This window comes from Pseudomonas sp. MWU16-30317 (assembly GCF_020515695.1).
GTDB lineage: Bacteria > Pseudomonadota > Gammaproteobacteria > Pseudomonadales > Pseudomonadaceae > Aquipseudomonas.
Window position 1 is genome coordinate 1 of sequence record NZ_JAIWJA010000018.1, and the last position, 44,880, is coordinate 44,880.

Annotated in this window: 51 protein-coding genes and 4 tRNA genes; 1 reads left to right on the forward strand and 54 read right to left on the reverse strand. The window is 55.9% G+C overall.

All coding sequences use genetic code 11. The features are described from left to right. Positions 1 to 111: 111 nt before the first annotated feature. The 5 genes from LIX93_RS28960 to LIX93_RS28980 all read right to left on the reverse strand — a co-directional run bounded on the left by LIX93_RS28960 (position 112) and on the right by LIX93_RS28980 (position 5,969). Positions 112 to 1,965 carry a UvrD-helicase domain-containing protein gene (locus tag LIX93_RS28960; protein ID WP_226507455.1) on the reverse strand — a complete coding sequence of 618 codons (1,854 nt, stop codon included), beginning with the start codon at positions 1,963 to 1,965 and terminating at the stop codon, positions 112 to 114. A 2-nt stretch (positions 1,966 to 1,967) separates the two neighbouring features. Beyond that, positions 1,968 to 2,561: a hypothetical protein gene (locus LIX93_RS28965; protein WP_226507456.1), complete on the reverse strand. Its 594-nt coding sequence runs from the start codon at positions 2,559 to 2,561 to the stop codon at positions 1,968 to 1,970. Continuing rightward, positions 2,548 to 3,345: a sigma factor-like helix-turn-helix DNA-binding protein gene (locus tag LIX93_RS28970; RefSeq protein WP_226507457.1), complete on the reverse strand. Its 798-nt coding sequence runs from the start codon at positions 3,343 to 3,345 to the stop codon at positions 2,548 to 2,550. Before LIX93_RS28970 ends, LIX93_RS28965 begins: the two co-directional genes overlap by 14 nt. Before the next feature lie 695 nt (positions 3,346 to 4,040). After that, positions 4,041 to 4,565, reverse strand: coding sequence for a single-stranded DNA-binding protein (locus LIX93_RS28975; protein WP_226507458.1), 525 nt, complete (start codon positions 4,563 to 4,565; stop codon positions 4,041 to 4,043). Positions 4,566 to 4,574: 9 nt separating this feature from the next. Continuing rightward, complete coding sequence (locus LIX93_RS28980; RefSeq protein WP_226507459.1) at positions 4,575 to 5,969, reverse strand: MFS transporter; 1,395 nt, start codon at positions 5,967 to 5,969, stop codon at positions 4,575 to 4,577. 180 nt (positions 5,970 to 6,149) lie between these two features. On the opposite strand from LIX93_RS28980, the gene uvrA reads away from it, so the two are divergent. Then, complete coding sequence (uvrA, locus tag LIX93_RS28985) at positions 6,150 to 8,984, forward strand: excinuclease ABC subunit UvrA (protein ID WP_226507460.1); 2,835 nt, start codon at positions 6,150 to 6,152, stop codon at positions 8,982 to 8,984. Positions 8,985 to 9,160: 176 nt separating this feature from the next. Here uvrA and bfr read toward each other — a convergent pair whose 3' ends face one another. The 49 genes from bfr to birA form a co-directional block, all read right to left on the reverse strand. Continuing rightward, on the reverse strand, positions 9,161 to 9,625 hold the full coding sequence (gene bfr / locus LIX93_RS28990; RefSeq protein ID WP_226507461.1) for a bacterioferritin: 465 nt from the start codon (positions 9,623 to 9,625) through the stop codon (positions 9,161 to 9,163). A 166-nt stretch (positions 9,626 to 9,791) separates the two neighbouring features. After that, positions 9,792 to 11,237 carry a catalase gene (locus tag LIX93_RS28995; protein ID WP_226507462.1) on the reverse strand — a complete coding sequence of 482 codons (1,446 nt, stop codon included), beginning with the start codon at positions 11,235 to 11,237 and terminating at the stop codon, positions 9,792 to 9,794. A gap of 195 nt (positions 11,238 to 11,432) precedes the next feature. After that, entirely contained in the window at positions 11,433 to 11,819 is a 387-nt protein-coding gene (gene rplQ / locus LIX93_RS29000) for a 50S ribosomal protein L17 (protein ID WP_226507463.1), read from the reverse strand. Between the two features lie 42 nt (positions 11,820 to 11,861). Then, on the reverse strand, positions 11,862 to 12,863 hold the full coding sequence (gene rpoA / locus LIX93_RS29005; protein ID WP_226507464.1) for a DNA-directed RNA polymerase subunit alpha: 1,002 nt from the start codon (positions 12,861 to 12,863) through the stop codon (positions 11,862 to 11,864). 22 nt (positions 12,864 to 12,885) lie between these two features. Beyond that, positions 12,886 to 13,506, reverse strand: a complete 621-nt coding sequence (gene rpsD, locus LIX93_RS29010; RefSeq protein ID WP_226507465.1) for a 30S ribosomal protein S4 — start codon at positions 13,504 to 13,506, stop codon at positions 12,886 to 12,888. 17 nt (positions 13,507 to 13,523) lie between these two features. Then, on the reverse strand, positions 13,524 to 13,913 hold the full coding sequence (rpsK, locus tag LIX93_RS29015) for a 30S ribosomal protein S11 (protein ID WP_002555466.1): 390 nt from the start codon (positions 13,911 to 13,913) through the stop codon (positions 13,524 to 13,526). 30 nt (positions 13,914 to 13,943) lie between these two features. Next, a complete protein-coding gene (gene rpsM, locus LIX93_RS29020) occupies positions 13,944 to 14,300 on the reverse strand; it encodes a 30S ribosomal protein S13 (protein WP_008374135.1) in 357 nt (118 codons plus the stop codon). A 129-nt stretch (positions 14,301 to 14,429) separates the two neighbouring features. Next, positions 14,430 to 14,546, reverse strand: a complete 117-nt coding sequence (rpmJ, locus tag LIX93_RS29025) for a 50S ribosomal protein L36 (RefSeq protein WP_002555468.1) — start codon at positions 14,544 to 14,546, stop codon at positions 14,430 to 14,432. 28 nt (positions 14,547 to 14,574) lie between these two features. Next, positions 14,575 to 15,906: a preprotein translocase subunit SecY gene (secY, locus tag LIX93_RS29030; RefSeq protein ID WP_226507466.1), complete on the reverse strand. Its 1,332-nt coding sequence runs from the start codon at positions 15,904 to 15,906 to the stop codon at positions 14,575 to 14,577. Further along, the gene (rplO, locus tag LIX93_RS29035) at positions 15,907 to 16,341 is read right to left on the reverse strand and encodes a 50S ribosomal protein L15 (protein WP_226507467.1); all 435 of its coding nucleotides are present in this window, start codon (positions 16,339 to 16,341) and stop codon (positions 15,907 to 15,909) included. Between the two features lie 3 nt (positions 16,342 to 16,344). Continuing rightward, positions 16,345 to 16,521: a 50S ribosomal protein L30 gene (gene rpmD / locus LIX93_RS29040; RefSeq protein ID WP_003176408.1), complete on the reverse strand. Its 177-nt coding sequence runs from the start codon at positions 16,519 to 16,521 to the stop codon at positions 16,345 to 16,347. A 2-nt stretch (positions 16,522 to 16,523) separates the two neighbouring features. Continuing rightward, positions 16,524 to 17,024 carry a 30S ribosomal protein S5 gene (rpsE, locus tag LIX93_RS29045; protein WP_226507468.1) on the reverse strand — a complete coding sequence of 167 codons (501 nt, stop codon included), beginning with the start codon at positions 17,022 to 17,024 and terminating at the stop codon, positions 16,524 to 16,526. A gap of 3 nt (positions 17,025 to 17,027) precedes the next feature. Beyond that, positions 17,028 to 17,378, reverse strand: a complete 351-nt coding sequence (gene rplR / locus LIX93_RS29050) for a 50S ribosomal protein L18 (RefSeq protein WP_003186037.1) — start codon at positions 17,376 to 17,378, stop codon at positions 17,028 to 17,030. 10 nt (positions 17,379 to 17,388) lie between these two features. Further along, complete coding sequence (rplF, locus tag LIX93_RS29055; RefSeq protein ID WP_226507469.1) at positions 17,389 to 17,922, reverse strand: 50S ribosomal protein L6; 534 nt, start codon at positions 17,920 to 17,922, stop codon at positions 17,389 to 17,391. 12 nt (positions 17,923 to 17,934) lie between these two features. Then, positions 17,935 to 18,327 (reverse strand): 30S ribosomal protein S8, encoded by a 393-nt coding sequence (gene rpsH, locus LIX93_RS29060; RefSeq protein ID WP_226507470.1) that lies wholly within the window; start codon positions 18,325 to 18,327, stop codon positions 17,935 to 17,937. 214 nt (positions 18,328 to 18,541) lie between these two features. Further along, positions 18,542 to 18,847: a 30S ribosomal protein S14 gene (gene rpsN / locus LIX93_RS29065; RefSeq protein WP_226507471.1), complete on the reverse strand. Its 306-nt coding sequence runs from the start codon at positions 18,845 to 18,847 to the stop codon at positions 18,542 to 18,544. A gap of 14 nt (positions 18,848 to 18,861) precedes the next feature. Next, entirely contained in the window at positions 18,862 to 19,401 is a 540-nt protein-coding gene (gene rplE, locus LIX93_RS29070) for a 50S ribosomal protein L5 (protein ID WP_226507472.1), read from the reverse strand. 20 nt (positions 19,402 to 19,421) lie between these two features. After that, positions 19,422 to 19,736, reverse strand: a complete 315-nt coding sequence (gene rplX, locus LIX93_RS29075) for a 50S ribosomal protein L24 (protein ID WP_049860773.1) — start codon at positions 19,734 to 19,736, stop codon at positions 19,422 to 19,424. 11 nt (positions 19,737 to 19,747) lie between these two features. Beyond that, on the reverse strand, positions 19,748 to 20,116 hold the full coding sequence (gene rplN, locus LIX93_RS29080) for a 50S ribosomal protein L14 (RefSeq protein ID WP_002555479.1): 369 nt from the start codon (positions 20,114 to 20,116) through the stop codon (positions 19,748 to 19,750). A gap of 23 nt (positions 20,117 to 20,139) precedes the next feature. Further along, positions 20,140 to 20,406, reverse strand: a complete 267-nt coding sequence (rpsQ, locus tag LIX93_RS29085) for a 30S ribosomal protein S17 (RefSeq protein ID WP_226507473.1) — start codon at positions 20,404 to 20,406, stop codon at positions 20,140 to 20,142. A gap of 2 nt (positions 20,407 to 20,408) precedes the next feature. Continuing rightward, entirely contained in the window at positions 20,409 to 20,600 is a 192-nt protein-coding gene (rpmC, locus tag LIX93_RS29090; RefSeq protein WP_002555481.1) for a 50S ribosomal protein L29, read from the reverse strand. Further along, positions 20,600 to 21,013 carry a 50S ribosomal protein L16 gene (rplP, locus tag LIX93_RS29095; protein ID WP_226507474.1) on the reverse strand — a complete coding sequence of 138 codons (414 nt, stop codon included), beginning with the start codon at positions 21,011 to 21,013 and terminating at the stop codon, positions 20,600 to 20,602. The genes rpmC and rplP overlap by 1 nt, the downstream gene beginning before the upstream one ends. A gap of 12 nt (positions 21,014 to 21,025) precedes the next feature. Beyond that, positions 21,026 to 21,712 (reverse strand): 30S ribosomal protein S3, encoded by a 687-nt coding sequence (gene rpsC, locus LIX93_RS29100; protein WP_008065719.1) that lies wholly within the window; start codon positions 21,710 to 21,712, stop codon positions 21,026 to 21,028. Positions 21,713 to 21,725: 13 nt separating this feature from the next. Then, entirely contained in the window at positions 21,726 to 22,058 is a 333-nt protein-coding gene (rplV, locus tag LIX93_RS29105) for a 50S ribosomal protein L22 (RefSeq protein WP_003210077.1), read from the reverse strand. A gap of 11 nt (positions 22,059 to 22,069) precedes the next feature. Then, positions 22,070 to 22,345: a 30S ribosomal protein S19 gene (gene rpsS, locus LIX93_RS29110; RefSeq protein WP_002555486.1), complete on the reverse strand. Its 276-nt coding sequence runs from the start codon at positions 22,343 to 22,345 to the stop codon at positions 22,070 to 22,072. Positions 22,346 to 22,361: 16 nt separating this feature from the next. Continuing rightward, positions 22,362 to 23,186: a 50S ribosomal protein L2 gene (gene rplB / locus LIX93_RS29115; protein WP_226507475.1), complete on the reverse strand. Its 825-nt coding sequence runs from the start codon at positions 23,184 to 23,186 to the stop codon at positions 22,362 to 22,364. A gap of 14 nt (positions 23,187 to 23,200) precedes the next feature. Continuing rightward, positions 23,201 to 23,500 carry a 50S ribosomal protein L23 gene (gene rplW, locus LIX93_RS29120; protein WP_226507476.1) on the reverse strand — a complete coding sequence of 100 codons (300 nt, stop codon included), beginning with the start codon at positions 23,498 to 23,500 and terminating at the stop codon, positions 23,201 to 23,203. Next, complete coding sequence (gene rplD, locus LIX93_RS29125) at positions 23,497 to 24,099, reverse strand: 50S ribosomal protein L4 (protein ID WP_226507477.1); 603 nt, start codon at positions 24,097 to 24,099, stop codon at positions 23,497 to 23,499. The genes rplW and rplD overlap by 4 nt, the downstream gene beginning before the upstream one ends. A 12-nt stretch (positions 24,100 to 24,111) precedes the next feature. Beyond that, complete coding sequence (gene rplC / locus LIX93_RS29130; RefSeq protein WP_226507478.1) at positions 24,112 to 24,747, reverse strand: 50S ribosomal protein L3; 636 nt, start codon at positions 24,745 to 24,747, stop codon at positions 24,112 to 24,114. Between the two features lie 80 nt (positions 24,748 to 24,827). Further along, positions 24,828 to 25,139, reverse strand: a complete 312-nt coding sequence (rpsJ, locus tag LIX93_RS29135) for a 30S ribosomal protein S10 (RefSeq protein ID WP_003186070.1) — start codon at positions 25,137 to 25,139, stop codon at positions 24,828 to 24,830. Between the two features lie 141 nt (positions 25,140 to 25,280). Continuing rightward, positions 25,281 to 26,474, reverse strand: coding sequence for an elongation factor Tu (gene tuf, locus LIX93_RS29140; RefSeq protein ID WP_226507479.1), 1,194 nt, complete (start codon positions 26,472 to 26,474; stop codon positions 25,281 to 25,283). 30 nt (positions 26,475 to 26,504) lie between these two features. Further along, a complete protein-coding gene (fusA, locus tag LIX93_RS29145; RefSeq protein WP_226507480.1) occupies positions 26,505 to 28,610 on the reverse strand; it encodes an elongation factor G in 2,106 nt (701 codons plus the stop codon). 30 nt (positions 28,611 to 28,640) lie between these two features. Continuing rightward, positions 28,641 to 29,111 (reverse strand): 30S ribosomal protein S7, encoded by a 471-nt coding sequence (gene rpsG, locus LIX93_RS29150; protein WP_002555493.1) that lies wholly within the window; start codon positions 29,109 to 29,111, stop codon positions 28,641 to 28,643. A gap of 119 nt (positions 29,112 to 29,230) precedes the next feature. Further along, positions 29,231 to 29,602 carry a 30S ribosomal protein S12 gene (rpsL, locus tag LIX93_RS29155; protein WP_002555494.1) on the reverse strand — a complete coding sequence of 124 codons (372 nt, stop codon included), beginning with the start codon at positions 29,600 to 29,602 and terminating at the stop codon, positions 29,231 to 29,233. Between the two features lie 216 nt (positions 29,603 to 29,818). Further along, the gene (rpoC, locus tag LIX93_RS29160; RefSeq protein WP_226507481.1) at positions 29,819 to 34,018 is read right to left on the reverse strand and encodes a DNA-directed RNA polymerase subunit beta'; all 4,200 of its coding nucleotides are present in this window, start codon (positions 34,016 to 34,018) and stop codon (positions 29,819 to 29,821) included. A 68-nt stretch (positions 34,019 to 34,086) separates the two neighbouring features. After that, the gene (gene rpoB, locus LIX93_RS29165) at positions 34,087 to 38,160 is read right to left on the reverse strand and encodes a DNA-directed RNA polymerase subunit beta (protein WP_226507482.1); all 4,074 of its coding nucleotides are present in this window, start codon (positions 38,158 to 38,160) and stop codon (positions 34,087 to 34,089) included. A gap of 216 nt (positions 38,161 to 38,376) precedes the next feature. After that, positions 38,377 to 38,739, reverse strand: a complete 363-nt coding sequence (gene rplL / locus LIX93_RS29170) for a 50S ribosomal protein L7/L12 (protein WP_226507483.1) — start codon at positions 38,737 to 38,739, stop codon at positions 38,377 to 38,379. A 78-nt stretch (positions 38,740 to 38,817) separates the two neighbouring features. Continuing rightward, on the reverse strand, positions 38,818 to 39,318 hold the full coding sequence (gene rplJ / locus LIX93_RS29175) for a 50S ribosomal protein L10 (RefSeq protein ID WP_226507484.1): 501 nt from the start codon (positions 39,316 to 39,318) through the stop codon (positions 38,818 to 38,820). A 202-nt stretch (positions 39,319 to 39,520) separates the two neighbouring features. Beyond that, complete coding sequence (gene rplA / locus LIX93_RS29180; RefSeq protein ID WP_226507485.1) at positions 39,521 to 40,216, reverse strand: 50S ribosomal protein L1; 696 nt, start codon at positions 40,214 to 40,216, stop codon at positions 39,521 to 39,523. Next, a complete protein-coding gene (gene rplK, locus LIX93_RS29185) occupies positions 40,216 to 40,647 on the reverse strand; it encodes a 50S ribosomal protein L11 (RefSeq protein WP_226507486.1) in 432 nt (143 codons plus the stop codon). Before rplK ends, rplA begins: the two co-directional genes overlap by 1 nt. A 115-nt stretch (positions 40,648 to 40,762) precedes the next feature. Continuing rightward, a complete protein-coding gene (nusG, locus tag LIX93_RS29190; protein ID WP_003186097.1) occupies positions 40,763 to 41,296 on the reverse strand; it encodes a transcription termination/antitermination protein NusG in 534 nt (177 codons plus the stop codon). 9 nt (positions 41,297 to 41,305) lie between these two features. Beyond that, the gene (gene secE, locus LIX93_RS29195; protein WP_226507487.1) at positions 41,306 to 41,674 is read right to left on the reverse strand and encodes a preprotein translocase subunit SecE; all 369 of its coding nucleotides are present in this window, start codon (positions 41,672 to 41,674) and stop codon (positions 41,306 to 41,308) included. A 45-nt stretch (positions 41,675 to 41,719) separates the two neighbouring features. Then, a tRNA-Trp gene (locus LIX93_RS29200) sits at positions 41,720 to 41,795 on the reverse strand. A gap of 191 nt (positions 41,796 to 41,986) precedes the next feature. Further along, positions 41,987 to 42,062, reverse strand: a tRNA-Thr gene (locus LIX93_RS29205). A 26-nt stretch (positions 42,063 to 42,088) separates the two neighbouring features. Next, positions 42,089 to 42,162 (reverse strand) — tRNA-Gly (locus LIX93_RS29210). A gap of 24 nt (positions 42,163 to 42,186) precedes the next feature. After that, a tRNA-Tyr gene (locus tag LIX93_RS29215) sits at positions 42,187 to 42,271 on the reverse strand. Positions 42,272 to 42,415: 144 nt separating this feature from the next. After that, the gene (locus tag LIX93_RS29220) at positions 42,416 to 42,865 is read right to left on the reverse strand and encodes a hypothetical protein (RefSeq protein ID WP_226507488.1); all 450 of its coding nucleotides are present in this window, start codon (positions 42,863 to 42,865) and stop codon (positions 42,416 to 42,418) included. A 7-nt stretch (positions 42,866 to 42,872) separates the two neighbouring features. Continuing rightward, positions 42,873 to 43,622: a pantothenate kinase gene (locus LIX93_RS29225; RefSeq protein ID WP_226507489.1), complete on the reverse strand. Its 750-nt coding sequence runs from the start codon at positions 43,620 to 43,622 to the stop codon at positions 42,873 to 42,875. After that, positions 43,612 to 44,571 carry a bifunctional biotin--[acetyl-CoA-carboxylase] ligase/biotin operon repressor BirA gene (gene birA / locus LIX93_RS29230; RefSeq protein ID WP_226507490.1) on the reverse strand — a complete coding sequence of 320 codons (960 nt, stop codon included), beginning with the start codon at positions 44,569 to 44,571 and terminating at the stop codon, positions 43,612 to 43,614. Before birA ends, LIX93_RS29225 begins: the two co-directional genes overlap by 11 nt. Between the last annotated feature and the right edge of the window lie 309 nt (positions 44,572 to 44,880).

A 44,880-nucleotide genomic window follows, 5' to 3' on the forward strand; every position in this document is an offset into this window, starting at 1 on the left:
AAGCACCAAGCTGGCAGCTTCGCGCTTGAATTCGGGGGTGAAGGTACGTCGTTGTCTGCTCATCGAACACCTCTGTGTGGCGATCATTTTCGCCTAAAAAGGTGTCCGGGGTTAGTAGACCACTACATCATTAAGTAGGGTAAGGAGCGCCAAAAGGTTTTTTATCTCTGGGCGTTCAAAAATACTTCCTAGATGAAAAACAGGAATGCCCCGAGCCTCCAGACCCTTGGCAATTTCGCTCAGACGAGTATTTGATGCGCACAGGACTGCCTGTCCCCGGTACGGAGTACCTGACGTGCGTAATGTCTCTATGGATCCCGCGAGTGCTGAAATTTCCTCTGCGGTTGACCCTACAATGCTTAGTTCTGGATGAGCCCCAGCACCTCCGCGGCTCGCTGTCAAAGATAGGGGTAACGCTCCCTGAGAAGCTTTCATGGCTGTGGAGAAGGTGGCGAATGTATCGACTATTTCTTGTTTTGAACGATAGTTGACACCTAATTTTTCGATTACTGCTTCGGGAAAATCCTCGCTAAAATGCGCCATATTGGAGGCGGACGCGCCGCGAAAACGGTAGATAGACTGCCGGGCATCACCAACCACCCATAGATTCTCCCCGCCTCCAACTATGGCCTTTAAGAGTCTTACTGATGATCTATTAACATCTTGATACTCATCCACCAGCACATGCTTGTGCCTTCTCCCTAATGCGGCCCTAACTTCCGCGTCAGCTTCTACCAGCCGCACCGGGTACGAAATAAGGTCGCCAAAGTCAATAAGCTTTTGCTCTCTCATCAATCGTTCATACACCTCATAAACACTTGCAACCTCCATGCATTTTTCAGCTCGAAGCAGTGCAGTTGAATCGCCTCCAGCGTTGCGAGTCATCGACTCAGCTAAACGAATGTAATCGGCAGCCTCTATAGATTCATCTTTCGCACGTGAAATGGCACTTAACATGTCATCTAGATCTAGTGTTGGATCCCATAGATTTCGATAATGCCGGAGTGAAAGCCGAGGTACTTCAGCTTCAAGTAATTCAATACCTTCGAGCCGATCAATAAGACGAGGCTCAGGCGGCAACTTCAAAATTTGATGAAATCGCCTGATAATATCAAGACCAAAAGCATGGAATGTCCCAATCCACATTGCTGCTGCGGCTAGTGGGTTAGATAAAGCAATTCGCTCGCTCAGCTCACTCGCTGCTTTGTTAGAGAACGTCAAAACCAGAATCGCGCTAGGATCCTCACCGTCGATAATAAGCTGTTCGACACGCTGCACTAGCGTTCTGGTTTTGCCTGTGCCAGGTCCAGCCTGTAATTGAAAGGGGGAGCCACGATGCGATGCAGCGACCTGCTGTGACAGATCAGGGCGAATATCACCCCGTTCGTTGAGGCTGTTTTCCTGTCCAGTAGAAACTCTTGGAAGCAACAGCGCGTCCAGAAGTTGCTGCTGTACAACAGGTAAAGGCGCACCTAGACGCTGAGCAATTTCTAAAGAGGAATACCCGTTTTCCACATGAAGGGCGCACGCAACTGAACGCGGTATTAAAAACTCACGCGCAAAGAGATCCATTTTAATTTCACGACGCTCACGAGCACCATAATCAATCAAGCTCTCAGCACCGACTGGAGCATCCTCCGTCGACCGCTCGGGCTGCGCGTCGAGCGTAACTGCATCATCGTTCCCCCCCTCCAACACTAAGTGTCCGAGTTCGTGAGCAACGAGAAACGCACGATCAAAATCGCTACCAATATCCTGATAGAGAATTGCTCCTGCCTGACTGTCAAAGACAGCCTGCCCTCCCTTTAAAGCTGGATCGCCCTTGGGCAAGCCATAGACATCAAGGTGACGTCTGCCCGCTTCAATTAGCGCAAATTCAAGTGGACACCAAGGATCGCTCCCTTCAGCGACAGCCGCGAGGTGGATTTTCTCAGCCTCTAATCTTGCCGCCTCGGTCGCATCCATATTCAGCCTCGAAGCGCTAGGAGCGCGTCCTGTTGATTGGTAGTTAACTGGGAGGTTTCCACGGCGTCATCAAAAGATATTTGTTCACTTGCGGTTGGCTTTTCACTCGACCTAAAACTTTGGCTAGAATCTATATTAGGAGGACTTGATAAGTATGCAAGCATACTATCAACAGTCCCACCAAGCTCCGACGCAAGCCTCGCAACAAATTTAGGAGGAAAAGTACTAGCCTTTATGCCCCGATCCCGAACCCGCCCAAGAAACAGACCATTTACATTAATCTTTCTAGCTACCTCTCTGAACGCCGAAGAACTAAGTTGAGCAAAAGGATTCATAAAATTATTTTGCTTCGGGCTAAAATTCAAGAATGACTCAACCTGACTCCAGGCCTTATTTATAGCTGCATCAGTTGCAGGAACTTGGGCATTCTCAACAAGTTCATCCCCCAGCATAAATTCTATAGAGCAGTCCACTAACGCACTAGCATGTTGAGGATAACTCTTGACATACCGCTCCAGCGTACCACTATCGTGATATTCCTCTACAGAAAAAGCTAAAAGCACCTCTTCTTCAGATATATTCTTATCTAAGCTCATATTTCATCTCCTCTTCAAGCGTAACCTTGAGAGATTTAAGGGCACGAGCACTTCGGTTTCGCACCGTTCGCTCGTCGCACTGGAGCATTTTTGCAATAGTCTGAACAGAGGGATCATTCGCATGTACAGGAATGCCCTTCAATCGCAGACCGATAACCTGCTTCTGGTCCTGTGGCAGACGGTCAATCGCTGACAATAGCGTTAGCCGGAAAGCTGGGTCATCGATTTTCATCAATTCGTCGCGGAGGCGATCCTCCCAAGCGACTTCCACTTCGGAAGAAAGAGAGCCGTCATCTGGATCCTGGCTATCGAAAGAGACCAAGACAGCATCGCCAACCTCAGCGTACAGCTTGCGCAATACAGAAATTTTAATGGTGCTTAGCGCTCTATCGAACCGTACTTCGTAAAAATCTAGAAGCCCATCGTCCGACTTACAGTCCTTGGTTACGCGCACAACAAAACGGTTGATGATTTCGTCGCAAATGTCGGAGGCATTACCAATCGCCGAGTCCCAGAGCCTGGAACGAAGTGATCGCTCAACGCGGCCCAAAAGAAGTCGGAACGTCTCCTCGAAGACCTTACGGTCAGAGGCCTGCCAAGCACGGCGGAGGAAGTAGACCAATACTTCCGACGGCACGTAGCCCTCGCTAGTTTTAGGCAGCGAAAGCTGCGTAGTCCTTTCACCGACGTCGACGCACTCTAACGTAGAAATCCAGGCCTCGATTTGAGGAGGACGCTTGTAAGTGATGCCCTGCTTATCCTTGCGATCTAACGGTACAGGCATCAATGCCTCCAGACAGCTATAACGGTAGTGTTACAAAATAGCGAAAGACAGCCATTCAGTTCGCTTCTCAGGTGTATTAGCCGTCGTCAATGATCGGGACCGAATGTCCACAACCCGGCGGTAGCGTACGAAGGCAGGCTCGATCCTATGAAGGGGAGGAGATAGCATGAAGCCTGACGCGCATGCGTCGAGGGGAGGAAGTGACGGAGTGCGGTTGCCCATTTGACCTAGGGGTAGCTCATCCATGATCGATATCGCTCAAGCTTGCACGTTGTCGGTAGTCAGCCACAGATGCATGATGGGGATCAAGCATTTCTAATGGCATAGTGATGCTTAATAGAATTCGACGTTGTCAGGGCAATCAGCAGCTACCTTTCGATTTTCGGCTCCTACCAGTAACGGCGATGGCTCAAAACAAAGTCCCCCCAGCTCAACAGATAAGCGAAGGGTAGAGAGGCATCCCCCATCCATCGACCAACACGCACGCTCTCTCGCCATTCTCCATGACAAAGCTCTTGGTCTTCGCCACCCTTGTTGGTACCTCCCCACACCGTACCTTTGCAATCATCGCTAGCTATCCTCCTGTCTCATTTTCTAAACATAGTCTTTGCTTTTTTTGGCAAAGAAAAAGCCCCAAAAGCAGGACTCTCGGGGCTTTGAGGAAAATACTTTACAGATAGAGTCTGAGTCGTATTCTAGAACGGAATATCATCATCAAAGCTGTCAAAATCCGGAGCCGGTTGCGGCGCGGACTGCTGTGGCGCAGGTGCCGAACGCGACTGCTGCGGTGCGGACGATTGCTGCGGGCGCGGGGCCTGCTGACGAGGGGCCGACTGCTGGTAGTTGTTGCCGCCTTGAGCGTTCTGGTCGCCCTGTGGACGGCCGCCCAGCAGCTGCATGGTGCCTTGCATGTCGACGACGATTTCAGTGGTGTAGCGCTTGATGCCGTCTTTTTCCCACTCGCGGGTCTGCAGCTTGCCTTCGATATAGACCTGCGAACCTTTGCGCAGATATTCGCCGGCGATCTCGGCAACCTTGCCGAACATCGAAACGCGGTGCCACTCGGTCTTCTCGACCTTCTGACCCGATTGCTTGTCGGTCCACTGCTCGCTGGTGGCCAGGCTCAGGTTGGTCACCGCGTTGCCGTTAGGCAGGTAACGAACTTCAGGATCCTGACCGCAGGTACCGACCAATATGACTTTGTTAACCCCACGGGCCATAACGTTCTCCTAGGCTTCGCTCGCCGCCGAGGCCGGATTGACCAGGCGCTCCAGGGACGGGCGATCCAAAATTTCTGTGTCCAATTTGATGTAGATGGCAGCTTCTTCTGCCACCACTACGGCATCCGTCACTCCCGGAACTGCCTTGAGGCGTTCGCTCAGGCCGGTTTCACGCAGCGCCTCGGGCGACAACGGCAGACGCAGGCTCGTGACGTATGGTGGTTCGCGCATAGTAACAGCTATGGCCAACCAAATCGCCAGCAGCCCGGCGCATCCCAGAAATACAACGCTCAAACCGCCGTGCTGAAACAGGAAACCACCGAGAATACCGCCCATCGCCGCGCCCAGAAACTGACTGGTGGAGTACACGCCCATGGCCGTGCCCTTGCCGCCAGCCGGAGACACCTTGCTGATGAGTGAAGGCAGCGAGGCCTCGAGCAGGTTGAAGGCGGTGAAAAAGACCACCGTACCGACCACCAGTTCCGCCAGGCTGTAGCCCCACTCCCAGAAAAACAGCTCTGTGAGCATGAGGACAGCGATCGCCCCGGAGAGGACTTGCTTCATCTTGCGCTTTTTTTCGCTGTAGATAATGAACGGAATCATTGCAAAAAACGAAATCACCAGCGCGGTCAGATACACCCACCAATGCTGTTCCTTGGGCAAACCGGCCCGCTGCACAAGGGCTAGCGGCAGCGCCACGAAGCTGGCCATCAGTACCGAGTGCAACACGAAGATACCAATATCCAGGCGCAGCAGATCGGGATGCCGCAAGGTGGCCCCCAAAGCCTGCTTGGCCACTCCCGACTCACGGTGAGTGAAATGCTGGGAAGCCGAAGGCACCACGAAGCGAATCAGCAATACCCCAACCATGGCCAGCACCGCCGTGGCGATGAACAGGCCCGACAAGCCGAACGCACGGGTCACCAGCGGGCCGACCACCATGGCTACGGCAAAGGACACGCCAATGCTCATGCCGATGGTGGCCATGGCCTTGGTGCGGTGCTGCTCGCGGGTCAGGTCCGACAGCAAGGCCATGACCGCGGCCGAGATGGCCCCTGCGCCCTGCAGGATACGCCCGGCGATCACACCCCATATGGAGTCGGCCTGAGCGGCGAGCACGCTGCCCAAGGCGAAGATCACCAGCCCGACATAGATCACCGGCCGGCGGCCGATGCGGTCGGAGATGATCCCGAAGGGAATCTGCAGCACGGCCTGTGTCAAGCCGTAAGCACCAATGGCCAGGCCAATGAGCGCTGGCGTAGCACCGGCCAGGTCCATGCCGTAGGTGGCCAGGACCGGCAACACCATGAACATGCCCAGCATACGAAATGCGAACACCAGGGCCAGCCCACCCGCCGCGCGGGTTTCACTGCCACTCATGCGATCGCTCTGTGAATCGTGCATGGATAAACCTCGTGTGAACCGGCGGCGATTCTACCAGTCCCACAGTTTTACGGCACACACGGCGACGCTATGCCGCGCATGTTCATGTTCCTTCATGTTCATCCGATGCCACCTTGAAGTGCAGTGAGCGGGTCTAGCCCCGTATACTCTTCTGTTTACCGCCTGCCGCGCGAGGCCGCCTTGGACAAGATTCTGGTACGTGGGGCTCGAACCCACAATTTGAAAAACATCGATCTGACCCTGCCACGCGACAAGCTGATAGTGATTACCGGCCTGTCGGGGTCGGGCAAATCTTCTCTGGCATTCGATACGCTCTACGCCGAGGGCCAGCGCCGTTACGTCGAGTCGCTGTCGGCCTACGCCCGGCAGTTCCTGTCGATGATGGAAAAACCCGACGTCGACACCATCGAAGGCCTGTCGCCGGCGATTTCAATCGAACAGAAATCCACCTCGCACAACCCCCGCTCCACCGTCGGCACCATCACCGAGATCTACGACTACATGCGTCTGCTGTACGCTCGTGTGGGTCAACCGCGCTGCCCGGATCATGACATTCCACTGGAAGCCCAGACGGTCAGCCAGATGGTCGACCTGGTATTGGCCCAGCCTGAAGGCAGTAAACTAATGCTCCTGGCGCCGGTGATCCGCGAGCGCAAGGGCGAGCACCTGTCGGTGTTCGAAGAGTTGCGCGCGCAGGGGTTCGTCCGTGCTCGCATCAACGGCAAGCTGCACGAGCTCGACGAATTGCCGAAGCTCGAAAAGCAGAAGAAGCACACCATTGAAGTCGTGGTCGACCGTTTCAAAGTCCGTGCTGACTTGCAGCAGCGTCTGGCCGAGTCGTTCGAGACCGCCTTGAAGCTGGCTGACGGCATCGCGCTGGTCGCACCGATGGACGACGAGCCCGGCGAAGAGATTATCTTCTCGGCGCGCTTCGCTTGCCCGATCTGCGGCCATGCCATCAGCGAGCTTGAGCCCAAGCTGTTTTCCTTCAACAACCCGGCCGGCGCCTGCCCTACCTGCGACGGCCTGGGCGTGAAGCAGTTCTTCGACGCCAAGCGCCTGGTCAACGGCGAGCTGACCCTGGCCGAAGGCGCGATACGCGGTTGGGACCGGCGCAATGTCTATTACTTCCAGATGCTCGGCTCACTGGCCTCGCATTTCGGCTTCAGCCTTGAAGAGCCCTTCGGCGAGTTGCCGGCGGAGCGCCAGAAGCTGCTGCTCTACGGCAGCGGCAAGGACAACGTCGACTTCAAATACCTGAACGACCGCGGTGATATCGTCAAGCGCTCGCACCCGTTCGAAGGCATCGTGCCTAATCTCGAGCGGCGCTACCGCGAGACCGAGTCGGCCACGGTGCGCGAGGAGCTGGCGAAGTTTCTCAGCACCCAGCCGTGCCCGGATTGCCGCGGTACGCGTTTGCGCCGTGAAGCACGTCACGTGTGGGTAGGTGAAAAAACCCTGCCTGCGGTGACGGGCCTGCCAATCGGCGATGCCACTGAATACTTCGCTGGCCTGACCCTGACCGGTCGCCGCGGCGAGATCGCCGACAAGATTCTCAAGGAAATCCGCGAGCGCCTGCAGTTTCTGGTCAACGTCGGCCTCGACTACCTGACGCTGGACCGCAGTGCCGACACGCTGTCGGGCGGTGAAGCACAGCGTATCCGCCTGGCCAGCCAGATCGGCGCGGGCCTGGTGGGGGTCATGTATATCCTCGACGAGCCTTCCATCGGCCTGCACCAGCGCGACAACGATCGGCTGCTGGGCACCCTCAAGCATCTGCGCGATATCGGCAACACGGTGATCGTGGTCGAGCACGACGAAGACGCTATTCGCATCGCCGACTATGTGGTCGACATCGGCCCTGGCGCCGGCGTGCATGGCGGTCATATCGTTGCCGAAGGGACTGCACAGGAGGTCATGGATCACCCAGATTCGCTGACCGGCAAATATCTGTCCGGACGGATGAAGATCGTCTATCCGGCAAAGCGCACCCCACGCAACAAGAAGCTGTCGCTGACCGTCAAGGGTGCTCGCGGGAACAACCTGCGCAATGTCGACCTGGAAATCCCGATAGGTCTTTTGACCTGTGTGACCGGTGTGTCCGGCTCAGGCAAGTCGACGCTGATCAACAACACGCTGTTCCCACTGGCCGCTACTGCACTTAATGGCGCGACGACCCTGGAAGCCGCCGCGCACGACAGCATCGACGGCCTGCAGCATCTGGACAAGGTCGTGGATATCGATCAGAGCCCGATCGGTCGTACGCCGCGTTCGAACCCGGCAACCTACACCGGTTTGTTCACACCGATTCGCGAGCTTTTCGCCGGTGTACCCGAGGCACGTTCGCGCGGTTACGGGCCGGGGCGTTTCTCGTTCAACGTCAAGGGCGGGCGCTGCGAGGCTTGCCAGGGCGATGGCTTGATCAAGGTGGAGATGCACTTCCTGCCGGACATTTACGTGCCTTGCGATGTGTGCAAGAGCAAGCGCTACAACCGCGAAACTCTGGAGATCCGCTACAAGGGCAAGAGCATCGACGAAGTGCTGCAAATGACGGTCGAGGAGGCGCGGGTGTTCTTCGATGCCGTGCCAGCATTGGCGCGCAAGCTGCAGACGCTGATGGATGTGGGGCTGTCTTACATCAAGGTCGGGCAATCGGCAACGACCCTGTCGGGGGGCGAGGCGCAGCGGGTCAAGCTGTCCCGCGAGCTGTCCAAGCGCGACACCGGCAAGACCCTGTACATCCTCGATGAGCCGACCACTGGCCTGCACTTCGCGGATATCCAGCAACTACTCGATGTACTGCATCGTTTGCGCGACCATGGCAATACCGTGGTAGTCATCGAGCACAACCTGGACGTGATCAAGACCGCCGACTGGATCGTCGACCTCGGGCCTGAGGGTGGCTCCAAGGGCGGCATGATCATTGGCTGCGGTACGCCCGAGCAGGTCGCGGCGATGAAGCAGTCGTATACCGGGCATTATCTCAAGCCGCTGCTGGAGCGGGACAAGGCTTGATGCCAATCCCTTGTGGCGATGGCGATCTCATGATCGCTTTCGCGTGCAAGTTTTGCCCATAGTCTAGGAGCAAAGCTTGCCCCCAAAGGAGCGTGCCCAATTGCAACATTGTGCACTGCAACAACAAAAAGCCCCGGACACATAAGTGGCCGGGGCTTTTCTTATCAGCGTGGAAATCAGAACTGCGATTGCAGGTAGTTTTCCAGGCCGATGTTCCTGATCAGACCCTGCTGCTTCTCCAGCCAATAGGTGTGATCTTCTTCAGTGTCCGACAACTGCACGCGCAGGATATCGCGGGTGACGTAGTCGCGGTGCTGCTCACACAGCGCAATCCCTTTGCACAGCGCGGCGCGTACTTTGTATTCCAGGCGCAGGTCGGCTGCGATCATTTCCGGCACGGTGGTACCGACTTCGAGATCGTCCGGGCGCATGCGCGGCGTGCCTTCGAGCATCAGGATACGGCGCATCAAGGCGTCGGCATGACCCGCCTCTTCTTCCATCTCGTGGTTAATTCGCTCGTAGAGCTTGGTGAAACCCCAATCTTCATACATCCGCGAATGGATGAAGTACTGATCACGCGCGGCCAGCTCACCGGTCAGAAGCGTGTTGAGGTAATCAATAACGTCCGGGTGACCTTGCATCGCCCTGAATCTCCCTGCTGTAAAGGCTGTAGTTTGAACCAAGCCGTCGCACAGGTCGACACAAAGTAGCTAAAAATTGCCGATATTCGGCGAAACGCGAACTATTAACAGCAAAAACCGCCCATCTGAGGGCGGTTCTGCTTCGCATTTAGACTACGTTCAAAATTTAGCCCAGTTGCACGCCCAGCGCATTCGCGACGCCTTGGCCATAGGCGGGATCAGCCTTGAAGAAGTGCTGCAACTGACGCTGCACCACATCGCTGCTCACGCCTGCCATAGCACCCGCGATGTTGCTGATCAACAGTGCCTTTTGCTCGGCATCCATCAAACGGAACAGCGCGCCCGCATGGCTGTAATAATCGGTATCTTCGCGATGATCGTAACGATCGGCCGCGCCGCTCAGAGCCAGTGAAGGTTCCGCGTATTGAGGGGCCTGCTTAGGCGCGTCGCTATAGCTGTTCGGCTCGTAGTTCGGCGCTGCCCCACCATTGCTGCCAAACGCCATTGAACCATCACGTTGGTAGCTGTTGACCGGGCTACGCGGGGCATTGACCGGCAGCTGCTGGTGATTGGTACCCACGCGATAGCGATGAGCATCGGCGTACGCGAACACACGCCCCTGCAGCATGCGATCAGGCGACAGCCCCACACCGGGCACCATGTTGCTAGGACCGAACGCGGCCTGCTCGACCTCGGCGAAATAGTTGAGCGGGTTACGGTTGAGCTCGAGCACACCCACTTCGATCAACGGGTATTCCTTCTGCGACCAGGTCTTGGTCACGTCGAAGGGGTTCTCATGGTGCTGGTGCGCTTGCTGCTCGGTCATGATCTGCACGCAAACGGTCCACTTGGGGAAATCGCCGCGCTCGATGGCCTGGAACAGGTCGCGCTGGGCGTAGTCGGGGTCGGTCCCGGCAATACGCGCAGCATCGGCCGGCGCAAGGTTCTTGATGCCTTGCTGGGTTTTGTAGTGCCACTTTACCCAGTGGCGTTCACCTGCAGCGTTGAGCAGGCTGTAAGTGTGACTGCCGAAGCCGTGCATGAAACGGTATCCGTCCGGAATGCCGCGATCGGAAAAGAGGATAGTGACCTGGTGCGTCGCCTCAGGGGAGTGCGACCAGAAATCCCACATCATCTGCGCGCTTTTCAGATTGCTTTGAGGCAGGCGCTTTTGAGTGTGGATGAAATCGGGGAATTTCAACGGGTCGCGGATGAAAAACACGGGCGTGTTGTTACCGACGATGTCCCAGTTGCCTTCTTCGGTATAGAACTTAAGTGCGAAGCCGCGCGGATCGCGCTCAGTGTCCGCAGAGCCGCGCTCACCGCCGACCGTGGAGAAGCGCAGAAAGGTCGGGGTCTGTTTGCCGACGGTGTCGAACAGCTTGGCGCTGCTGTATTGGCTGATGTCACGGGTCACTGTGAAGGTACCGTAAGCGCCCGAGCCCTTGGCGTGCACACGACGCTCTGGGATGTTCTCACGGTTGAAATGCGCGAGTTTTTCAATGAGGTGAAAGTCGTCGAGCAGCAACGGACCGCGTGGGCCGGCAGACCGAGAGTTCTGGTTGTCGGCGACTGGAGCGCCGCTGGCGGTGGTAAGGGTCTTCTGGCTCATATGATGTCGTCCTCTATCAGGCCTTGTAGTGCCGGGCTAAACGGCTGGTGGCCAGTATCATTGAAAACGACAGCGACCTCTAATTTATAGATATTTTGTGCGCGATAGTTTTAAACAATGAAGCATCCACTGCAAAAATCGCACGCACAAAAAAACCGGGCACTAGGCCCGGTTTTCTTGAACAGACTTTTCGTCTTATTCAGCAGCTTCTACAACGCCACCGACAGGACGATCAACCAGTTCGACGTACGCCATAGGCGCGTTGTCGCCAGCGCGGAAACCGCACTTGAGGATGCGCAGGTAGCCACCCTCACGGGTTGCATAACGCTTGCCCAGATCGTTGAACAGTTTACCAACGATAGCTTTCGAACGAGTACGGTCGAAAGCCAGACGACGGTTGGAAACGCTGTCGATCTTGGCCAGGGTGATCAGCGGCTCGGCAACGCGACGCAGTTCCTTGGCTTTTGGCAATGTAGTTTTGATCAGCTCGTGCTCGAACAGCGACACCGCCATGTTCTGGAACATAGCCTTACGGTGCGAGCTGGTACGGCTCAGGTGGCGACCACTTTTACGATGACGCATGGTTCATTCCTTACCAAACACGACGTTCGGTGATTACGACGATCAGGCAGTCGCCTTGTCGTCCTTCTTAAGACTTGCAGGCGGCCAGCTGTCGAGGCGCATGCCGAGAGACAGACCACGCGAGGCCAATACATCCTTGATTTCAGTCAAGGATTTCTTGCCCAGGTTCGGAGTCTTCAACAGTTCTACTTCGGTGCGCTGAATCAGGTCACCAATGTAGTAAATGTTCTCCGCCTTAAGGCAGTTGGCCGAACGTACGGTCAGTTCCAAATCGTCAACCGGACGAAGCAGGATCGGATCGATCTCGTCTTCCGGTTCAACCACTGGTGCCTCGGCTTCACCCTTGAGGTCCACGAACGCAGCCAACTGCTGTTGCAGGATGGTTGCAGCGCGACGGATAGCCTCTTCGGGATCCAGAGTACCGTTGGTTTCCAGATCAATAACCAGCTTGTCCAGGTTGGTGCGCTGCTCGACACGGGCGTTTTCCACCACGTATGCGATACGGCGTACCGGGCTGAACGAAGAGTCAAGCTGCAAGCGACCGATGCTGCGGCTTTCGTCTTCATCGCTTTGACGCGAGTCGGCCGGTTCATAACCACGACCACGAGCTACAACGAGCTTCATGTTCAGGGCGCCGTTAGACGCCAGGTTAGCGATTACGTGATCGGGGTTAACGATCTCGACATCATGATCCAGCTGAATATCGGCAGCGGTAACCACCCCCGAACCCTTTTTCGACAAGGTCAGCGTAACTTCGTCACGACCGTGCAGCTTGATGGCGAGACCTTTAAGGTTCAACAGGATTTCAATGACATCTTCCTGTACACCTTCGATGGCGCTGTACTCATGGAGTACACCGTCAATCTCGGCCTCGACTACTGCACAGCCAGGCATGGAGGACAACAGGATGCGGCGCAGCGCGTTGCCCAGGGTATGGCCAAAACCACGCTCGAGAGGCTCGAGGGTGATTTTAGCGCGGGTTGGACTGACAACTTGCACATCAATGTGGCGAGGTGTCAGGAACTCATTTACCGAAATCTGCATGGATGCACCTATTTTCTAGCCCTTACTTGGAGTAGAGCTCGACAATCAGGCTTTCGTTGATGTCGGCGGACAGATCACTGCGAGCTGGAACGCTTTTGAAGACGCCAGATTTTTTCTCAGTGTCTACTTCTACCCATTCTACGCGGCCACGCTGGGCACACAGATCGAGAGCTTGGACAATGCGAAGCTGGTTCTTTGCTTTCTCGCGAATCGCGACCACGTCACCAGCACGAACCTGGTAGGACGGAACGTTTACGGTTTTGCCGTTAACGCTGATCGACTTGTGCGATACCAGCTGACGGGATTCGGCACGAGTCGAACCAAAGCCCATACGGTATACAACGTTGTCCAGACGGCATTCGAGCAGTTGCAGCAGGTTTTCACCGGTTGCACCTTTCTTGCCAGCAGCTTCTTTGTAGTAGCCGCTGAACTGACGCTCGAGAACGCCGTAGATACGACGGACTTTCTGCTTTTCACGCAGTTGAGTACCGTAGTCGGACTGGCGACCACGGCGCTGGCCGTGGATACCTGGGGCTGCTTCGATGTTGCACTTCGATTCCAGGGCGCGAACGCCGCTTTTCAGGAACAGGTCAGTGCCTTCACGACGCGCCAGTTTGCATTTTGGACCAATGTAACGAGCCATTATCTATCGTCTCCTGATTACACGCGGCGCTTCTTCGGCGGACGGCACCCGTTGTGCGGGATTGGCGTCACGTCGGTGATGCTGGCGATCTTATAGCCACAGCCGTTCAATGCACGGACAGCGGACTCACGACCTGGACCTGGACCTTTGACGTTGACGTCAAGGTTTTTCAGGCCATATTCCAGCGCAGCTTGACCAGCACGTTCAGCAGCTACTTGAGCAGCGAACGGGGTGGACTTGCGAGAACCGCGGAAACCCGAACCGCCGGAGGTTGCCCAAGACAGGGCGTTACCTTGACGATCGGTAATGGTCACGATGGTGTTGTTGAAAGACGCGTGGATGTGGGCGATGCCATCAACCACTGTCTTTTTGACTTTTTTACGAGGACGAGCAGCAGGTTTTGCCATGACTAAATTCCTGTCGATTCGCTGGTGCGATTACTTGCGGATCGGCTTACGAGGACCTTTACGGGTCCGCGCGTTGGTCTTGGTACGCTGACCGCGTACTGGCAGACCACGACGATGACGAAGACCGCGATAGCAGCCCAGATCCATCAAGCGCTTGATTTTCATGTTGATTTCGCGACGCAGGTCACCTTCAGTGGTGAACTTCGCCACTTCGCCACGCAGCTGTTCAATCTGCTCGTCGCTCAGATCCTTGATCTTCGCAGCTGGGTTTACCCCAGTGTCTGCACAGATTTTCTGTGCAGTTGTGCGACCAACACCATAGATGTAGGTCAGCGAGATAACAGTGTGCTTGTTATCTGGAATGTTAACGCCTGCAATACGGGCCATTCAGTGGGACTCCAATTGACAGCTACCTACGCCCCGGAAGCCAAGAAATAGGGCGCAAGATGATATCGCTGTAATAACAAATAATCAACCCAGCAGCGCACTAGCTGCTGGGCTTGTAGCACATCACACTCAGCCTTGGCGCTGCTTGTGACGCGGTTCCGCGCTGCAAATGACTCGAACGACGCCTTCGCGACGAATGATTTTGCAGTTACGGCACAGCTTTTTCACCGATGCACGAACTTTCATTGCCAACTCCTCGAACCTTAAGGGACTCTCAGCGCAGCAGACCGCTGCCACCGTAGCCTTTCAGGTTGGCTTTTTTCATCAGGGATTCGTACTGGTGCGAAACGAGGTGCGATTGTACTTGGGACATGAAGTCCATCACAACCACTACCACAATCAGCAGCGAAGTCCCGCCAAGGTAGAACGGAACGTTTGCAGCCACCACCAGGAACTGGGGAAGCAGGCAGACGCACATCATGTACAGAGCACCGAACATGGTCAAACGAGTCAGGACGCCATCAATGTAGCGTGCCGACTGCTCGCCTGGACGAATACCCGGAATAAAGGCACCGGACTTCTTCAGGTTTTCCGCTACGTCTTTCGGATTGAACATCAACGCCGTATAGAAGAAGCAGAAGAAAATAATCCCTGCACTAAACAGCAGAATATTCAACGGCTGACCAGGAGCGATCGACTGCGAGAGATCCTGCAGCCAGCCCATACCCGCAGACTGACCGAACCATTGCCCCAGGGAAGCTGGGAACAACAGGATGCTGCTCGCGAAAATAGCCGGAATCACACCAGCCATGTTCACTTTCAGCGGCAAGTGGCTCGTCTGCGCTGCAAAAACCTTGCGGCCCTGCTGACGCTTCGCATAGTGAACGGCGATACGCCGCTGACCACGCTCGATGAATACCACAAAACCGATGATCGCTACTGCCAACACACCGATCGCAACCAGCGCGAAAATATTGATATCGCCCTGACGCGCAGACTCGAAAGACTGCCCTACTGCTCTCGGAAGACCGGCGACGATACCCGAAAAAATCAGCATCGAGATACCGTTACCGACACCACGCTCGGTAATCTGCTCGCCCAGCCACATCATGAACATTGCACCGGCCACAAAAGTGGACACCGCAACGAAATAGAAGCTGAGACCACCAGCGAACGCTACACCCTGGTTGGCCAAACCAATGGACATGCCAATTGCTTGAACCAAGGCCAGGATAACGGTGCCATAGCGGGTGTACTGGCTGATCTTGCGACGGCCAGCTTCACCTTCCTTCTTCAACTGCTCCAGCTGCGGGCTAACGGCGGTCATCAGCTGCATGATGATCGATGCCGAAATATACGGCATGATCCCCAGTGCAAAGATGCTCATCCGTTCCAGCGCGCCGCCGGAAAACATGTTGAACAAGCTAAGAATGGTCCCCTCATTCTGTTTGAACAGATCGGCCAGCCGGTCCGGGTTGATACCGGGCACTGGGATGTGTGCGCCTATTCGGTAGACGATAATCGCCAGGAATAGAAAACGCAGACGAGCCCAAAGCTCCGATAACCCGCCTTTGCTGAGCGCTGAGAGAGCACCTTGCTTAGCCATTTATTCCTCGAACTTGCCGCCAGCTGCTTCGATAGCCGCGCGCGCACCTTTGGTGGCGGCGATTCCCTTGATGGTGACAGCGCGAGTCACTTCACCGGACAGCATGATTTTCACACGCTGCACGCTTTGGTTGATCACGTTGGCATCCTTCAAGGACTGCACGGAGACGATGTCGCCTTCCACTTTGGCCAGCTCGGACAAACGCACTTCTGCGCGGTCCATGGCTTTCAGGGAAACGAAACCGAACTTCGGCAGGCGACGATGCAGCGGCTGTTGACCGCCTTCGAAGCCTGGAGCGATGGTGCCACCGGAACGGGAGGTCTGACCTTTGTGGCCGCGGCCACCAGTCTTACCCAAACCGCTACCGATACCACGGCCCGGACGATGCTTTTCACGACGGGAACCCGGCGCTGGACTCAGATCATTGAGTTTCATCGATTAACCCTCGACTCGCAGCATGTAGTAAGCCTTGTTGATCATCCCGCGATTCTCGGGAGTATCCTGGACTTCTACAGTGTGACCGATGCGACGCAGCCCCAGACCCTTAACGCACAATTTGTGGTTAGGGATGCGACCGGTCATGCTTTTGATCAGCGTTACTTTAACGGTAGCCATGATCAGATGATCTCCTCTACGCTCTTGCCGCGTTTAGCAGCAATCGACGATGGGGACTGCATCGACTTCAGACCTTTGAAAGTGGCATGAACCACGTTCACAGGGTTGGTCGAGCCGTAGCACTTGGCCAGAACGTTCTGAACACCGGCAACTTCCAGTACGGCACGCATTGCGCCGCCGGCGATGATGCCGGTACCTTCGGAAGCAGGCTGCATGTAAACCTTCGAAGCGCCGTGAGCGGACTTCATGGCGTACTGCAGAGTGGTACCGTTCAGGTCCACCTGGATCATGTTGCGGCGAGCAGCTTCCATAGCCTTCTGGATTGCAGCAGGCACTTCACGCGACTTGCCACGGCCGAAGCCTACACGGCCCTTGCCATCACCTACCACGGTCAACGCGGTGAAGGTGAAGATACGGCCGCCTTTAACGGTTTTTGCAACGCGGTTCACTTGAACCAGCTTCTCGATGTAGCCTTCGTCGCGCTTTTGGTCGTTATTTGACATAACTTAGAACTCCAGCCCAGCTTCACGAGCAGCATCAGCCAGCGCTTTCACGCGACCATGGTACTTGAAGCCAGAGCGGTCGAAAGCCACCTGCGAGACGCCAGCGGCCTTAGCACGCGTAGCGACCAGCTGGCCAACCTTAGTGGCCGCGTCGATGTTGCCAGTGGCGCCATCACGCAGTTCTTTGTCCAAAGTCGAGGCACTTGCCAGGACTTTGTTGCCGTCGGCCGAGATGACCTGGGCATAGATGTGTTGCGACGAGCGGAACACGCAGAGACGCACGACTTCGAGTTCGTGCATTTTCAGGCGTGCTTTGCGAGCGCGACGCAGACGAGTAACTTTTTTGTCGGTCATTTGCTAGGCCCTACTTCTTCTTGGCTTCTTTACGACGGACGACTTCGTCCGCGTAACGCACACCTTTACCTTTGTAAGGCTCTGGTGGACGGAAATCGCGGATTTCGGCGGCCACTTGACCCACCAGCTGCTTGTCGATGCCCTTGATCAGGATATCGGTCTGGCTAGGAGTCTCAGCGGTGATGCCTTCCGGCAGTTCGTAATCCACCGGGTGCGAGAAGCCGAGAGCCAGGTTCAGCACTGTGCCTTTTGCTTGTGCTTTGTAACCAACACCGACCAGCTGGAGCTTGCGCTCGAAGCCTTGGCTTACGCCTTGGACCATGTTGTTGACCAGAGCACGGGTAGTACCTGCCATTGCACGGGTCTGTTGATCGCCGTTTTTGGCAGCGAAACGCAGTTCGCCAGCCTCTTCAACGATTTCAACCGACGAGTGAACGTTCAGTTCGAGAGTGCCCTTGGCACCCTTCACCGAAAGCTGCTGACCGACGAATTTTACTTCGACGCCCGATGGCAGCTTTACGGGGTTCTTAGCGACGCGAGACATGCTTATCCCCCCTTAGAACACTGTGCAAAGAACTTCGCCGCCGACACCGGCAGCGCGCGCAGCACGATCCGTCATCACACCTTTGTTGGTGGAGACGATAGACACACCGAGACCGCCACGAACTTTAGGCAGATCATCGACGGACTTGTACTGACGCAGGCCTGGACGACTTACGCGTTTGACTTCTTCGATGACCGGACGGCCTTCGAAGTACTTGAGCTCGATGGAAAGCGACGGTTTTACTTCGCTGCTTACCTGGAAACCCGCGATATAGCCTTCGTCCTTCAGAACTTTAGCTACAGCTACCTTCAACGTGGAAGATGGCATGCTCACAACGGCCTTTTCAGCCATCTGGGCATTACGGATTCGAGTTAGCATGTCCGCTAACGGGTCCTGCATACTCATGGGCTAGACGCTCCTGATACAAAAAAAATGAGCCTTGCGGCTGCTACACGTCGCCGAGCATTTGATCCGGTCCAAAAACCCGGGCTCAGGCGAGCCGGCAATTCTAAACGTAACCCACAAATGAATCAAGCCCCATAAGGGGCTTGATTCAAGTGCGAGGTCACCGGCGGTCGGTTGATTTCTCAACCACCCGCCGTGCCTCTGCCGCAACGGCTTACCAGCTGGCTTTGACCAGACCTGGTACGTCACCGCGCATGGCTGCTTGACGCAGCATGTTACGGCCGAGGCCGAATTTGCGGTAAACACCGTGTGGACGGCCAGTCAGGCGGCAACGGTTACGCATGCGCGAAGCGCTGGCGTCACGTGGTTGCTTTTGCAGTGCAACGGTAGCTTCCCAACGTGCTTCTGGACTTGCGTTCAGATCAACGATGATAGCTTTCAGTGCAGCGCGCTTTTTGGCGTATTTTGCGACCGTTTGCTGACGCTTCAGCTCACGGTTTTTCATGCTCGTCTTGGCCATTATTCCGTCTCCAATCAGTTGCGGAACGGGAATTTGAAAGCACGCAGCAGAGCGCGACCTTCTTCATCCGAACGTGCAGTAGTGGTCAGGGTGATGTCCAGACCGCGAAGAGCATCGATCTTGTCGTAATCGATTTCCGGGAAAATGATCTGCTCTTTCACGCCCATGCTGTAGTTGCCACGACCATCGAAGGACTTGGCATTCAGGCCGCGGAAGTCGCGAACCCGAGGCAGGGAGATCGCCAGCAGGCGGTCCAGGAATTCGTACATACGATCACGGCGCAGAGTGACTTTGACGCCAATCGGCCAGCCCTCACGGACTTTGAAGCCCGCGATGGATTTACGAGCAAAAGTCACGACGGCTTTTTGGCCGGTGATTTTCTCGAGGTCGGCAACAGCATGCTCGATGACTTTTTTGTCGCCGATTGCTTCGCCAACACCCATGTTCAGGGTGATCTTGGTAACGCGCGGAACTTCCATCACGTTCGCAAGCTTAAGTTCTTCCTTAAGCTTGGGGGCGATTTCCTTCCGATAAATCTCTTTGAGTCGTGCCATGGTCTTCTACCTAGCAGTGTTCAAGCATCAACCGCTTTTTGGGTCGACTTGAAGACACGAATTTTTTTGCCTTCTTCTACTTTGAAACCAACGCGGTCAGCCTTGTTGGTTTCGCCGTTGAAAATGGCGACGTTAGAAGCGTGCAATGGCGCTTCTTTCTCGACGATACCGCCCTGTACGCCCGACATCGGGTTAGGCTTGGTATGACGCTTGACCAGGTTTACACCACCAACGACCAGACGGTCGTCAGCGAGAACCTTCAGCACCTTACCGCGCTTACCTTTGTCTTTGCCGGCGATCACGATGATCTCGTCGTCACGACGAATCTTTTGCATGTCGGATCTCCTTACAGAACTTCTGGGGCGAGCGAGACGATCTTCATGAACTTCTCAGTACGAAGTTCACGGGTCACTGGCCCAAAGATACGGGTACCGATTGGCTCTTGCTTGTTGTTCAACAGAACAGCAGCGTTGCCATCGAAGCGGATGATAGAGCCGTCAGCACGACGAACGCCGTGGCGAGTGCGGACTACAACAGCAGTCATCACTTGACCTTTCTTCACCTTGCCGCGAGGAATTGCTTCCTTCACGGTCACTTTGATGATGTCACCGATACCAGCGTAACGACGGTGCGAACCGCCGAGTACCTTGATGCACATAACGCGACGAGCGCCACTGTTATCGGCCACATCGAGCATGGATTGAGTCTGAATCATAAAATTTCTCCGACCCTTAGCCCTTAGACTTCAACAGCGCGTTCGAGAACGTCAACCAGTGCCCAGGACTTGGTCTTGGCCAGCGGACGGGTTTCACGAATAGTGACCTTGTCGCCGATCTTGCACTGATTGGATTCGTCGTGAGCGTGCAGCTTAGTCGAACGCTTAACGTATTTACCGTAGATCGGGTGCTTTACGCGACGCTCGATCAGAACGGTGATGGTTTTGTCCATCTTGTCGCTGACCACACGGCCAGTCAGCGTACGGACGGTTTTTTCGGCTTCAGCCATGATCACTTACCTGCCTGCTGGTTGAGCACAGTTTTCACGCGAGCAATGTCGCGCTTCACTTGCGAGAGCAGGTGAGACTGCCCCAACTGGCCAGTTGCTTTCTGCATGCGCAGATTGAACTGGTCGCGCAGCAAGCCGAGCAGTTGCTCGTTCAGTTGCTGTGCTGATTTTTCACGAAGTTCATTCGCTTTCATCACATCACCGTCCGCTTAACAAAGGAGGTGGCGAGAGGCAGCTTTGCAGCTGCCAAGGCGAAAGCCTCACGCGCCAGCTCTTCAGTAACACCCTCGATTTCATACAGGACTTTGCCTGGCTGAATCTGGGCAACCCAATATTCTACCGAACCTTTACCTTTACCCATCCGCACTTCGAGAGGCTTCTTGGAGATCGGTTTGTCCGGGAATACACGGATCCAGATCTTGCCGCCACGTTTTACGTGACGGGTCAAAGCACGACGTGCCGACTCGATCTGACGGGCGGTGAGACGACCGCGGGCAACAGCTTTCAAGGCGAATTCGCCGAAGCTGACTTTGCTACCGCGCAGTGCCAGACCACGGTTGTGGCCAGTCATCTGCTTGCGGAACTTCGTACGCTTTGGTTGCAACATTACGCGTACCCCTTATTTAGCAGCTTTTTTACGAGGCGCTGGTGCTTGAGGCTTCAGCTCTTCCTGGCGACCACCAATTACTTCGCCTTTGAAGATCCAAACCTTGACACCGATCACACCATAAGTGGTGTGAGCTTCGTAGTTTGCGTAGTCGATATCGGCACGCAGGGTGTGCAGTGGCACACGACCCTCGCGGTACCATTCAGTACGTGCGATTTCAGCACCGCCGAGACGACCGCTCACTTGGATCTTGATGCCTTTGGCACCAATGCGCATGGCGTTCTGTACGGCGCGCTTCATGGCGCGACGGAACATCACACGACGCTCCAGCTGCTGAGCTACGCTCTGCGCAACCAGCATACCGTCGAGCTCCGGCTTGCGGATCTCTTCGATATTGATGTGCACAGGCACACCCATTTGCTTGGTCAGGTCCTGACGCAGTTTCTCAACATCCTCACCTTTCTTCCCGATAACGATACCTGGACGAGCGGTGTGGATGGTGATGCGTGCAGTTTGAGCCGGACGATGGATATCGATACGGCTCACGGACGCGCTTTTTAGTTTGTCTTGGAGATACTCACGCACCTTCAGATCTGCGAGCAAATAGTCCGCATAAGTCCGACCGTCTGCGTACCAGACGGAGGTGTGCTCCTTGACGATTCCCAGGCGTATGCCAATGGGATGTACTTTCTGACCCATCTGATCTACTCCGTTACTTGTCAGCAACCTTGACAGTGATATGGCAAGACCGCTTGACGATGCGATCAGCACGGCCTTTGGCACGTGGCATGATGCGCTTCAGCGAACGCCCTTCGTTGACGAAAACGGTGCTGACCTTCAGGTCATCAACGTCTGCGCCTTCGTTGTGCTCGGCGTTGGCTACGGCCGACTCCAGCACTTTCTTGATGATTTCTGCTGCTTTCTTGCTGCTGAAAGCCAACAGATTGAGCGCTTCGCCCACCTTTTTCCCGCGGATTTGGTCGGCGACCAAGCGGGCTTTTTGGGCGGAGATTCGAGCGCCCGACAACTTAGCGGCTACTTCCATTTCCAGACCCCTTAACGCTTGGCTTTCTTGTCAGCCACGTGCCCGCGATAAGTGCGGGTACCGGCGAACTCGCCCAGTTTATGACCGACCATGTCTTCGTTCACGAGAACGGGGACGTGTTGACGACCGTTGTGTACAGCGATGGTCAGACCGACCATTTGTGGCAGGATCATCGAACGACGCGACCAGGTTTTCACCGGCTTGCGATCATTCTTTTCCGCCGCCACTTCGATCTTCTTCAGTAGGTGAAGATCAATAAAAGGACCTTTTTTCAAAGAACGTGGCACTGTCGTATCCCTCTATTTACTTGCGACGACGGACGATCATTTTGTCGGTACGCTTATTACCACGAGTCTTGGCACCCTTAGTCGGGAAGCCCCATGGCGATACCGGATGACGACCACCGGAGGTACGACCTTCACCACCACCATGTGGGTGGTCAACCGGGTTCATGGCAACACCACGAACGGTTGGGCGAACGCCACGCCAGCGTTTGGCACCAGCTTTACCCAGCGAACGCAGGCTATGCTCGGAATTCGAGACTTCGCCCAGGGTCGCACGGCATTCAGCCAGGACTTTACGCATTTCACCAGAGCGCAGACGCAGGGTCACGTAGACACCTTCGCGAGCGATCAGCTGAGCCGAAGCACCAGCGGAACGAGCGATTTGAGCACCTTTGCCCGGCTTCAGTTCGATGCCGTGAATGGTGCTACCCACTGGGATGTTGCGCAGCTGCAGGGTGTTACCCGGCTTGATCGGTGCCAAGGCACCAGAGATCAGCTGGTCGCCAGCGCTCACACCTTTAGGTGCGAGGATGTAACGACGCTCGCCGTCTGCGTACAGAACCAGTGCAATGTGAGCAGTACGGTTTGGATCGTATTCGATACGCTCGACAGTGGCAGCGATGCCATCTTTGTCGTTGCGACGGAAATCGACCAGACGGTAGTGCTGCTTATGACCGCCACCGATGTGACGAGTAGTGATACGGCCATTGTTGTTACGACCACCAGACTTCGATTTTTTCTCGAGCAGCGGTGCGTGAGGAGCGCCTTTATGGAGCTCCTTGTTGACCACCTTGACCACATGACGGCGGCCAGGGGAAGTCGGTTTGCATTTAACGATTGCCATGATGCACCCCTTCCTTACTCAGCACTGCTGCTGAAATCGAGATCTTGGCCTGGCTGAAGGGAGATAACTGCCTTCTTCCAGTCATTACGCTTGCCCAGACCGCGAGCAGTGCGCTTGCTTTTACCCAGAACGTTCAGGGTAGTAACACGCTCTACTTTCACGCTGAACAGGCTTTCGACGGCCTTCTTGATTTCAAGCTTGGTTGCGTCAGTAGCAACCTTGAAAACGAACTGACCTTTCTTGTCAGCCAGACCCGTGGCCTTCTCGGAAACGTGCGGGCCAAGCAGAACTTTAAATACGCGTTCCTGGTTCATCCCAGCAGCTCCTCGAATTTCTTCACGGCAGACACAGTGATTAACACTTTGTCGTAGGCGATCAGACTAACTGGATCGGAACCTTGCACGTCACGGACATCAACGTGTGGCAGGTTGCGAGCAGCCAGGTACAGATTCTCGTCGACGGAGTCGGAGACAATCAGTACGTCGGTCAGGCCCATGCCATTCAGTTTGTTCAGCAGGTCTTTGGTTTTCGGTGCGTCAACAACGAAATCCTGAACCACGACCAGACGATCAGTGCGGACCAGCTCAGCGAGGATGGAGCGCAGTGCTGCGCGATACATCTTCTTGTTGAGCTTTTGGCTGTGATCCTGTGGACGAGCTGCAAAGGTGGTGCCGCCGCCGCGCCAGATTGGGCTGCGGATAGTACCGGCACGAGCACGGCCAGTACCTTTCTGACGCCACGGGCGCTTACCGCCACCACGAACGCCGGAACGGGTTTTTTGCTGAGCAGTACCCTGACGGCCGCCGGCCATGTAGGCCACGACTGCTTGGTGCACCAGCGTCTCGTTGAACTCGCCGCCGAAAGTCAGTTCGGAAACTTCGATCGCTTGAGCGTCATTTACATTCAATTGCATTTTCGCTTCCCCTTAACCGCGAGCCTTGGCTGCCGGACGCACAACCAGGTTGCCGCCGGTAGCGCCAGGAACAGCACCCTTGACCAGCAGCAGATTGCGTTCAGCGTCGACGCGCACAACTTCCAGGGACTGAACGGTCACGCGCTCTGCGCCCATATGACCGGACATTTTTTTGCCCTTGAAAACACGACCAGGAGTCTGGCACTGGCCGATAGAGCCAGGGACGCGGTGGGAGACGGAGTTACCGTGGGTATTGTCTTGACCGCGGAAATTCCAACGCTTGATGGTACCGGCAAAGCCTTTACCCTTGGACTGACCGGTAACGTCTACCAGTTGGCCTGCAGCGAAGATTTCAGCATTGATCAAGTCGCCAGCCTGGTACTCGCCTTCTTCAAGACGGAATTCCCAGACACCGCGACCCGCAGCAACGTTCGCCTTGGCGAAGTGACCTGCTTGAGCAGCAGTCACGCGCGAAGCACGACGCTCGCCGACAGTGACTTGCACTGCACGATAGCCATCAGTTTCTTCATTTTTGAACTGGGTGACGCGATTCGGCTCGATCTCAATGACCGTAACCGGAATAGAGACACCTTCTTCGGTAAAAATGCGGGTCATACCGCACTTACGACCGACTACACCAATAGTCATGTTGTAACCTCATGAGTGTACGGGGCTTTCACCCGCTATGGCCGCCCATTTCAGAGCGTTACACGACTAAGACCCAAGTCTTAGCCGAGGCTGATCTGCACTTCTACACCAGCCGCAAGATCAAGCTTCATCAGCGCGTCAACGGTTTTATCCGTCGGCTGGACGATGTCCAGAACACGCTTGTGAGTACGGATCTCGTACTGGTCGCGCGCGTCTTTGTTGACGTGCGGGGAAACCAGAACGGTGAACCGCTCTTTGCGGGTAGGGAGTGGAATTGGACCACGCACCTGTGCACCAGTACGTTTCGCGGTTTCCACGATTTCCTGGGTGGATTGGTCGATCAGGCGATGGTCAAAAGCCTTCAACCTGATACGGATTTGCTGATTTTGCATTGGATTTCAGACTCCGGCTGCTTTCCCCGCGGGCGCAAGACGCCCGTTAAAAGGAGGCGTGATTTTATAGACGCCTCACCCTGGTGTCAACTCAATAAAAAAGCCCCCGCTAAGCGGGGGCTCTTTCAAATCTTCGCAAAATTACGCGATGATTTTGGCTACGACGCCAGCGCCGACGGTACGACCGCCTTCACGGATAGCGAAACGCAGACCGTCTTCCATTGCGATGGTCTTGATCAGGGTGACAACCATTTTGATGTTGTCGCCTGGCATTACCATTTCAACGCCTTCCGGCAGCTCGCAGTTACCGGTCACGTCAGTGGTCCGGAAGTAGAACTGTGGACGGTAGCCTTTGAAGAACGGAGTGTGGCGACCGCCTTCTTCTTTGCTCAACACGTACACTTCGGCTTCGAAGGTAGTGTGTGGCTTGACCGAACCTGGCTTGACCAGAACCTGGCCACGCTCAACGTCGTCACGCTTGGTGCCGCGCAGCAGCACGCCGCAGTTCTCGCCAGCACGACCTTCGTCGAGCAGCTTACGGAACATTTCAACACCGGTGCAGGTGGTGACGGTAGTGTCACGCAGACCAACGATTTCCAGTGGATCTTGAACCTTGACGATACCGCGCTCGATACGACCGGTAACAACAGTACCGCGACCGGAGATCGAGAATACGTCTTCGATTGGCATCAGGAACGGCTTGTCGATAACGCGAACTGGATCTGGGATGTAGCTGTCCAGAGTCTCAACCAGTTTCTTGACGGCAGTGGTGCCCATCTCGTTCTCGTCTTTGCCTTCCAGAGCCATACGAGCAGAACCGATGATGATCGGAGTGTCGTCGCCTGGGAAGTCGTAGGTGGACAGCAGGTCACGAACTTCCATCTCGACCAGTTCCAGCAGCTCAGCGTCGTCTACCAGGTCAGCCTTGTTCAGGAAGACCACGATGTACGGAACGCCAACCTGACGGGACAGCAGGATGTGCTCACGGGTTTGAGGCATCGGACCATCAGCGGCCGAGCAAACCAGGATAGCGCCGTCCATCTGAGCAGCACCGGTGATCATGTTCTTCACATAGTCAGCGTGACCTGGGCAGTCAACGTGAGCGTAGTGACGGATCGCCGAGTTGTATTCAACGTGTGCGGTGTTGATGGTGATACCGCGAGCTTTCTCTTCTGGTGCGCTGTCGATCTTGTCGAAGTCAACGATTGCGGAACCGAAAACTTCGGAGCAAACGCGAGTCAGTGCAGCAGTCAGCGTGGTTTTACCGTGGTCGACGTGACCGATGGTGCCAACGTTGACGTGCGGAAGGGAACGATCAAATTTTTCTTTAGCCACGACAATTAACTCCTAGCCTAAAGGACTGAATCAGCCTTGTTTTTTGGATACAGTTTCAGCGATATGCGCCGGAGCTGTGTTGTATTTTTTGAATTCCATAGAGTAGCTTGCGCGACCCTGAGACATGGAGCGAACGTCGGTCGCATAACCGAACATCTCACCCAACGGAACCTCGGCACGAATCACTTTGCCGGAAACCGTATCTTCCATACCCAAGATCATGCCGCGACGACGGTTGAGGTCGCCCATCACGTCACCCATGTAGTCTTCAGGCGTAACGACTTCTACCGCCATGATAGGCTCAAGCAGCTCACCACCGCCCTTCTGGGCCAGCTGCTTGGTTGCCATGGAGGCAGCTACCTTGAACGCCATCTCGTTGGAGTCGACGTCGTGGTAAGAACCGTCAAAAACGGTCGCCTTCAAGCCGATGAGCGGATAGCCGGCAACAACACCGTTCTTCATCTGCTCTTCGATACCCTTCTGGATAGCCGGGATGTATTCCTTAGGAACAACACCGCCCACTACTTCGTTCACGAATTGCAGACCTTCCTGACCTTCATCAGCAGGGGCAAAACGGATCCAGCAATGGCCGAACTGGCCACGACCGCCGGATTGACGAACGAATTTGCCTTCGATTTCGCAGTTCTTCGTGATGCGCTCACGATAGGAAACCTGAGGCTTACCGATGTTGGCTTCGACGTTGAACTCACGGCGCATCCGGTCAACCAGGATGTCCAAGTGAAGCTCGCCCATGCCGGAGATGATCGTTTGACCAGTCTCTTCATCAGTCTTGACGCGGAAAGATGGATCTTCCTGAGCGAGTTTGCCCAGAGCGATACCCATTTTTTCCTGGTCATCCTTGGTCTTGGGCTCTACGGCAACCGAAATAACCGGCTCCGGGAAGTCCATGCGAACCAGGATGATTGGCTTGGCAGCGTCGCACAAGGTCTCACCAGTGGTGACGTCCTTCATGCCGATCAGGGCCGCGATGTCACCAGCGCGTACTTCCTTGATCTCTTCGCGAGCGTTTGCGTGCATTTGCACCATACGACCCACGCGCTCTTTCTTGCCTTTGACCGAGTTGATCACGCCGTCGCCAGAGGCCAACACGCCCGAGTAAACGCGGACGAAGGTCAAGGTACCCACGAATGGGTCGGTAGCGATCTTGAACGCCAGGGCCGAGAACGGCTCGCTGTCGTCTGCGTGACGCTCCATCTCTTCTTCCTCGTTATCAGGGTTGGAACCCTTGATAGCAGGAATGTCGGTTGGAGCAGGCAGGAAGTCGATCACAGCATCGAGAACCAGGGGAACACCCTTGTTCTTGAACGACGAACCGCAAACAGCCAAGACGATCTCACCAGCGATGGTACGCTGACGCAGAGCGGCCTTGATTTCGTCGTTGGTGAGTTCTTCACCTTCGAGGTACTTGTTCATCAGTTCTTCGTTGGCTTCGGCAGCAGCCTCTACCATGTTGTTGCGCCACTCTTCAGCAAGCTCTTGCAGCTCGGCAGGGATGGCCTTGCGAACAGGAACCATACCTTTGTCGGAGTCGTTCCAGTAGACAGCTTCCATGTTGATCAGATCGATCTGACCCTGGAAATTGTCTTCTGCACCGATGGCCAACTGAATCGGCACCGGAGTGTGACCCAGACGCTGTTTGATCTGACCGATAACGCGCAGGAAGTTTGCACCGGCACGGTCCATCTTGTTGACGTAAACAAGACGTGGAACACCGTATTTGTTGGCTTGACGCCATACGGTTTCCGACTGAGGCTCAACACCCGAGGTACCGCAGAACACAACGACAGCGCCGTCGAGTACCCGCAGGGAACGCTCAACTTCAATGGTGAAGTCTACGTGGCCCGGAGTATCGATGACGTTGAAGCGGTACTGGTCCTTGTGTTGCTTCTCGGAACCCTGCCAGAAGGCGGTAATAGCAGCAGAAGTAATGGTAATACCACGCTCCTGCTCCTGAACCATCCAGTCTGTGGTCGCGGCGCCGTCATGCACCTCGCCCATTTTGTGGCTTTTGCCGGTGTAAAAAAGGACGCGCTCGGTGGTGGTGGTTTTACCAGCATCCACGTGAGCAACGATACCAATGTTACGGTAGCGGCTAATCGGAGTAGTACGAGCCATAAAGCCCTCGCAAAATTAGTGAAGCTAAAATTAGAAGCGGTAGTGCGAGAAAGCCTTGTTAGCTTCTGCCATACGGTGCACGTCTTCACGCTTCTTAACAGCAGCACCTTTGCCTTCAGCAGCATCCAACAGCTCACCAGCCAAACGCAGAGCCATAGACTTTTCGCCGCGCTTGCGTGCGAAGTCTACCAACCAGCGCATTGCCAGAGCGTTACGACGGGACGGGCGAACTTCGACCGGAACCTGGTAAGTGGCACCGCCTACACGGCGCGACTTTACTTCGACCAGCGGAGCGATGGCGTCGAGAGCTTTCTCGAAGATTTCCAGGGGATCGCTGTTCTTGCGTTCTTTAACCTTCTCCAGCGCGCCATAAACGATACGCTCGGCAACGGCTTTCTTGCCGCTTTCCATCACGTGGTTCATGAACTTGGCCAGGATCTGGCTTCCGTATTTTGGATCGTCAAGCACTTCGCGCTTGGCTGCTACGCGTCTTCTTGGCATGGATAAGCCCTCAAACGGTCTTCAGGTTCGCTCGGAATCGGTGCCCTTGGGCACGCCTCCGACCTTACTCTTATCGACTCAGAAAAATAGATACATCAGTTTTTTGCAAAAAGCCGCTACTACTTAGGCTTCTTGGTACCGTACTTCGAACGACCTTGGTTACGACCTTTGACGCCGGAAGTATCCAGGGAGCCGCGAACGGTGTGGTAACGAACACCTGGCAAGTCTTTTACACGGCCGCCACGAATCAGTACGACGCTGTGTTCCTGCAGGTTGTGGCCTTCACCGCCGATGTACGAGGAAACCTCGAAACCGTTGGTCAGGCGCACACGGCATACTTTACGCAATGCCGAGTTAGGTTTTTTCGGCGTGGTGGTGTACACACGGGTGCACACGCCACGACGTTGCGGGCAGTTCTGCAGCGCAGGTACGTCGGATTTCTCGACGATACGCTTACGCGGCTGACGTACCAGCTGGTTGATAGTTGCCATCTACTAGCTCCACTGTTGTCTTGCGACGCTATTGTCTTACAAGAAAAGCAAAATGGCAGGACACACGTCCCGCCAGATTTAGGGGTACAAGAGTCTAAAGAGGATCTCGTCCCCAGTCAAGGCAAGGCCCCGGCTTCCTCGTCCGACAGACCCCAACAAAAGATGTCAGAGCTTGCCGATCGAGGTCACCAGGGCCGCGCTTGTACTACCGCCGACTCAGTTACCGCTAGAGTTCAGCGCTTCGGTCAGTGCAGCTTCCACTTCACTGGCGCTTACGCGCAACGGCTTGTCGGCTTCACGGCGGCGCTTGCGCTCGCTGTGGTACGCCAGGCCGGTACCTGCCGGGATCAAACGACCCACGACAACGTTTTCTTTCAGGCCGCGCAGGTAATCACGCTTGCCGGTCACAGCCGCCTCGGTCAGTACGCGGGTGGTCTCCTGGAAGGAGGCCGCCGAGATGAACGATTCGGTCGACAACGACGCCTTGGTAATACCGAGCAATACACGAGTGTATTTGGAGACGAATTTCTCGTCGCCAGCCAGACGCTCGTTCTCGCCCAGTACGTGGGTGAGCTCCATCTGGTCGCCCTTGATGAAGGTCGAATCGCCCGACTCGGCAATCTCAACTTTACGCAGCATCTGACGCAGAATGGTCTCGATGTGCTTATCGTTGATCTTAACGCCTTGCAGACGGTAAACGTCCTGGATCTCGTTGACGATGTACTTGGCGAGCGCGCTCACACCCAGCAGACGCAGGATGTCGTGCGGATCGCTAGGACCGTCGGAGATGACTTCGCCGCGGTTCACTTGCTCGCCTTCGAAGACGTTCAGGTGACGCCACTTCGGAATCAGCTCTTCGTACGGATCGGTACCGTCGTTCGGGGTAATGACCAGACGGCGCTTGCCCTTGGTCTCTTTACCGAACGCGATGGTGCCGCTGACTTCAGCCAGAATCGAAGCTTCTTTCGGACGACGCGCTTCGAACAAGTCGGCAACACGCGGCAGACCACCGGTGATGTCGCGAGTCTTCGAAGTTTCCTGCGGGATACGGGCAATAACGTCACCGACACCCACTTGCACACCATCCGCCACACCGACGAGGGCGTTGGCTGGCAGGAAGTACTGAGCCGGTACGTCGGTACCTGGCAGCAGCAGATCCTTGCCATCCACACCAACCATCTTGACCGCTGGGCGAATTTCTTTGCCGGCAGCAGGACGGTCTTTGGCGTCGAGTACTTCGATGTTGGTCAGGCCGGTCAATTCGTCTGTCTGACGCTTGATCGTGATGCCTTCTTCCATGCCCACGTAGGTCACGGTACCTTTCATCTCGGTAACGATTGGGTGAGTGTGCGGATCCCACTTGGCCACGATTGCGCCAGCGTCGACCTTGTCGCCTTCCTTCACCGAAATCACAGCGCCGTACGGCAGCTTGTAGCGCTCGCGCTCGCGACCGAACTCATCGGCAATCGCCAACTCACCGGAACGCGACACAGCAACCAGGTTGCCATCCAGACGCTCGACGTGTTTCAGGTTGTGCAGACGGACGGTACCGCCATTCTTCACCTGAACGCTGTCGGCAGCGGAGGTCCGGCTTGCCGCACCACCGATGTGGAACGTACGCATGGTCAGCTGGGTACCCGGCTCACCGATGGACTGGGCAGCGATAACGCCGACCGCTTCACCGATGTTCACCTGGTGACCACGCGCCAGATCACGGCCGTAGCACTTGGCGCAGATGCCATAACGGGTTTCGCAGCTGATCGGCGAACGTACGATGACTTCGTCGATGCTGTTCAGCTCGATGAATTCAACCCACTTCTCGTCGACCAGGGTGCCAGCAGGAACGATGACATCATCGGTACCCGGCTTGAACACGTCACGGGCGATCACACGACCCAGTACACGCTCACCCAGCGGCTCTACAACGTCACCGCCTTCAATGTGCGGCGTCATCAGCAAGCCATGCTCGGTGCCGCAGTCGACTTCGGTCACGACCAAGTCTTGTGCGACGTCTACCAGACGGCGAGTCAGGTAACCGGAGTTAGCAGTTTTCAACGCGGTATCCGCGAGACCCTTACGAGCACCGTGAGTCGAGATGAAGTACTGCAGTACGCTCAGACCTTCACGGAAGTTCGCGGTGATCGGCGTCTCGATGATCGAGCCGTCCGGCTTCGCCATCAGACCACGCATACCCGCCAACTGACGAATCTGAGCGGCCGAACCACGGGCACCGGAGTCAGCCATCATGTACATCGAGTTGAAGGATTCCTGGTCAACTTCGTTGCCATGGCGGTCGATGACCTTCTCTTTCGAGAGGTTCGACATCATCGCCTTGGACACTTCATCGTTGGCCTTGGACCAAAGGTCGATCACCTTGTTGTACTTCTCGCCCTGGGTAACCAGGCCCGATGCGTACTGGCTTTCGATCTCTTTCACTTCGTCGGTTGCAGCACTGATGATGCGCGCTTTCTCATCCGGGATAACGAAGTCGTTAACGCCGATGGAAACACCCGAAATCGTCGAGTAGGCAAAACCGGTGTACATCAACTGGTCAGCGAAGATAACGGTCTCTTTCAGACCAACCACGCGGTAGCACTGGTTGATCAGCTTGGAGATGGCCTTTTTCTTCATCGGCAAGTTGACGACGTCGTACGACAGACCCTTAGGCACAACCTGGAACAGCAGCGCACGGCCAACAGTGGTGTCGACGATACGAGTACCGCTCACGCTACCGCCGTCACGGTCGTTGACCGTTTCGTTGATGCGGACCTTGATCTTGGCGTGCAGCGCTGCTTCGCCGGCGCGGAATACGCGGTCGACTTCCTGCAGGTCTGCAAACACGCGGCCTTCGCCCTTGGCGTTGATCGCTTCACGGGTCATGTAGTACAGACCCAGTACAACGTCCTGCGACGGAACGATGATTGGCTCACCGTTAGCTGGCGACAGGATGTTGTTGGTCGACATCATCAGCGCACGCGCTTCGAGCTGGGCTTCCAGGGTCAGCGGTACGTGAACCGCCATCTGGTCGCCGTCGAAGTCGGCGTTGTACGCAGCGCAGACCAGAGGGTGCAGTTGGATAGCCTTGCCTTCGATCAGTACCGGTTCAAACGCCTGGATACCCAGACGGTGAAGGGTCGGTGCACGGTTGAGCAGTACGGGGTGTTCGCGAATGACTTCAGCAAGAACGTCCCACACTTCCGGCAGCTCGCGCTCGACCATCTTCTTGGCGGCTTTGATCGTGGTGGCCAGGCCACGCACTTCAAGCTTGCCGAAGATGAACGGCTTGAACAGTTCCAGAGCCATCTTCTTCGGCAGACCGCACTGATGCAGGCGCAGGGTCGGGCCTACGGTAATTACCGAACGACCCGAGTAGTCAACGCGCTTGCCGAGCAAGTTCTGACGGAAACGACCCTGCTTACCCTTGATCATGTCAGCCAGGGATTTCAGAGGACGCTTGTTCGAACCGGTAATGGCACGACCGCGGCGACCGTTGTCGAGCAGGGCATCGACCGCTTCCTGCAGCATGCGCTTTTCGTTGCGCACGATGATGTCAGGGGCCGAGAGGTCCAGCAGACGCTTCAGACGGTTGTTACGGTTGATCACTCGACGATACAGATCGTTGAGGTCGGAAGTCGCGAAACGACCGCCATCCAGTGGAACCAGTGGACGCAGATCTGGCGGCAGAACCGGCAGAACGGTCAACACCATCCACTCAGGCAGGTTGCCGGAACCCTGGAAGGCTTCCATCAACTTGAGGCGTTTGGACAGCTTCTTGATCTTGGTTTCGGAGTTGGTTTGCGGAATTTCTTCACGCAGACGGCCAATCTCGTGTTCCAGATCGATAGCGTGCAGCAGTTCGCGGACAGCTTCGGCACCCATGCGGGCGTCAAAGTCGTCACCGAACTCTTCGAGGGCTTCGAAGTACTGCTCGTCGTTCAGCAGCTGGCCTTTTTCAAGGGTGGTCATGCCCGGGTCGATAACGACATAGCTCTCGAAGTAGAGAACGCGCTCGATATCACGCAGGGTCATGTCCATCAGCAGGCCGATACGGGATGGCAGCGACTTCAGGAACCAGATGTGAGCAACCGGCGAGGCCAGCTCGATGTGAGCCATACGCTCGCGACGGACCTTGGCCAGTGCAACTTCAACGCCGCACTTCTCGCAGATAACGCCACGGTGCTTGAGGCGCTTGTACTTGCCGCACAGGCACTCGTAGTCCTTGACTGGGCCAAAGATCTTGGCGCAGAACAAGCCGTCACGTTCTGGTTTGAACGTACGGTAGTTGATGGTTTCCGGCTTTTTAACTTCACCGAACGACCACGAACGGATCATCTCAGGCGATGCCAACCCGATACGGATAGCATCGAACTCTTCGACTTGACCCTGGTTTTTCAGCAAATTCAGTAGGTCTTTCAAGGCCTTTCCTCCTGGCGGAGCAGAGAGCGGGCTGATGATTCAGCACCGCTCTCGATTCGCGTCGCGTGTTATTCGGTTTCCAGATCGATATCGATACCGAGAGAACGAATCTCTTTGATCAACACGTTGAAGGACTCGGGCATGCCCGGCTCCATACGGTGATCGCCGTCCACGATGTTCTTGTACATCTTGGTACGACCGTTCACATCGTCCGACTTCACTGTGAGCATTTCCTGCAGAGTGTAGGCGGCGCCGTATGCTTCCAGCGCCCAGACCTCCATCTCCCCGAAACGCTGACCACCGAACTGAGCCTTACCACCCAGCGGCTGCTGGGTAACCAGGCTGTAAGAACCAGTGGAACGCGCGTGCATCTTGTCGTCCACCAAGTGGTTCAGTTTCAGCATGTACATGTAGCCAACGGTGACATGACGCTCGAACTTGTTGCCGGTACGGCCGTCGAACAGCTGCATCTGGCCGCTTTCCGGCAGGTCTGCCAGTTTCAGCATGGCCTTGATTTCGCTTTCCTTGGCACCGTCGAACACCGGAGTGGCCATCGGTACGCCGGCACGCAGGTTCTTCGCCAGGTCGAGAATTTCCTGGTCGCTGAAGCTTTCCAGGTTTTCTTGACGGCCACCGATCTCGTTGTAGATCTCGGTGAGGAACTTGCGCAGCTCGATCACTTTGCGCTGCTCTTCGAGCATGCGGTTGATCTTCTCGCCCAGGCCTTTGGCCGCGAGGCCCAGGTGGGTTTCAAGGATCTGACCGACGTTCATACGCGAAGGTACGCCCAACGGGTTCAAGACGACGTCGACCGGAGTACCGTATTCGTCGTGCGGCATGTCTTCGACCGGCATGATCACCGAGACTACACCTTTGTTACCGTGACGACCGGCCATCTTGTCGCCCGGCTGGATACGACGACGAATGGCAAGGTAGACCTTGACGATCTTCAGCACGCCCGGCGCCAGGTCATCGCCCTGTTGCAGCTTGCGCTTCTTGTCTTCGAACTTGTCGTCCAGCAGACGGCGACGGTCAACGATGTAGGCTTGAGCCTTCTCGAGTTGCTCGTTCAGCGCGTCTTCAGCCATGCGCAGTTTGAACCACTGGCCATGCTCGAGACCGTCGAGAACTTCGTTGGTGATTTCCAGACCTTTCTTCAGGCCGGCACCACCTTCGACGATCTGACCTACCAGAGCCGAACGCAGACGTTCGAAGGTTGCACCTTCGACAATGCGGAACTCTTCGTTGAGGTCCTTGCGGATTTCGTCCAGCTGCGATTTTTCAATCGACAGCGCACGGGCATCACGCTCGACACCATCACGGGTGAAGACCTGTACATCGATGACAGTACCTTTGGTGCCAGTAGGCACACGCAGAGAGGTGTCTTTGACGTCGCTTGCCTTCTCGCCGAAGATCGCACGCAGCAGTTTTTCTTCCGGAGTCAGTTGGGTCTCGCCTTTCGGAGTGACCTTGCCGACCAGAATGTCGCCGGCGCCGACTTCGGCACCTACGTAAACGATACCGGCTTCGTCCAGCTTGTTCAGCGCCGCTTCACCCACATTCGGGATGTCGGCAGTGATTTCCTCTGGCCCCAGCTTGGTATCACGCGCCACACAGGTCAGTTCCTGGATGTGGATCGTGGTGAAGCGGTCTTCCTGAACCACACGCTCGGACAGGCAGATGGAGTCTTCGAAGTTGTAACCGTTCCAGGCCATGAACGCGATGCGCATGTTCTGACCCAGTGCCAACTCGCCCATGTCGGTGGACGGACCATCGGCCATGATGTCGCTGCGCTCTACCTGATCACCCTTGCGAACCAACGGACGCTGGTTGATGCAGGTGTTCTGGTTGGAGCGGGTGTACTTGGTCAGGTTGTAGATGTCGACACCGGCTTCGCCAGTTTCAACTTCGTCATCGTTGACACGTACCACGATACGGCTGGCATCGACGGAGTCGATCACGCCACCACGACGAGCCACGACGCAAACGCCGGAGTCACGGGCTACGTTACGCTCCATGCCGGTACCGACCAGCGGCTTGTCGGCACGCAGGGTAGGTACAGCTTGACGCTGCATGTTCGAACCCATCAACGCACGGTTGGCGTCATCGTGCTCGAGGAACGGGATCAGCGACGCGGCGACCGAAACAACCTGCTTCGGCGAGACGTCCATCAAGGTGACGTCTTCCGGCGCCTTGACGGTGAACTCGTTCAGGTGACGAACGGCTACCAGCTCGTCGATCAGCATTTTCTTGTCGTTCATCGTGGCCGAAGCCTGAGCGATCACGTGATCAGCTTCTTCGATGGCAGACAGGAACACGATCTCGTCGGTGACCAGACCGTCTTTCACCACACGGTACGGGCTCTCTAGGAAACCGTACTGGTTGGTGCGAGCATAGGCAGCCAGGGAGTTGATCAGACCGATGTTCGGACCTTCCGGCGTTTCGATCGGGCAAACACGACCGTAGTGCGTCGGGTGTACGTCACGAACTTCGAAGCCTGCACGCTCTCGGGTCAGACCACCAGGGCCGAGTGCAGAGACACGGCGCTTGTGGGTGATCTCGGACAGCGGGTTGTTCTGGTCCATGAACTGCGAGAGCTGGCTGGAACCGAAGAACTCCTTGACCGCGGCCGCGACTGGCTTGGCGTTGATCAGGTCCTGAGGCATCAGGCCTTCGCTTTCGGCCATCGACAGACGTTCCTTGACCGCACGCTCTACGCGCACCAGGCCAACACGGAACTGGTTCTCGGCCATTTCGCCAACGCAACGTACGCGACGGTTACCGAGGTGGTCGATGTCATCGACGATACCTTTACCGTTGCGGATGTCGACCAGAGTCTTCAGTACGGCAACGATATCGTCCTTGCTCAGCACGCCCGAACCTTCGATCTCGGTACGACCGATACGACGGTTGAACTTCATGCGGCCTACAGCGGACAGATCGTAGCGCTCAGGGCTGAAGAACAGGTTGTTGAACAGGGTCTCGGCAGCATCCTTGGTAGGTGGCTCGCCAGGACGCATCATCCGATAGATTTCGACCAGGGCTTCCAGCTGATTGCTGGTGGAGTCGATCTTCAGGGTATCGGAGATGAACGGACCGCAGTCGATGTCGTTGGTGTACAACGTTTCGATGCGCACGACCTGGCCCTTGACGACTTTCGCCAGGATGTCGGTGGTCAGTTCGGTGTTGCATTCAGCCAGGATTTCGCCGGTAGCCGGGTGCACGATCGCCTTGGCAGTAGTGCGGCCAAGAACGTAGTCAATAGGCACGGCCAGCGTCTTGATGTTGGCTTTTTCGATCTGGTTGATGTGGCGAGCCGTGATCCGACGGCCAGCCTCGACGATGACCTTGCCAGCGGTATCGAGGATATCCAGAGCAGCGATTTCACCACGCAGGCGCTGAGGCACCAGCTCCAGGTTGAGGGTTTCGCCCTCTACGTGGAATACGTTGGTGGTGTAGAAGGAGTCCAGGACTTCTTCAGTGGTGTAGCCCAACGCGCGCAACAGTACCGAGGCAGGCAGCTTGCGACGACGGTCGATCCGGACGAATACACAGTCTTTCGGATCGAACTCGAAGTCCAGCCACGAACCGCGGTAAGGAATGATGCGAGCGGAGTACAGCAGCTTGCCCGAGCTGTGCGTCTTGCCACGGTCGTGGTCGAAGAACACGCCAGGGGAACGGTGCAGCTGGGAAACAATCACACGCTCGGTACCGTTGATTACGAAGGTACCGTTCTCAGTCATCAATGGGATTTCGCCCATGTAGACTTCTTGCTCTTTGATGTCCTTGATCGCTTTGTTCGACGATTCTTTGTCGAAAATGATCAGGCGCACTTTTACTCGCAACGGGACCGCAAAGGTCACGCCGCGCAGGACACATTCTTTGACATCAAAGGCCGGTTCGCCCAGACGATAGCCAACGTACTCCAAGGCGGCGTTGCCGGAGTAGCTGATGATCGGGAAAACAGATTTGAAGGCCGCATGCAGGCCCACGTCGCGGAACTGATCCTTGTTCGCTCCCGCCTGCAAGAATTCACGATACGAATCCAGCTGGATGGCCAGGAGGTAAGGCACATCCATGACGTCCGGCAACTTGCTAAAGTCCTTGCGGATACGTTTTTTCTCAGTGTATGAGTAAGCCATCAGCGTTCCCCAGCTTGGTCACCTGCTTGTTTGGCCCCTCCCGACGGAGCAGCCAGAAAATCTTGCAAACCCCATGGTTTGCCCACCCCTCGAGGTGGTTACAGCGCGTTACCGACACCGACCCAGTCGGCTGGCAGTAACGGAAAAAGGCCGGTGGCATGAGCCACCAGCCATCAGCCTTTCGCTTGACGCTCGGGCTGGAGACGCAAGGTCGAGTTACTTGACTTCGACTTTGGCGCCTGCTTCTTCCAGAGCAGCCTTGATCTTGTCGGCTTCTTCTTTCGAAGCGCCTTCTTTGACCATGCCCAGGTCATCAACGACAGCCTTGGCTTCTTTCAGGCCCAGACCGGTGATTTCACGTACAGCTTTGATGACGTTTACTTTCTTCTCGCCCGACTCAACCAGTTTAACGTTGAATTCGGTTTGCTCTTCAACGACAGCGGCAGCAGCAGCTGGGCCGGCCGAAGCAGCAGCGGCGCTAACGCCGAATTTTTCTTCGAAAGCTTTGATCAGCTCAACAACCTGCAGAACCGACATTTCAGCTACGGCGTTGAGGATATCGTCTTGGGAGATAGACATTGCTGTAATTCCTGAATTGGGGGACGGCCTATGGGGCCATCTAAATAAACAAAAATACGCGAGGGAGACTGCTCAGCCTTAGGCTGCGGCAGCTTCTTTTTGCTCGCGAACTGCGGCCAGAGTACGAGCCAACTTGCTGGTAGCGCCTTGAATCACGCTCATCAGCTGAGAAATAGCTTCGTTACGGGTCGGCAGTGTTGCCAGTACGTCGATTTCGTTTGCTGCGAGGAACTTGCCCTCGAACGCAGCTGCCTTGATCTCGAACTTGTCCTGACCTTTCGCGAATTCCTTGAACAGACGGGCAGCAGCGCCAGGATGTTCGTTGGAGAAAGCGATCAAGGTCGGGCCGGTGAACACGTCGTTGAGGACACTGTATTGAGTGTCGGCAACAGCGCGCTTGAGCAGGGTGTTACGTACAACACGTACGTAAACGCCAGCTTCACGAGCCTCTTTACGGAGTCCGGTCATTGCGCCTACTGTAACGCCACGGGCATCAGCCACAACAGCGGACAGAGCGACTTTGGCAGCCTCGTTGACTTCAGCGACGATGGCCTTCTTGTCTTCGAGATAAATTGCCACGGGTTAACTCCTGCTTGTTACCGTTTCATCTGGCCGAGGCCGGATGTCGTTTTGGTGTCTGATTCGGTAAGGAACCGGGAGCACCATCTGCGTAGGCTTGTGTTTTAAGACTCGCGTCGCCTACGGTCTTGGATAGCCCCCGCCAGGCAGGGACCCCAATCTTTCATGTTGCCAGGGCGGTAACCCGCCCCGACAAGCAGTGTTACGCAGTCAGCGAGCTCTGATCGATAACCAGACCTGGGCCCATAGTGGTGCTCAGGGTAACGCGCTTGACATAGATACCTTTCGAAGAAGCTGGCTTGATACGCTTCAGATCAGCGATCAGGGCTTCAACGTTTTCCTTCAGCTTGACGGCGTCGAAACCGACTTTGCCAACGGAAGTGTGGATGATGCCGTTCTTGTCGGTGCGATAACGAACCTGACCAGCCTTCGCGTTCTTGACCGCGGTGGCGACGTCTGGGGTTACGGTGCCGACTTTAGGGTTAGGCATCAGGCCACGTGGACCGAGGATCTGACCCAGTTGACCTACAACACGCATCGCGTCCGGGGAGGCGATAACGACGTCGTAGTTCAGGTCGCCGCCTTTCATTTCGGCAGCCAGGTCGTCCATGCCAACGCGATCGGCGCCGGCAGCCAGAGCTGCTTCAGCAGCTGGGCCCTGGGTGAAAACAGCAACGCGTACGGTCTTGCCAGTGCCGTGTGGCAGCACAGTAGCGCTACGAACGACCTGGTCGGATTTACGCGGGTCAACGCCCAGGTTCACGGCGATGTCGAAAGACTCGCTGAACTTGACGGTCGACAGCTCAGCCAGCAGGCCGGCGGCTTCTTCGAAGTTGTAGAACTTGCCAGCTTCGATTTTGGAAGCAATAGCTTTTTGGCGCTTAGTCAGCTTAGCCATTACACACCCTCCACGTTGAGGCCCATGCTGCGAGCAGAACCGGCGATAGTACGCACGGCAGCATCCAGGTCAGCAGCAGTCAGATCAGCCTTTTTAGCGTTGGCGATATCTTCCAGCTGAGCACGGGTGACGGTGCCAACTTTAACGGTGTTCGGACGTGCAGAACCGCTGGTCAGGCCAGCTGCTTTCTTCAACAGAACCGAAGCAGGGGTGCTTTTGGTTTCAAAGGTAAAGCTACGGTCGCTGTAGACAGTGATGATCACTGGGGTCGGCAGGCCGGCTTCTTGACCCAGGGTACGGGCGTTGAAGGCCTTGCAGAACTCCATGATGTTCACGCCATGTTGACCCAGAGCCGGGCCGACGGGCGGGCTTGGGTTGGCCTGGCCGGCCTTTACTTGCAGCTTGATGTAAGCCGTGATTTTCTTAGCCATGAGCTACTCCACTATTGGGTACAGGCGCCTTGCGGCTCCCCAGTTGCTTGCGTTTTATCCCAGAGACGACAAAACCCCGCAGCTTACGCCTGCGGGGCATGGGATCCGTTTCCAATCAGACCTTTTCGACCTGACTGAACTCGAGCTCTACCGGAGTAGAGCGACCGAAAATGAGCACCGCCACTTGGATCCGGCTCTTTTCGTAGTTAACTTCTTCGACAGTGCCGTTGAAATCAGCGAACGGACCATCGGTGACACGGACCACTTCACCCGGCTCGAACAGCGTCTTGGGCTTCGGCTTGTCGCTGCCATCGGCAACGCGACGAAGGATAGCTTCTGCTTCCTTGTCAGTGATCGGTGCAGGCTTATCCGCAGTACCGCCGATGAAACCCATCACCCGAGGAGTATCCTTGACCAAGTGCCAAGTACCCTCGTTCATATCCATCTGCACCAGCACGTAACCTGGGAAGAACTTGCGCTCGCTTTTGCGCTTCTGGCCATTACGCATTTCCACCACTTCTTCAGTGGGGACCAGAATTTCGCCAAAGCCGTCTTCCATGCCAGCCAGCTTTACACGCTCTACCAAAGAGCGCATAACATGCTTCTCGTAACCCGAGTAAGCATGCACAACGTACCAACGCTTAGCCACGGGACACCCTTAGCCTACAATCAGGGAAACAAGCCAGCCGAGCAGGGAATCTAGCCCCCACAACAGCAAAGCCATGACCAGAACGACCGCCACTACAATCAGTGTGGTCTGCGTAGTCTCTTGGCGGGTAGGCCAAACGACTTTACGAATCTCGCCGCGAGCTTCCTTCGCCAGGACAAAGAACGACTTGCCTTTAGCTGTTTGCAAGGCCGTGAAGGCAGCAACAGCAGCAATGACGATCAGAGCCAGAACGCGATACAGGATTGGCGATGCGGAGAAATACTGATTTCCGACAACACCTACCACCACCAAAGCGACCACAACAAGCCACTTGAGCAGATCGAAGCGAGAGTCTTGGGCTTCAGCCTTGGGAGTCATCTAGGAGGATCCTGTGAAAAGAAAGCCAGACACGTTGAGTGAATCTGGCAGGTCAGGAGGGAATCGAACCCCCAACCTACGGTTTTGGAGACCGTCGCTCTGCCAATTGAGCTACTGACCTAAAACAAAATCAGGCCGACCATTATGCAGGCCTGAAGAACGCTTTACAACTGCTTTCGACAACCTTCGCGTACAACCACCGTCAGCAAGACCAACAGCAACCACGAACCTCGAAACGGGGATCATCTCTATCCACAGAGACAACCCAACCATTAAAACAAAGGCGGATATTTACATATCCGCCTTGTAAAATGGAGCTCTTGAGCGGATTTGAACCGCTGACCTCACCCTTACCAAGGGTGTGCTCTACCAACTGAGCTACAAGAGCAAAACACTGTGCATTAGCAGCAAACATGGAGCGGGTAGCGGGAATCGAACCCGCATCATCAGCTTGGAAGGCTGAGGTTCTACCACTAAACTATACCCGCGAGATTTGCTACTCTCGCTAAAAATGGTGGAGGGAGAAGGATTCGAACCTTCGAAGTCGTAGACGTCAGATTTACAGTCTGATCCCTTTGGCCGCTCGGGAACCCCTCCTATTTCGTGGCGGCATTTTCAACTCTTGCCACCACCCTGTCAAGCTTTTTCTCAATTAAATCTTGAGGTTAGCGATTCCGACAGTGCTTTCACAAGGCTCGTACTAGACGCTATCCCTGTGAAGCGGGCGCCATTCTATGCAAACTATTCGGCGGTTGCAATGCCTTCACACGGCATTATTTGATGTTTTGAGTTATTGAATTCGCGAGAGAGCCCGCTCAGAGCCGATTCATCCAGCAAACGCTGGCTTTGCGCATCAATTCGCAGCCAGTGCACGGCGCCCTGATCGCCATTTATCACTTGCGCCTGCGCCTTCACGCCCATCTGAGCCAAACGCTGCTCAAGAGGCAACAAGGCTTCGAGTTGCGGGTAGCCGCCTACATAAAGGCAATCTCGTGCGCCCGGAACAGGAGCCAGTGCTTGTGTCGGAGCCGGCGCGCCTCGATCGGTCTCGCTGAGGAGGCGAATGTCCTGCTGGTTACCTTTGTACAAGGACAATGCGCGGATCTCGACAGGCTGTTGGAGCGCCTCCTGCTGATGCCACCCGGCATAAAACACATTCAGTACCAATAACAGCAGGAACAACCAGCGCATAGTCACCTCACGGCAAAGGACAGGCCATGGCCAGGCCGATGAATACAAGGTCAGGCACAACCTGCGCGGTGGGCGCCACTTCGCGCACCAACTCGGCGTCGCCACCGGTGAGGAAGACGCGGACATCTTCCCCCAGTTGCGAACGAGCCTGCTCGACCTGGGTCAGCACGAAGCCACGCAGCATCAGGGTGCATCCACGCTCTACAGCTTCGACAGTATTTCTTCCGGGCGACATCTCGCTCACCGCCTTTTCCGCGGACAGATCGTCATAGCGAATGCGCCGAGTATGGGTACGGAGCTGACCGCGCATCAACGGCATTCCAGGGCAGATGAAACCGCCCAGGTGCTCGCCGGCCGCAGTCACGAAATCAGAGGTTGCGGCAGTTCCCAAGTCAATGACCACACACGCGGACTGCGCCAGATGAAACGCCCCCAGCACCGCCAGCCAGCGATCGAGCCCCAGGCGCTGGTACTCTTCATAGCCGTTGCGAACGCCGGCCAGCTCCTTGGCGGGCACAGCGCACACCGCTTGCACGGCGAAACCGCGAGCAATGGCTTCGACGAGCTTCGCGGTCTCTTCCTCGGTACGGACGCTGACCAGCCGGCAATGCGCCAAGGCCCCCCCTTGGACCGCAGCTACAGCATCAAGCAGGTCTTGATCGGACCCTACCACACCGCCTGCGACTACCTGCGCACCGCTGATTCGGGTGATACGCCACTTGATAAAGCTGTTACCGCAGTCGAGCTCAAGAATCATCACGCAACCTCAGGCTTAGCTCGCCACCGCTGTAGATCTTTTCTTCGTTGCCCACTTTCAAGCGTAGCGCGCCTTGGGCATCCACTCCCAGGACTGTACCTTCTATGATGGTACTTCCCGCAACGAGAGACGCCGCCTTACCCTGCCACAAGTGATATTGCTCCCACTCCCCTTTGAGCGCATTGAAGCCACCGCTACGATGGCGTGCAAGCAGCGGTCGCAGGTTGTTGTTGAGGGATGCTGCCAGGGTGTTTCTGTCGACCGCCTTGCCTGTCTGCAGCTGCATGGAGGTCCATTGCTGATCGACCTCATGACTCGCCTGCATGTTGACGTTGATACCCACCCCGATCACCACATGACAGACATCGGCAGGGTCGCCCACCAGCTCTAGCAGGATCCCGGCAATCTTCTGTCGCCCGACCAGAACATCATTTGGCCATTTAAGCCCTGCGGTGGATACACCTGACTCACGCAAGGCATGCATCACGGCGAGACCGACCACCAGACTCAGCCCCTCGATCTGGCGCATGCCACCATCGATACGCAAGACCAGACTGTAATAGAGGTTCTGTGCAAACGGACTGATCCATTTGCGGCCACGCCGACCTCTCCCCGCCGTTTGCCGCTCTGCCGTTACCAGGAAGGGCGCATGCGCACCTGCCTCGATCATGCGCAGGGCTTCGGCGTTGGTGGAGTCGATGCTGTCGTGTACATGCACCTGCCAGCGATCATCCGTCGTCGCAGCGACAATAGCCTCAGCGTCGAGGAACGAAAGAGGACTGGCAAGCTGATAGCCGCGGCCGCGCACCTTGTGGATCGATACGCCGAACTCAGCTTCCAATTGCTGCAGCTGTTTCCATATGGCGCTACGGCTCACCCCCAGGGTGGCCCCTAGCGCTTGCCCGGAATGGAATCGACCATCCTTGAGGAGTTTCAACAACGTCAGCATGCCAATCTCGCCTCACAATGAGGCAGGCATGATAGCCATGCACATGACAGTTGCATAGAAAACCGCAGACAAAGTGTGCGGTAACTGAACTGAAGCTTCGCGGGCAGGGCCTACCCCACAGTTGCGTGACGCAGGTGCCGCGCATACTGTGGGAGCAAGGCTTGCCCGCGAAGCTCTTGATCTTGACTTTGACTTTGCCAGGCACCACAAAGACAAAACCCCCACCTGCCTTCGCAGATGGGGGTTTCGGAATTTAATCTTGACGATGACCTACTCTCACATGGGGAAACCCCACACTACCATCGGCGA

Bases quoted from the DNA above. Each gene is read 5' to 3' on its own strand.
- rpsK (WP_002555466.1), bottom strand. From the start codon at position 13,913: ATGGCAAAACCTGCTGCTCGTCCTCGTAAAAAAGTCAAAAAGACAGTG.
- LIX93_RS28995 (WP_226507462.1), bottom strand. From the start codon at position 11,237: ATGAGCCAGAAGACCCTTACCACCGCCAGCGGCGCTCCAGTCGCCGAC.
- secE (WP_226507487.1), bottom strand. From the start codon at position 41,674: ATGACTCCCAAGGCTGAAGCCCAAGACTCTCGCTTCGATCTGCTCAAG.
- rpmC (WP_002555481.1), bottom strand. From the start codon at position 20,600: ATGAAAGCGAATGAACTTCGTGAAAAATCAGCACAGCAACTGAACGAG.
- rplL (WP_226507483.1), bottom strand. From the start codon at position 38,739: ATGTCTATCTCCCAAGACGATATCCTCAACGCCGTAGCTGAAATGTCG.
- rpoA (WP_226507464.1), bottom strand. From the start codon at position 12,863: ATGCAGATTTCGGTAAATGAGTTCCTGACACCTCGCCACATTGATGTG.
- LIX93_RS28965 (WP_226507456.1), bottom strand. From the start codon at position 2,561: ATGAGCTTAGATAAGAATATATCTGAAGAAGAGGTGCTTTTAGCTTTT.
- bfr (WP_226507461.1), bottom strand. From the start codon at position 9,625: ATGCAAGGTCACCCGGACGTTATTGATTACCTCAACACGCTTCTGACC.
- rpsL (WP_002555494.1), bottom strand. From the start codon at position 29,602: ATGGCAACTATCAACCAGCTGGTACGTCAGCCGCGTAAGCGTATCGTC.
- LIX93_RS29220 (WP_226507488.1), bottom strand. From the start codon at position 42,865: ATGCGCTGGTTGTTCCTGCTGTTATTGGTACTGAATGTGTTTTATGCC.
- rplF (WP_226507469.1), bottom strand. From the start codon at position 17,922: ATGTCTCGCGTCGCTAAGAACCCCGTAAAGCTGCCATCGGGCGTCGAA.
- rpmJ (WP_002555468.1), bottom strand. From the start codon at position 14,546: ATGAAAGTTCGTGCATCGGTGAAAAAGCTGTGCCGTAACTGCAAAATC.
- rpsH (WP_226507470.1), bottom strand. From the start codon at position 18,327: ATGAGTATGCAGGACCCGTTAGCGGACATGCTAACTCGAATCCGTAAT.
- LIX93_RS28980 (WP_226507459.1), bottom strand. From the start codon at position 5,969: ATGCACGATTCACAGAGCGATCGCATGAGTGGCAGTGAAACCCGCGCG.
- rplC (WP_226507478.1), bottom strand. From the start codon at position 24,747: ATGACTATTGGTGTAGTCGGTCGTAAGTGCGGTATGACCCGCATTTTT.
- rpsD (WP_226507465.1), bottom strand. From the start codon at position 13,506: ATGGCTCGTTACATTGGTCCAAAATGCAAACTGGCGCGTCGTGAAGGC.
- rplN (WP_002555479.1), bottom strand. From the start codon at position 20,116: ATGATTCAGACTCAATCCATGCTCGATGTGGCCGATAACAGTGGCGCT.
- rplX (WP_049860773.1), bottom strand. From the start codon at position 19,736: ATGCAAAAGATTCGTCGTGACGACGAGATCATCGTGATCGCCGGCAAA.
- rpsG (WP_002555493.1), bottom strand. From the start codon at position 29,111: ATGCCAAGAAGACGCGTAGCAGCCAAGCGCGAAGTGCTTGACGATCCA.
- rpoB (WP_226507482.1), bottom strand. From the start codon at position 38,160: ATGGCTTACTCATACACTGAGAAAAAACGTATCCGCAAGGACTTTAGC.
- LIX93_RS29225 (WP_226507489.1), bottom strand. From the start codon at position 43,622: ATGATTCTTGAGCTCGACTGCGGTAACAGCTTTATCAAGTGGCGTATC.
- rplW (WP_226507476.1), bottom strand. From the start codon at position 23,500: ATGAACCAGGAACGCGTATTTAAAGTTCTGCTTGGCCCGCACGTTTCC.
- rplK (WP_226507486.1), bottom strand. From the start codon at position 40,647: ATGGCTAAGAAAATCACGGCTTACATCAAGCTGCAAGTAAAGGCCGGC.
- rpsN (WP_226507471.1), bottom strand. From the start codon at position 18,847: ATGGCCAAGACGAGCATGAAAAACCGTGAGCTGAAGCGTCAGCAAACG.
- LIX93_RS28970 (WP_226507457.1), bottom strand. From the start codon at position 3,345: ATGCCTGTACCGTTAGATCGCAAGGATAAGCAGGGCATCACTTACAAG.
- fusA (WP_226507480.1), bottom strand. From the start codon at position 28,610: ATGGCTCGTACTACTCCGATTAGCCGCTACCGTAACATTGGTATCGTT.
- rplE (WP_226507472.1), bottom strand. From the start codon at position 19,401: ATGGCACGACTCAAAGAGATTTATCGGAAGGAAATCGCCCCCAAGCTT.
- rpsM (WP_008374135.1), bottom strand. From the start codon at position 14,300: ATGGCCCGTATTGCAGGCGTTAACATTCCAGATAACAAGCACACTGTT.
- LIX93_RS28975 (WP_226507458.1), bottom strand. From the start codon at position 4,565: ATGGCCCGTGGGGTTAACAAAGTCATATTGGTCGGTACCTGCGGTCAG.
- birA (WP_226507490.1), bottom strand. From the start codon at position 44,571: ATGCTGACGTTGTTGAAACTCCTCAAGGATGGTCGATTCCATTCCGGG.
- rpmD (WP_003176408.1), bottom strand. From the start codon at position 16,521: ATGGCTACCGTTAAAGTAACGCTGATCAAAAGCATGACCGGTCGCATC.
- rplQ (WP_226507463.1), bottom strand. From the start codon at position 11,819: ATGCGTCATCGTAAAAGTGGTCGCCACCTGAGCCGTACCAGCTCGCAC.
- rplP (WP_226507474.1), bottom strand. From the start codon at position 21,013: ATGTTGCAACCAAAGCGTACGAAGTTCCGCAAGCAGATGACTGGCCAC.
- rplO (WP_226507467.1), bottom strand. From the start codon at position 16,341: ATGAAACTCAATGATCTGAGTCCAGCGCCGGGTTCCCGTCGTGAAAAG.
- LIX93_RS28960 (WP_226507455.1), bottom strand. From the start codon at position 1,965: ATGGATGCGACCGAGGCGGCAAGATTAGAGGCTGAGAAAATCCACCTC.
- rpsE (WP_226507468.1), bottom strand. From the start codon at position 17,024: ATGTCAAATAACGACCAAAAGCGCGACGAAGGCTACATCGAGAAGCTG.
- rplR (WP_003186037.1), bottom strand. From the start codon at position 17,378: ATGACCGACAAAAAAGTTACTCGTCTGCGTCGCGCTCGCAAAGCACGC.
- rpsC (WP_008065719.1), bottom strand. From the start codon at position 21,712: ATGGGTCAGAAAGTACATCCCATTGGCATACGCCTGGGAATCGTCAAG.
- rplV (WP_003210077.1), bottom strand. From the start codon at position 22,058: ATGGAAGTAGCCGCTAAGTTGTCGGGCGCTCGAATCTCCGCCCAAAAA.
- rplB (WP_226507475.1), bottom strand. From the start codon at position 23,186: ATGGCAATCGTTAAATGCAAACCGACTTCCCCTGGCCGCCGTCATGTG.
- rpsQ (WP_226507473.1), bottom strand. From the start codon at position 20,406: ATGGCTGAAGCCGAAAAAACCGTCCGTACGCTGACTGGCCGTGTGGTC.
- rplA (WP_226507485.1), bottom strand. From the start codon at position 40,216: ATGGCTAAGCTGACTAAGCGCCAAAAAGCTATTGCTTCCAAAATCGAA.
- secY (WP_226507466.1), bottom strand. From the start codon at position 15,906: ATGGCTAAGCAAGGTGCTCTCTCAGCGCTCAGCAAAGGCGGGTTATCG.
- rpsJ (WP_003186070.1), bottom strand. From the start codon at position 25,139: ATGCAAAATCAGCAAATCCGTATCAGGTTGAAGGCTTTTGACCATCGC.
- rplD (WP_226507477.1), bottom strand. From the start codon at position 24,099: ATGCAATTGAATGTAAATGACGCTCAAGCGATCGAAGTTTCCGAACTG.